This window comes from Bradyrhizobium sp. MI1.10 (assembly GCF_055811035.1).
This window is the reverse complement of the sequence record NZ_JBVVPN010000045.1, coordinates 1-56948: the sequence shown is the minus strand read 5'-3', so window position 1 is coordinate 56948 and position 56948 is coordinate 1. Positions and strand designations below refer to the sequence as shown.

General features: G+C 64.7%; 50 protein-coding genes, 2 tRNA genes and 1 riboswitch. Of the genes, 32 read left to right on the top strand and 20 right to left on the bottom strand.

Annotation, left to right across the window (positions count from 1 at the left end; genetic code table 11):
* Window positions 1-85: 85 nt before the first annotated feature.
* From AC0L3K_RS33160 to AC0L3K_RS33145, 4 genes are all read right to left on the bottom strand, one after another.
* Window positions 86-161, bottom strand: a tRNA-Thr gene (locus tag AC0L3K_RS33160).
* A gap of 100 nt (window positions 162-261) precedes the next feature.
* Window positions 262-2061 carry a heme biosynthesis HemY N-terminal domain-containing protein gene (locus AC0L3K_RS33155; RefSeq protein ID WP_473367600.1) on the bottom strand — a complete coding sequence of 600 codons (1800 nt, stop codon included), beginning with the start codon at window positions 2059-2061 and terminating at the stop codon, window positions 262-264.
* 36 nt (window positions 2062-2097) lie between these two features.
* Window positions 2098-3324, bottom strand: a complete 1227-nt coding sequence (locus AC0L3K_RS33150) for a COG4223 family protein (protein WP_473367599.1) — start codon at window positions 3322-3324, stop codon at window positions 2098-2100.
* A gap of 69 nt (window positions 3325-3393) precedes the next feature.
* Window positions 3394-4140 carry a uroporphyrinogen-III synthase gene (locus tag AC0L3K_RS33145; RefSeq protein ID WP_473367598.1) on the bottom strand — a complete coding sequence of 249 codons (747 nt, stop codon included), beginning with the start codon at window positions 4138-4140 and terminating at the stop codon, window positions 3394-3396.
* Window positions 4141-4304: 164 nt separating this feature from the next.
* Here AC0L3K_RS33145 and tsaD point away from each other — a divergent pair, with 164 nt between their 5' ends.
* The 3 genes from tsaD to AC0L3K_RS33130 are packed head-to-tail and all read left to right on the top strand — an operon-like array spanning window position 4305 to window position 6777.
* Window positions 4305-5378 carry a tRNA (adenosine(37)-N6)-threonylcarbamoyltransferase complex transferase subunit TsaD gene (gene tsaD, locus AC0L3K_RS33140; RefSeq protein ID WP_473367597.1) on the top strand — a complete coding sequence of 358 codons (1074 nt, stop codon included), beginning with the start codon at window positions 4305-4307 and terminating at the stop codon, window positions 5376-5378.
* A 2-nt stretch (window positions 5379-5380) separates the two neighbouring features.
* Window positions 5381-6361, top strand: coding sequence for an NAD(P)H-dependent glycerol-3-phosphate dehydrogenase (locus tag AC0L3K_RS33135; protein ID WP_354200363.1), 981 nt, complete (start codon window positions 5381-5383; stop codon window positions 6359-6361).
* A gap of 2 nt (window positions 6362-6363) precedes the next feature.
* Window positions 6364-6777 carry an EVE domain-containing protein gene (locus AC0L3K_RS33130; protein WP_354200362.1) on the top strand — a complete coding sequence of 138 codons (414 nt, stop codon included), beginning with the start codon at window positions 6364-6366 and terminating at the stop codon, window positions 6775-6777.
* 81 nt (window positions 6778-6858) lie between these two features.
* Here AC0L3K_RS33130 and AC0L3K_RS33125 read toward each other — a convergent pair whose 3' ends face one another.
* The gene (locus AC0L3K_RS33125) at window positions 6859-7953 is read right to left on the bottom strand and encodes an adenylate/guanylate cyclase domain-containing protein (protein ID WP_473367596.1); all 1095 of its coding nucleotides are present in this window, start codon (window positions 7951-7953) and stop codon (window positions 6859-6861) included.
* Between the two features lie 101 nt (window positions 7954-8054).
* On the opposite strand from AC0L3K_RS33125, the gene AC0L3K_RS33120 reads away from it, so the two are divergent.
* On the top strand, window positions 8055-8510 hold the full coding sequence (locus AC0L3K_RS33120) for an SRPBCC family protein (RefSeq protein WP_354200360.1): 456 nt from the start codon (window positions 8055-8057) through the stop codon (window positions 8508-8510).
* Between the two features lie 11 nt (window positions 8511-8521).
* Here the strand turns inward: AC0L3K_RS33120 and AC0L3K_RS33115 are convergent, their stop codons facing one another.
* Window positions 8522-9691 (bottom strand): DNA topoisomerase IB, encoded by a 1170-nt coding sequence (locus tag AC0L3K_RS33115; RefSeq protein WP_354200359.1) that lies wholly within the window; start codon window positions 9689-9691, stop codon window positions 8522-8524.
* A gap of 400 nt (window positions 9692-10091) precedes the next feature.
* On the opposite strand from AC0L3K_RS33115, the gene acs reads away from it, so the two are divergent.
* Window positions 10092-12038 (top strand): acetate--CoA ligase, encoded by a 1947-nt coding sequence (gene acs / locus AC0L3K_RS33110; protein ID WP_473367595.1) that lies wholly within the window; start codon window positions 10092-10094, stop codon window positions 12036-12038.
* 453 nt (window positions 12039-12491) lie between these two features.
* Window positions 12492-13007, top strand: a complete 516-nt coding sequence (locus AC0L3K_RS33105; protein WP_007598677.1) for a L,D-transpeptidase — start codon at window positions 12492-12494, stop codon at window positions 13005-13007.
* 55 nt (window positions 13008-13062) lie between these two features.
* On the opposite strand, the gene AC0L3K_RS33100 is transcribed toward AC0L3K_RS33105, so the two are convergent.
* Window positions 13063-13656, bottom strand: coding sequence for a thermonuclease family protein (locus AC0L3K_RS33100; RefSeq protein ID WP_219681866.1), 594 nt, complete (start codon window positions 13654-13656; stop codon window positions 13063-13065).
* A gap of 252 nt (window positions 13657-13908) precedes the next feature.
* Here AC0L3K_RS33100 and AC0L3K_RS33095 point away from each other — a divergent pair, with 252 nt between their 5' ends.
* The 4 genes from AC0L3K_RS33095 to cysN all read left to right on the top strand — a co-directional run bounded on the left by AC0L3K_RS33095 (window position 13909) and on the right by cysN (window position 21417).
* Complete coding sequence (locus tag AC0L3K_RS33095; RefSeq protein WP_473367601.1) at window positions 13909-15939, top strand: methyl-accepting chemotaxis protein; 2031 nt, start codon at window positions 13909-13911, stop codon at window positions 15937-15939.
* Between the two features lie 140 nt (window positions 15940-16079).
* Window positions 16080-18551 (top strand): FAD/NAD(P)-binding protein, encoded by a 2472-nt coding sequence (locus AC0L3K_RS33090; RefSeq protein WP_473367594.1) that lies wholly within the window; start codon window positions 16080-16082, stop codon window positions 18549-18551.
* Window positions 18548-19519 carry a sulfate adenylyltransferase subunit CysD gene (gene cysD, locus AC0L3K_RS33085; protein WP_473367593.1) on the top strand — a complete coding sequence of 324 codons (972 nt, stop codon included), beginning with the start codon at window positions 18548-18550 and terminating at the stop codon, window positions 19517-19519. The genes AC0L3K_RS33090 and cysD overlap by 4 nt, the downstream gene beginning before the upstream one ends.
* Window positions 19519-21417, top strand: coding sequence for a sulfate adenylyltransferase subunit CysN (gene cysN / locus AC0L3K_RS33080; protein WP_473367592.1), 1899 nt, complete (start codon window positions 19519-19521; stop codon window positions 21415-21417). The genes cysD and cysN overlap by 1 nt, the downstream gene beginning before the upstream one ends.
* Before the next feature lie 49 nt (window positions 21418-21466).
* Here the strand turns inward: cysN and AC0L3K_RS33075 are convergent, their stop codons facing one another.
* Window positions 21467-21676 carry a DUF1674 domain-containing protein gene (locus AC0L3K_RS33075; protein WP_088941367.1) on the bottom strand — a complete coding sequence of 70 codons (210 nt, stop codon included), beginning with the start codon at window positions 21674-21676 and terminating at the stop codon, window positions 21467-21469.
* 187 nt (window positions 21677-21863) lie between these two features.
* Between AC0L3K_RS33075 and AC0L3K_RS33070 the strand changes: the two genes are divergently transcribed.
* The 3 genes from AC0L3K_RS33070 (at window position 21864) to purH (ending at window position 26844) form a co-directional block, all read left to right on the top strand.
* Window positions 21864-23210, top strand: a complete 1347-nt coding sequence (locus AC0L3K_RS33070; RefSeq protein ID WP_473367591.1) for an RsmB/NOP family class I SAM-dependent RNA methyltransferase — start codon at window positions 21864-21866, stop codon at window positions 23208-23210.
* A 156-nt stretch (window positions 23211-23366) separates the two neighbouring features.
* The gene (locus tag AC0L3K_RS33065) at window positions 23367-25085 is read left to right on the top strand and encodes a heparinase II/III family protein (RefSeq protein ID WP_354200390.1); all 1719 of its coding nucleotides are present in this window, start codon (window positions 23367-23369) and stop codon (window positions 25083-25085) included.
* 59 nt (window positions 25086-25144) lie between these two features.
* Window positions 25145-25226, top strand: a riboswitch (ZMP/ZTP riboswitch).
* A 25-nt stretch (window positions 25227-25251) separates the two neighbouring features.
* Window positions 25252-26844, top strand: coding sequence for a bifunctional phosphoribosylaminoimidazolecarboxamide formyltransferase/IMP cyclohydrolase (gene purH / locus AC0L3K_RS33060; RefSeq protein ID WP_219681873.1), 1593 nt, complete (start codon window positions 25252-25254; stop codon window positions 26842-26844).
* Between the two features lie 100 nt (window positions 26845-26944).
* On the opposite strand, the gene AC0L3K_RS33055 is transcribed toward purH, so the two are convergent.
* Complete coding sequence (locus tag AC0L3K_RS33055; RefSeq protein WP_354200353.1) at window positions 26945-28330, bottom strand: MFS transporter; 1386 nt, start codon at window positions 28328-28330, stop codon at window positions 26945-26947.
* A 98-nt stretch (window positions 28331-28428) separates the two neighbouring features.
* On the opposite strand from AC0L3K_RS33055, the gene ggt reads away from it, so the two are divergent.
* Together ggt and AC0L3K_RS33045 are read left to right on the top strand one after the other, a co-directional pair.
* Window positions 28429-30180: a gamma-glutamyltransferase gene (gene ggt, locus AC0L3K_RS33050; RefSeq protein WP_473367590.1), complete on the top strand. Its 1752-nt coding sequence runs from the start codon at window positions 28429-28431 to the stop codon at window positions 30178-30180.
* Window positions 30181-30291: 111 nt separating this feature from the next.
* Window positions 30292-31587, top strand: coding sequence for an MFS transporter (locus AC0L3K_RS33045; protein ID WP_354200351.1), 1296 nt, complete (start codon window positions 30292-30294; stop codon window positions 31585-31587).
* 10 nt (window positions 31588-31597) lie between these two features.
* On the opposite strand, the gene AC0L3K_RS33040 is transcribed toward AC0L3K_RS33045, so the two are convergent.
* A complete protein-coding gene (locus AC0L3K_RS33040; RefSeq protein WP_007598666.1) occupies window positions 31598-32263 on the bottom strand; it encodes a glutathione S-transferase family protein in 666 nt (221 codons plus the stop codon).
* Window positions 32264-32413: 150 nt separating this feature from the next.
* Between AC0L3K_RS33040 and AC0L3K_RS33035 the strand changes: the two genes are divergently transcribed.
* The 3 genes from AC0L3K_RS33035 to panE all read left to right on the top strand — a co-directional run bounded on the left by AC0L3K_RS33035 (window position 32414) and on the right by panE (window position 34873).
* Window positions 32414-33010, top strand: coding sequence for a DUF2239 family protein (locus AC0L3K_RS33035; protein ID WP_354200350.1), 597 nt, complete (start codon window positions 32414-32416; stop codon window positions 33008-33010).
* Window positions 33011-33151: 141 nt separating this feature from the next.
* Window positions 33152-33766 (top strand): 2-hydroxychromene-2-carboxylate isomerase, encoded by a 615-nt coding sequence (locus AC0L3K_RS33030; protein ID WP_354200349.1) that lies wholly within the window; start codon window positions 33152-33154, stop codon window positions 33764-33766.
* A gap of 183 nt (window positions 33767-33949) precedes the next feature.
* A complete protein-coding gene (gene panE, locus AC0L3K_RS33025; RefSeq protein WP_354168364.1) occupies window positions 33950-34873 on the top strand; it encodes a 2-dehydropantoate 2-reductase in 924 nt (307 codons plus the stop codon).
* Window positions 34874-34885: 12 nt separating this feature from the next.
* Here panE and AC0L3K_RS33020 read toward each other — a convergent pair whose 3' ends face one another.
* The 4 genes from AC0L3K_RS33020 to AC0L3K_RS33005 all read right to left on the bottom strand — a co-directional run bounded on the left by AC0L3K_RS33020 (window position 34886) and on the right by AC0L3K_RS33005 (window position 38503).
* A complete protein-coding gene (locus AC0L3K_RS33020; RefSeq protein WP_354200348.1) occupies window positions 34886-35479 on the bottom strand; it encodes a c-type cytochrome in 594 nt (197 codons plus the stop codon).
* A 214-nt stretch (window positions 35480-35693) separates the two neighbouring features.
* Window positions 35694-36986, bottom strand: a complete 1293-nt coding sequence (locus AC0L3K_RS33015; RefSeq protein ID WP_354200347.1) for a PQQ-dependent sugar dehydrogenase — start codon at window positions 36984-36986, stop codon at window positions 35694-35696.
* A gap of 379 nt (window positions 36987-37365) precedes the next feature.
* Window positions 37366-38352, bottom strand: a complete 987-nt coding sequence (locus AC0L3K_RS33010; RefSeq protein ID WP_354200346.1) for an NAD-dependent epimerase/dehydratase family protein — start codon at window positions 38350-38352, stop codon at window positions 37366-37368.
* A 76-nt stretch (window positions 38353-38428) separates the two neighbouring features.
* Window positions 38429-38503 (bottom strand) — tRNA-Gly (locus AC0L3K_RS33005).
* 275 nt (window positions 38504-38778) lie between these two features.
* Between AC0L3K_RS33005 and trxA the strand changes: the two genes are divergently transcribed.
* Entirely contained in the window at window positions 38779-39702 is a 924-nt protein-coding gene (gene trxA / locus AC0L3K_RS33000) for a thioredoxin (protein ID WP_007598659.1), read from the top strand.
* A 31-nt stretch (window positions 39703-39733) separates the two neighbouring features.
* Window positions 39734-40411 carry an LON peptidase substrate-binding domain-containing protein gene (locus AC0L3K_RS32995; RefSeq protein ID WP_007598658.1) on the top strand — a complete coding sequence of 226 codons (678 nt, stop codon included), beginning with the start codon at window positions 39734-39736 and terminating at the stop codon, window positions 40409-40411.
* 12 nt (window positions 40412-40423) lie between these two features.
* On the opposite strand, the gene AC0L3K_RS32990 is transcribed toward AC0L3K_RS32995, so the two are convergent.
* From AC0L3K_RS32990 to AC0L3K_RS32975, 4 genes are all read right to left on the bottom strand, one after another.
* The gene (locus AC0L3K_RS32990; protein ID WP_354200345.1) at window positions 40424-42925 is read right to left on the bottom strand and encodes an EAL domain-containing protein; all 2502 of its coding nucleotides are present in this window, start codon (window positions 42923-42925) and stop codon (window positions 40424-40426) included.
* Between the two features lie 221 nt (window positions 42926-43146).
* On the bottom strand, window positions 43147-43740 hold the full coding sequence (locus AC0L3K_RS32985; RefSeq protein ID WP_354200344.1) for a cytochrome b/b6 domain-containing protein: 594 nt from the start codon (window positions 43738-43740) through the stop codon (window positions 43147-43149).
* A 62-nt stretch (window positions 43741-43802) separates the two neighbouring features.
* Entirely contained in the window at window positions 43803-44081 is a 279-nt protein-coding gene (locus tag AC0L3K_RS32980; RefSeq protein ID WP_219681881.1) for a PepSY domain-containing protein, read from the bottom strand.
* A 218-nt stretch (window positions 44082-44299) separates the two neighbouring features.
* Window positions 44300-44650, bottom strand: a complete 351-nt coding sequence (locus AC0L3K_RS32975; protein ID WP_007598653.1) for a hypothetical protein — start codon at window positions 44648-44650, stop codon at window positions 44300-44302.
* A 107-nt stretch (window positions 44651-44757) separates the two neighbouring features.
* Here AC0L3K_RS32975 and AC0L3K_RS32970 point away from each other — a divergent pair, with 107 nt between their 5' ends.
* Both AC0L3K_RS32970 and AC0L3K_RS32965 read left to right on the top strand, forming a co-directional pair.
* A complete protein-coding gene (locus tag AC0L3K_RS32970; protein WP_354200343.1) occupies window positions 44758-45288 on the top strand; it encodes a TetR/AcrR family transcriptional regulator in 531 nt (176 codons plus the stop codon).
* 60 nt (window positions 45289-45348) lie between these two features.
* Complete coding sequence (locus AC0L3K_RS32965; RefSeq protein WP_007598651.1) at window positions 45349-45546, top strand: Trm112 family protein; 198 nt, start codon at window positions 45349-45351, stop codon at window positions 45544-45546.
* Window positions 45547-45664: 118 nt separating this feature from the next.
* Here AC0L3K_RS32965 and AC0L3K_RS32960 read toward each other — a convergent pair whose 3' ends face one another.
* Window positions 45665-46885: a ubiquinone biosynthesis hydroxylase gene (locus AC0L3K_RS32960; protein WP_354200342.1), complete on the bottom strand. Its 1221-nt coding sequence runs from the start codon at window positions 46883-46885 to the stop codon at window positions 45665-45667.
* 138 nt (window positions 46886-47023) lie between these two features.
* Between AC0L3K_RS32960 and tesB the strand changes: the two genes are divergently transcribed.
* Entirely contained in the window at window positions 47024-47887 is an 864-nt protein-coding gene (gene tesB / locus AC0L3K_RS32955) for an acyl-CoA thioesterase II (protein WP_219681884.1), read from the top strand.
* A gap of 40 nt (window positions 47888-47927) precedes the next feature.
* On the opposite strand, the gene AC0L3K_RS32950 is transcribed toward tesB, so the two are convergent.
* Window positions 47928-48818, bottom strand: coding sequence for a DUF4339 domain-containing protein (locus AC0L3K_RS32950; protein WP_354200341.1), 891 nt, complete (start codon window positions 48816-48818; stop codon window positions 47928-47930).
* Window positions 48819-49057: 239 nt separating this feature from the next.
* Here AC0L3K_RS32950 and AC0L3K_RS32945 point away from each other — a divergent pair, with 239 nt between their 5' ends.
* The 9 genes from AC0L3K_RS32945 to AC0L3K_RS32905 all read left to right on the top strand — a co-directional run bounded on the left by AC0L3K_RS32945 (window position 49058) and on the right by AC0L3K_RS32905 (window position 56756).
* Entirely contained in the window at window positions 49058-49396 is a 339-nt protein-coding gene (locus tag AC0L3K_RS32945) for a P-II family nitrogen regulator (RefSeq protein ID WP_007598647.1), read from the top strand.
* A gap of 127 nt (window positions 49397-49523) precedes the next feature.
* Window positions 49524-50825 carry an ammonium transporter gene (locus AC0L3K_RS32940; protein WP_354200340.1) on the top strand — a complete coding sequence of 434 codons (1302 nt, stop codon included), beginning with the start codon at window positions 49524-49526 and terminating at the stop codon, window positions 50823-50825.
* Between the two features lie 41 nt (window positions 50826-50866).
* Window positions 50867-51181, top strand: a complete 315-nt coding sequence (locus tag AC0L3K_RS32935; RefSeq protein ID WP_035993871.1) for an ArsR/SmtB family transcription factor — start codon at window positions 50867-50869, stop codon at window positions 51179-51181.
* Window positions 51178-51525: an SRPBCC family protein gene (locus AC0L3K_RS32930; RefSeq protein WP_473367589.1), complete on the top strand. Its 348-nt coding sequence runs from the start codon at window positions 51178-51180 to the stop codon at window positions 51523-51525. The genes AC0L3K_RS32935 and AC0L3K_RS32930 overlap by 4 nt, the downstream gene beginning before the upstream one ends.
* 41 nt (window positions 51526-51566) lie before the next feature.
* On the top strand, window positions 51567-52169 hold the full coding sequence (locus AC0L3K_RS32925) for an ATP-dependent Clp protease proteolytic subunit (RefSeq protein WP_007598643.1): 603 nt from the start codon (window positions 51567-51569) through the stop codon (window positions 52167-52169).
* 434 nt (window positions 52170-52603) lie between these two features.
* A complete protein-coding gene (locus tag AC0L3K_RS32920; protein ID WP_007598642.1) occupies window positions 52604-52942 on the top strand; it encodes a P-II family nitrogen regulator in 339 nt (112 codons plus the stop codon).
* A gap of 38 nt (window positions 52943-52980) precedes the next feature.
* Window positions 52981-54429, top strand: coding sequence for an ammonium transporter (locus AC0L3K_RS32915; protein ID WP_007598641.1), 1449 nt, complete (start codon window positions 52981-52983; stop codon window positions 54427-54429).
* Between the two features lie 207 nt (window positions 54430-54636).
* Complete coding sequence (locus tag AC0L3K_RS32910; protein ID WP_219681886.1) at window positions 54637-56235, top strand: caspase family protein; 1599 nt, start codon at window positions 54637-54639, stop codon at window positions 56233-56235.
* 116 nt (window positions 56236-56351) lie between these two features.
* On the top strand, window positions 56352-56756 hold the full coding sequence (locus AC0L3K_RS32905) for a GFA family protein (protein WP_007598639.1): 405 nt from the start codon (window positions 56352-56354) through the stop codon (window positions 56754-56756).
* The last annotated feature ends 192 nt before the right edge of the window (window positions 56757-56948 follow it).

Here is a 56948-nt window from a genome sequence, read left to right as displayed (position 1 = left end):
CTCGACAACCCGTTCGGCACGAGGTTGTCACCCATGTCTTAGGTACGACCTGTTACCTATGTCTCCGGTCTGGACACTGGGGCGCTGGTGCCGCAAGAGGGATTCGAACCCCCGACCCCGTCATTACGAATGACGTGCTCTACCAACTGAGCTATTGCGGCGAACCCTGCCGGGGCCCGCGCGAGGCCGGTCCCGATACGCGCGCTCCTGATATCGGGCGGGGCCCGAATTGGCAAGGTGGAGCCGGCTCCCAAATGCCACTCAGCCGCCCCAGCGAGACCAGAATCCGCGCCAGCCGCCGGCCTGGGCCTTTGCTTGGTCCCTGGGCGTGCCGATTTGTTCCGTAAATTCATCGCTCGGGCCCTCGTCGTCGATCCCGGGATCATCCGGGGCGCGGACGATCGGGATGACGGCGGGAATAGGTGCTTGCGTGGGCTTGCCAAGGTCGGCGCGGGTCCGGAACACCGGCGTCGCGGCTACCGGCGATGATTCGGCGATCTCAGGGGCCGGTTTGACCGGCTCGGCTGGCGTGACGGCCGGCTCTCCCTTTGCCGCTTCGTTGGCAGTTTCCTCGGTGGTTTCCTTGGCGTCCTCCTTGGCTTCAAGAGGCGGCGAATTGTCCTGCGCAGCAGGCACCGGATCCGGCGCCATGACAGCCGGTTCCGCCGGGCTTTCGCTCGGGGCCGCCGTCACCCGCTTCGGCGGCGGAGCCGCCAGCATGGCTTCCTCGAAGGCTGAGGATTCGATCATCGCGCCCCTGTCGGAAGGAAGACTGGCGACCGGCGTTTGCCACTGGAACGCGTCGAGGCGACCGGTGACCGGGGAAACCGGACGCCAGCGATCGCTGACATAACCGTCCGCGGTCCAGGCTGGATCATGGCGGGCGCGCACCGCGCGCAAAGTCCAGGCGCGGGCCCGGCCGCCGTCACCATGCTCGGTGCGCTCGATCTCCGCCATCAGCAGCGCCACGCGCTGGGTCGGATCGTTGACGTAAGGCGCCAGCACCGCGCGCGCACGGGCGAACTCGGACGCGGCGATCGCGGCGCGCGCGATCGCCAGCTGGCCCTCGACATAACCAGCCTTGTCGGCAGGAATTTTGGCGGCGAGCGTCTCGACCCGCTGCAAGCGCTGCCGCGCGGAATCGCCGAGCTTCACATGCGCATAGGCATCCGCAAGATCAGGATGCGGATTGGCGAGCCAGGCAGTTTCCACCAGCTTCATGGCGCGGCGCACCTGATGCGCCTCGCTCTCGAATTTTGCAGCGAGCACCGCGGCCGGAACCAGGGTCGGCGCGAGCTTGACCGCTTGCATAACGCTCTCGCGCGCGACGTCGCGGTCCATCGTTTCCAATTCCAGCGCGCGGGCGGCGAGCAGCACGCCGCGCTGGCGGCGATAGGCCTGCTTGTCGATCAGGCCCGCGGACAGATTCGAATCGAGGATCGCGAGCGCGCCGCTCCAGTCGCCGCGCGCGCAGCGGAAGCCGAGCACCGCCTGCGAGGCCCAGGTCGAGGACGGCGACAGCTTGATCGCTTCCTCGGCAATCATCACGGCGCCGACCGCATCGTCGGCGCGCTGCGCCTCGATGAACAGGCCGCGCAGACCGAGCAGGCGCGTGTCCTCGCGCTCGGCCATGGCACGGAAGACGCGCTGGGCCTCGTCGCGATTGCCCTCGAGCTGCGCGGATTGCGCATGCAGGAGAAGCGCGAGCGGATCGTTTGCGGCCAGCCGCCGCGCGGTATCGGCGTGGCGACGAGCAAGCGCGGTGTCGCCATGGCCGATCGCAAGCAGGCCGTGGGTGATGGCGTGGCGGCCACGCGCATGACGCTTTTCGTGACGACGGCGGCGCAGACGCCCCGGAGCGCGCCAGGCCATCGTCAGCAGGCTCCAGACCAGCACGACTGCCGCGGCAAAGAGGCCAAGCAAGAACACAAATCTGGGAAGCGTCGTTGTGGCGCGGAAGGCGCCTGCGGTCAGGACGAGGTCGCCAGGCTGATCGGCGACCCAGGCCGCGCCGGCCGCCGCCAGCGCGATCAGGACGAGGAAGAGGACGATGCGAAGCATGACGATCCCTATACGCGCTGATTGTTGCGCGAACCTTTATTGACCAGGCTTGACGAGATCCGCCATGGCGCCGTCGGCGAATTTGCGTGAGGCGGCGAGCGCCGCGTCACGGGCATCGGCCTTGTCGAGCCAGGCTTGCGCCGGTGCACGATCGGCCTCGGGCAGCGTCTTCAACTCGCGCCGTGCCTCGACGAAATCGTTGCGCAACGCAGCCGCCGTCACCCGCGCGACGATGGCGCCGCGATCGTTGCCGACCCCGTCGGTACGCTCGATGCGGACGAGTTTTGACGCCCCTGCCTGAAGGCGCTCGACGATGCCGGTGCCGCTGGCCGGAGCTTCCGCCGGCGGCGACAATTTTGGCACGATGTTGAGGAGCTCGCGACTCAATGCGACCGGCGTCGGAATGCCTGACGATGCAAAGGTGTCGAGCGGCTTCAGCATATCTGGCTTTGCTGCCAGCGACCGCGCGGCGGCGAGCTGCGACTCGAAGGCATCGCCGTGGCGAACGGCGACGTCGAGCAGGGCCGCCGCCACCACATGGCGCAGCGGCTTGTCGTCCATCGTTTTCGCGTCGGCGATCTTCTCGCTTTGCTGTGCGAGTTCCGCACGTTCGGTCTTGCTGGCACGTTCGAGCTGAGCGAGGCGGTCGTTGAGAGCGGCAAGATCGGGCGCGGCAGCGCGCGGCGCCGATGTCGCGTCGTTCAGGGCGCTCGCAGTCTTGTCGGATTGTGCGCGCAGATTGGCGATCTCGCTGCGCAGGCTCGTTGCGGATTTCTCCAGCGCATCGATCCGCGCCACCATGGCCGGATCGGCGGCAGGCTTGCCCGCCTTGGCTTCGACCGCGGCAATGCGTCCGCTTAGCGCGTCGACGGCTGCGCCCGTCACTTGCGGGGCAGCCGGCGGTGCCTGCACCGCGGGCCAGCCCAGCATCCAGCCGACCGCGATCACAATTGCGGCTGCGACAGCGCCGGAGAACGGCGCGATAACCCAAGGCGAAATCGACGGCGATACCGATGCGGACGCAACGGAAGACTCCTCCGCGGCAGGTTCGGGCTGCGGCTCGGCATTAGCTTCTTCGGACTTGTCCTCTTCGGACTTGGCCAGCTCATGCGCGGCCTGTTGGGTCGCTGCCTCAGGCTCGCCCGCCACCTCCTGCGGCTGGGTCGAGACTTCGGTTGCCTCGAGGTCGATGGTGGGCGGAGTCCGCTTGGCACGGCCGGACTGGGGAGCCAATCCTGCGTCTTCAGGCTTGTCGTCGGCCATCGTGACGGTTCCTCACACTTACCTGCCCTGAACGAACGGATCCGATTGCGTCGGATTCGGCCCGACCTCTTACGCCAAACGAGTGCGCAAAGCACGCTCCAAGGTGTCAAATAAGGCATTTTCGTCCGGCGTCGCGGCCACCAGAACCCGCGAGGCACCGGCCTCGCGCAGCACGCCGGCGACGGCCTCGGACAGGCAGCATTGCGGGATCGCCAGAGCCGAGATTTCGACGCCTTCGCCCCGCGCGGCCTCCAGGAAAGCCCGCGCACTGCGCCGGGAGTAGTGCAGCACCGCCCTGATCCCATGGGCGGCAAAGCGCTCACAGACATCGCGCGGCAACAGCTTGATAGGCGCCATACGATAGATCGTCTGTGTGACGACGTTGAAGCCTTCGGCGCTCAGCTCGCCTCCGAGGTCGCGCGACAGATCCGCGCCCGCGAGATAGAGCAACGTGCCCTTTTTCTTCAGCCGCTTGTCGCGCGCGCTCTGCATCACCTTGTCGCGCAGAGCAGTACCGTCGCCGCCGGCGACGATCACCTCGGCAAAGCCGGCATCGCGCGCGGCGGCGGCCGTGTGCTCGCCGACGGCAAACAGCGGCAGCTCCAGCAGACCAAGGTCCTGCAATTGCGGCGCGACGGCACGGATCGCATTGGCCGACGTGACGATGACGGCGCTGTAGCTCGTTTCACTCTCGGCATGGAAGGCGACCGGCTCGAACTTGAGCACCGGCGCGAGCAGCACCACATGACCCCGTGCACGCAGATTTTCCGACGTCGCCTCATTGTCGGGATGCGGCCGTGTGACAAGAATGGACATCGCTTGTGTTCCCGAACCACGTGGCGGTGGCGCTTTCACGAGGAACGGCCGCGCGTGACGATTGCGTTGGCCGACCCCGGAATGCTACCGGACGTACCAGAACTCTGCTTTGCGGATGAGCGCAAGGGGGGTGAGAAGGGCGCAAATTGGATAACAATTCGCCAATGCTGGTACTGGGCATCGAAACCACCTGCGACGAGACCGCCGCGGCGGTGATCGAGCGTGCGCCTGACGGCACAGGCAAGATCCTGTCCAATATCGTGTGGTCGCAGGTCGAGGAGCATGCCCGTTTCGGCGGGGTGGTACCGGAGATCGCGGCCCGCGCCCATGTCGACCTGCTCGACGGCATCATCGACCGCGCCATGACTGAGGCCGGCATCGACTTCGCCCAGCTCGACGGTGTCGCCGCCGCGGCGGGGCCGGGGCTGATCGGTGGTGTCATCGTCGGGCTCACCACCGCGAAGGCGATCGCGATGGTGCACGCCACGCCGCTGGTCGCGGTGAACCATCTGGAGGCGCATGCGCTGACGCCGCGCCTGACCGACGCACTCGAATTTCCCTATTGCCTGTTTCTCGCCTCGGGCGGCCATACCCAGATCGTCGCCGTCACCGGCGTCGGCCAGTATGTGCGGCTCGGCACCACCGTCGACGATGCGATCGGCGAGGCCTTCGACAAGGTCGCGAAGATGCTGGGACTGCCCTATCCGGGCGGACCGCAGGTCGAGCGCGCGGCGAAGAGCGGCGATCCCGCGCGATTTGCGTTTCCGCGGCCGTTGCAGGGACGCCCCGACGCCAACTTCTCGCTATCGGGATTGAAGACGGCGGTGCGCAACGAAGCAAGCCGGTTGGCCGAGATCACACCGCAAGACGTCAACGATCTCTGCGCGAGCTTCCAGGCTGCCGTGCTCGATTCCACCGCCGACCGGTTGAGCGTAGGTCTCAAACTTTTCCGCGAGCAGTTCGGCGCACCGCGCGCGCTTGTGGCGGCCGGCGGCGTCGCCGCCAATCAGGCGATCCGCGACGCGCTGCATGACGTTGCGAGGAAAGCCGGAACACAATTGATCATGCCGCCGCCGGCGCTCTGCACCGACAATGGTGCAATGATCGCTTGGGCCGGCGCCGAACGTCTCGCACTCGACATGACCGACACGATGGAAGCACAGCCTCGCGCGCGCTGGCTGCTCGATGCGAACGCGACGGCACCGACCGGATACGGCAAGACGCGCGCGGGATTCTAGCAATGACAGCGTTCCAATCGGTTGCGGTGATCGGCGCGGGCGCCTGGGGCACGGCGCTGGCGATGGTGGCGGCTCGGGCCGGACGGAACGTGACGCTGTGGGCGCGCAATCCCGAGCACGCGACGCGAATCGCATTGAGCCGCGACAATCCGCGGCTGCCGGGCGTGCGGCTTGCTCCGGATATCGTCGTGACGAGCGATCTGGCCCTCGCCGCGCAGGCGGACATGCTGCTGATCGCGGTGCCCGCGCAGCATCTGCGCGGTGCTGTCAACATGCTCGCCTTGCACCTGGAAAAGCCGGTGCCGATCATTGCCTGCGCCAAGGGCATCGAGCACGGCACCCATAAATTCATGACCGACGTGATCGCCGAGGCCGCGTCCCACGCGCAGCCGGCGATCCTGTCGGGCCCGAGCTTTGCCGACGATGTCGCGCGTGGTCTGCCGACCGCGGTCACGCTGGCGGCGAGGGACGAAGCGCTGGCCAACAGCCTGGTGCAGGCGCTGGGCTCGACGACCTTCCGGCCCTATCACTCCACCGATGTCCGCGGCGTCGAGATCGGCGGCGCCGCCAAGAACGTGCTGGCGATCGCGGTCGGCATCGCGGTCGGGCGCAAGCTCGGCGCTTCCGCCCAGGCCGCCCTCACCACCCGCGCCTTTGCCGAGCTGACACGCCTCGGCCGCGCGCTCGGCGCACGCAGCGAAACACTCACGGGCTTGTCTGGCCTCGGCGATCTGATCCTGACCTGCTCGAGCCCACAATCGCGCAATTTCGCGCTCGGCCTGGCGCTTGGCCGCGGCGATCAGCCGCCCGCCGGCAAGCTTGCCGAAGGCGAATTCACTGCGCCGGTCCTGATCGAGCTCGCGGCTTCGCAAAACATCGAAATGCCAGTATCGGAAGCCGTCGCATCGATCCTGACCGGCAGAAGCACGATCGACGCCGCGATCTCGGGGCTCATGACGCGACCTTTCAAGGCAGAGGAATGAACATGGCGTACTGGCTGGTGAAATCCGAACCATCGGTGTGGTCCTGGGACCAGCAGGTGGCGAAGGGCTCCAAGGGCGAGGCCTGGACCGGCGTGCGCAATTACACCGCGCGCCAGAACCTCGTCGCCATGAAGAAGGGCGACAAGGCGTTCTTCTATCATTCCAACGAGGGCAAGGAGATCGTCGGCATCGCGGAGATCGTCAAGGAAGCCTACCCCGATCCGACCGACAAGACCGAGAAATTCGTCTGCGTCGACATCAAGGCCGACAAGCCGTTGAAGATTCCGGTGACGATGGCGGCGATCAAGGCCGAGAAGAAGCTCGCCGACATGGCGCTGGTGAAATATTCGCGCCTCTCGGTGCAGCCGGTGACGGCCGAGGAATGGAAGCTCGTCTGCAAGATGGGTGGGATGTAGGCTTAGGCACTGTAGCCCGGATGAGCGAAGCGATATCCGGGACTACTGCTGCGATCCCGCATGTCGCTACGCTCATGCGGGCTACGATATCGGAGTTCGCGTCTCCGGCAGCGCAAACACCTCGCATGGCGCGGCAATGCCGCGCAGCGAATGTGATCCGAGCGCGATCAGAGGCATGTCCGTCTCGGCGGCGAGCGCGCCCGACACCAGCACGGTTCTGCCGAGCGGCTTGCACAATCCTTCGAGCCGGCTGGCGAGATTGACGGCGGGGCCGATCGCCGTGAAATCGAGCCGGTTGGCGGCGCCGATATTACCCCACAGCATTTCGCCGAGATGCAGCGCCGCCCCGAACGCGAGTGGCGGCAGACCTTGGGCACGGCGCTCCGCGTTGAGATACGCCATCCCGGCTTCGGCTGCGCTCGCGGCACGCAGAGCTGCATCGCACGCTTGGCGCGGTGACGCCCCGACCACCGGAAAGATCGCGAGCACGCCGTCGCCGATGAATTTCAGCACCTCGCCGCCGAAGGCGTGAACCGCGCCGGCGATCCGATCGAACCAGGCATCGAGCGCCGCGATGACCTCGGCAGGCGGATTGGTTTCCGACAGGAGTGTGAAATTGCGCAGATCGGCATAGAGCAGCGCGGCCTGTATAGTCTCGCCGAGATCGCGCCGCAGGGGTGCCGCCAGCACCCGCTCCGCGCTGCGCTTGCCGAGATAAGCATCCAGCGTCGCGCGCAACGTTGCACGCGCGGCAAGCACCGCAAGGGGCGTCGCGGCAAAGCGCGCGGCCTGGCGCAATTGCTCGGTCTCGTTTGCGCTGAACGGACGCGGCCCGATCCAGCCGAGCAACGGCCCGTCAGGCCGTCCGACCAAATCTTCGTGCACCTCACCGTCCGAGATATCGCGCAGCCAGCGGCGGCCGGCGTCGTTGGGCGGGTCGGGCGCGAGGCCGCCTGGTGCGAAGCCGAGCGCTTCGATCACCCGGCCGTTCTCCGCGCGCCACAACCAGGTCCGCTTCGCGATCAGCGGATGCGGCACCTCGAGCGTCAGGCTGCCTGCCGCAAGCGGCACGCCGTCGGCGACCAGATGTGCGCCGAGGTCCGCGAGCAGGCGGTCGGCCCCGGCGCTATCGGCGGCGGCATCGACAAGCCAAGAGAGCGTCGGAGAGAGGTGCATGGCCCGATCATGACGATGCCAGGCCGTCTTTGTCACGGGCAATCCTTGACGGGCCGCTCGCGCGCCGCCATGTCCCAGTGTCAGCCCAGGGATGATCGCCGATGACCGAACCGTTCATAGTGCGACGCGAGACCCAGATTGCCGCCCCACGTGCCACCGTTTTCGCTTACCTGACCGACCCCGAGAAGATTTTGAGCTGGATGGGGTCCGACGCGACCACGGAGCCGCATCCCGGCGGGCTATATCTGCTCAAAGGCATCGGCCCTCGCGGCGGCGTCGCCCGCGGCGCGTTCCGCGAAGTCGTGCCGGTGCATCGGCTCGCCTACACGTTTGGATGGGAGGGCGGCCAGGAAGTGCCGCCCGGTTCGAGCCTGATCGAGATCGACCTGATCGAACGCGACGGCGGCACATTGCTGCGCATGACCCATAGCGGGCTGCCGACCGAGGAACAGGCTGCCGCCCACGCGACGGGATGGGCGCATTATCTGGGACGGCTCACGACCGCAGCCGCGGGCAGCGATCCCGGTCCCGACAACGGCGTTTCCAACAAGGCGTAACGACGCCGAGGTCAGACCGCCGCGGTCGCCACCACCTGCTGTAAAAGCTGCTCGCGCCTGGCCTGCGAGCGCTGGCCCTTCATGGTCGCGGCGAAGCGTTCGAGGATGCCGTCCTCGAACGCCGTGACGATGGTGTCGTGAACATAGCTCTTGCGGCAGATCGCCGGCGTGTTGGAGAGCTGGTCGGCAGCGCCGCGGATTGCCTCCAGCACCTGCTTCTTGCGCCCACGCTGGCTGGTCGCGGGCGTGATCCGCGACAGCGATTCCACGACGACCGCAGAGGCCATCAGCGTACGGAAATCCTTCAGCGAGATCTTGATGCCGGCGATCTCGCGCAGAAACGCGTTCACCTGCGTGGTGCTGACCGCACGCACGATGCCGTAGGCATCGCGATACTGGAACATGCGCTTGCCGGGAACGCCCTGCAAAATGCCGATGGCGCGCACGAGCTTGGCGGCGTCGCACTCCTTGCGCACGGCCTTGCCGCCCTTCGCCTTGAAGGTCAGCACGAAGCTGTCGTCTTCCAGCGAGACGTTGGACTTCAGCAGCGTAGTGGCTCCGCGGGTGCCGTTGAGACGGGCATAGGATTCGTTGCCGGGGCGGATCGCGGTGCGCGCGATCAGTTCGATGACGGCCGAGAGCGCGAACTCGCGGGTCGGCTCGTCGCCCGACAGGAACGCCGAGACCTTGCGCCGGATCTTGGGCAGCGCGCCGACGAGTTTTTCAAGGCGATGCGCCTTGCGTTGCTCGCGGACCTTCTCCCAATCGGCGTGATAGCGATATTGCAGCCGGCCCGCGGCATCGCGTCCCACCGCCTGGAGATGCGTGCTTGGATCGGCCGAGTAGCGCACCTCGCGATAGGCCGGCGGCACCGCCATGGAATGCAGCCGCCGAATGGTGCGGGGATCGCGGATGTGGACGCCGTTGTGCCGCACGAAGGAATAGCCCTTGCCGCGCCTGATGCGGCGGATGGTCAGCTCGTTCTGGTCGCCGAGCCGCAGGCCCAGTTCCTTGGCAAGGGCCTCGACCGTTGCCCCAGGGGCCGCGTCGAACACTTTTTTCGGGCTGGGGCGGCCGGAACCGGCCGGTTTCGGCCATTGTCCCAGGGCTTTGGCTAGCGCAATGGCTGCAGGATCGGCTGAAGCGGGCCGCAAAGTCCCGAGATTCTGCTGATCCATCATAGTCTTATGCCTTAGCCCTGTCTGTTATCGGTCAATGCCGCTGTTCTGATTTTCGTTCCAAGGGGTCTCGTTGGACCCGGGTTGGCCATTTAGGGTGTTCCGAACCGCATTGCGAGTCCCGAATCAGTGAGAGACGGTTTCTAAATACCTCTGCTGGGTGCATGGCGCTCTGCGCGGGCCCATTCCGACGATCTGGGTAAAGACCCGAAAGCCGCCCGTTGCCCTGTTTCAAAACTGCGACAGTCGCAAGAAGCGGCTTGATCCTCCGCATGGCAGGCTGCTCGCCGAAGGTCCAGCTTGTGCACCTTGTCGGGTCCGGTTAGCCCGACGCATAATCGGTGCAACGATCAAGTCGGCTCGCCAGTGGTCTGTGCTCGGCTTGCCGTATGTGGAGGGAAACATGTCCGAGAAGATCTACGACGTCCCCGCGGAATGGGTGAAGCGCGCCTGGGTCGACCAGGCCAAATACAAGGACATGTACGCCCGCTCGATCTCGGACCCGAACGGTTTCTGGGCGGAGCAGGCCAAGCGCATCGACTGGATGCACGCTCCGACCAAGATCGAGAACGTCTCCTTCGCGCCCGGCAACATCTCCATCAAATGGTTCGAGGACGGCGTTCTCAACGTCGCCCATAATTGCATCGACCGGCATCTCCACAGCCGCGCCAACCAGACCGCGATCATCTGGGAAGGCGACGATCCCTCACAATCCCGGCACATCACTTACAAGGAGCTGCACGACGAGGTCTGCCGGATGGCCAACATCCTGCGCACCCGGAACGTCAAGAAGGGCGACCGTGTCACCATCTACCTGCCGATGATTCCGGAGGCGGCCTACGCGATGCTGGCCTGCGCGCGGATCGGCGCGATTCACTCCGTGGTGTTCGCCGGCTTCTCGCCCGACAGTCTCGCCCAGCGCATCAACGACTGCCAGTCCAAGGTGATCATCACCGCGGATGAGGGCCTGCGCGGCGGCAAGAAGGTGCCGCTGAAGGCCAATGTCGACGCGGCGCTCGCCAAGGCAGACGGCGTCGACTGGGTCGTCGTGGTCAAGCGCACCGGCGGCGCGGTCGAAATGAATCCCTCGCGCGACCTCTGGTATCACGACGCCGCCAAGATGGTGACGACCGAGTGCCCGGTCGAGCACATGCACGCCGAGGATCCGCTGTTCATCCTCTACACCTCGGGCTCGACTGGCCAACCCAAGGGCGTGCTGCACACCTCCGCCGGCTACCTCGTGTTCGCCGCGATGACGCATCAATACGTCTTCGACTATCACGACGGCGATATCTACTGGTGCACCGCGGACGTCGGCTGGGTCACCGGCCACAGCTACATTCTGTACGGACCGCTCGCCAACGGGGCGACCACGCTGATGTTCGAAGGCGTGCCGAATTACCCGGATAATTCGCGATTCTGGAACGTCATCGACAAGCACAAGGTCAACATCTTCTACACCGCGCCAACCGCGATCCGCGCGCTGATGCAGAGCGGCGACGCGCCCGTGAAGAAGACCTCGCGCGCCAGCCTGCGCCTGCTCGGCTCGGTCGGCGAGCCGATCAATCCGGAAGCCTGGGAGTGGTATCACCGCGTCGTCGGCGACAACCGCTGCCCGATCGTCGATACCTGGTGGCAGACCGAGACCGGCGGCATTTTGATCACGCCGCTGCCCGGCGCCACGAAGCTCAAGCCGGGCTCGGCGACGCAGCCATTCTTCGGCGTGATGCCCGAGATCGTCGATGCCGACGGCAACGTGCTGGACGGCGAGACATCAGGCAATCTGTGCCTGACGCGGTCATGGCCGGGCCAGATGCGCACGGTCTATGGCGACCACGCCCGCTTCGAGCAGACTTATTTCTCGACCTACAAGGGCAAGTATTTCACCGGCGACGGCTGCCGACGCGATGCCGACGGTTATTACTGGATCACCGGCCGCGTCGACGACGTCATCAACGTCTCCGGCCACCGCATGGGTACCGCCGAAGTCGAAAGCGCACTGGTCGCGCATGAGAAGGTGTCGGAGGCCGCCGTGGTCGGCTTCCCGCACGATATCAAGGGCCAGGGCATCTACGCCTATGTGACCCTGATGGCCGGCATCGAGCCGACCGAGGATCTGCGCAAGGAGCTCGTCACCTGGGTGCGCAAGGAGATCGGCCCGATCGCTTCGCCCGACCAGATTCAGTTTGCACCGGGTCTGCCAAAAACGCGCTCCGGCAAGATCATGCGCCGCATCCTGCGCAAGATCGCCGAGGACGAGCCGGGCAGCCTGGGCGATACCTCGACCCTGGCCGATCCCGGCGTGGTCGACGACCTCGTCAAGAACCGGCAGAACAAGAAGTCGGCGTAAGGCCGTCTCCCGTGCCCCGGACGCAGCGCAGCGCGCATTTCGCGGTGCGCTGCAGAGCCGGGGCCCATGCAACGGCAGACTCTGAGGCTTTCTGGGTCCCGGCCCTCCGTCGCACCGCTTCGCGCTTCGCCGCGTCCGGGACACGAGACCCATCCCCGCGTTAGCGCTCCCCCGAACAACGGTCGTTCACATCCTCACGCACTTGTCAGGCCGCGCCCCGGCGGCCGGGCATCTTTCCCGCCGAGTGTTGTTTTCAGGTCATTTACTTTGTTTCGAACATTTCCTTTGTTCCCCCTGCTGGCTGGCCCTTGGCGGCCGTGCGTGGAAACCATCCGGTTAACAAGCGCGGTTAAGAATGTCCCCTGACAAGGACTTGCAACAAGGACTTGGCGAGCCAGCGATTGCCGGTTTTGCGTAATTTTGGACGGTCCGTTCGGGGCAGGGGGAAAATCGATGTCGATGAGGATTGCTGTGGCGCTGGCCGCCACCGTCGGGGCTGGGGTCTTGATGTCGACGGCGGCGCAGGCGCGGCCGGAAATGGTGGGGACGCACCTGGCCGACTATTCGCCGGGCACCATCGTGGTCAAAACCAACGAGCGTCGGCTCTATCTCGTCCTCGATAACGGCCACGCCGTGCGCTACCCGGTCGGCGTCGGCAAGTCCGGCAAGCAGTGGGCCGGCACCACCCGCATCGACGGCAAGTACCGCAATCCGGCCTGGTCGCCGCCTGCCGAAGTGAAGCGCGACAAGCCGAGCATCCCGGACGTTATCCCGGGCGGCTCACCGCGCAATCCGATGGGCGTCGCGGCGATGACGCTGTCCGGTGGTGAATATGCCATTCACGGTACCAACGTGCCGGGCTCGATCGGCGGCTTCGTCTCCTATGGCTGCATCCGCATGCTCAACGACGACATCACCGATCTCTACAGCCGCGTCTCGGTCGGCACCACGGTGGTCGTGACGCGCTGATCGCCGGCATCGGGGTGAGACGGCAAGAGCCGCGTCTTTCGACGCGGCTTTTTTGTCACCAGAAGCGCCAACTCCGCGCGCACCAGCCGTCGCGATGGCCGCCATTGTAGCTCCGCGCGTAGCCGCCGGCGAGCAACGCCGCCGAGACATTGGCCGTACGTTTCGTCGCGACGTCAGCGAGAACGCGTCCGTATTTGTCAGGTCCGAGATTGGTAATCGTCACGCCACCTTGCCCGAGCAGATCGCGCAATGCGCGGGCCGCGGCTTCGGCCTTGTCCAGTTCCTCCTGGCAGGAGGCTTTCATCTCGGGTGCATCGATGCCGCGCAGGCGAACGCGCGCGACGAGGTCGCGGCCACCCTGCTGATGCACGCGCGCGAGAAAGGTGTCGCCGTCGATGGTGCGGATGACGTCGACGGGCTGGCGAGCATCGGCATTGCCAGATTGCTGGAGGATGATCTCGGCTTCCTGCGACCGGCCGTCGGCGCCATGCGGAACGGGCCAGTTCGGCCCATGCCGAAAGGTGAGCGCGATCGCCACCACGACGCCGACCACGAACATCCACGGCAACAGCCCCGAGAAACGGCGACCGAAAGGCGAGCCGCCGAACTGCGGCCGATAGGCATTGGGACGATCCTGGAAACGCATCATTGCAGGCTAGGGCTGAGTCGGGGAAGCCGGCAAGGCACCTTCAAGACACCATCGGATGCCGACTTGGTGGTCCGTCGCCTGATCGTGGTCGCGGAAGTCCGGAACGTTGCTCCGTAGAATCGCACCTATGCGCGCCACGCTGTTCCGAGCACTCTCCAATCGATACCTCCTGTAGTTGTACGGAGTTTGATCTTCAGCCGTTGTTTAGTATTAAGGCCGAGTACTCGGTATGCGTGTGGGGGAGCGGTAAGCATGGCATCGTTCAAGTTTCGCATCGGTACAAAGCTCGGATTGACCGCGAGCGCGGGGGTCCTTCTCGTCGGTGGCATGCTTGCCAACCAGCTCGTCCGCAACGAGCAGATCGCGGATCTGAGCCGGCTGGTGGTCATCAACACCGCCAACAAGGCCAATGCCCAGGGGGCCGAGCTCGCAGTGACCCGGGCACGCCTCGCCATAGCGGAAATCGGATCCGCATCCTCAGCCGAGGGTCTCGGCAAACATCTCGAAACGTTGCGCGGCTCCATCGCCGCTGCCACAACCGAAATGGACGCCGCATTAGAGCGGTCCAGGCGCGCCGAAGCCAAAGAGCTCTGCCGCGAGGTCAAGATCCTGCTCGAGGCCTCTCTGAAGGCCGGCAACGATCTTGGCGAGGCACGTCGCACCGCCGTCACCGAATTCGCCGCAGCAAACCAGATCGAAGAGGCCTGGAACAAGGCTATCGAGAAACTGCTGGCCTCGCCTGCACTCGTCGCATGGCAGAGCCGCCTCAACACCGAGGTGGCGTTGCATGAGGCCGACGCCTTGTTCAAGGCGGTCAGCGCGGCCGATTGGCATTTCACGGCGACCGGCGACGTCGCGCAGAAGGACCATATCGCCGGACGGGCCGACGCCATGATCCGCGTTCTCAAGCAGGTTCGTCAGTCCGCCGGCGACAAGGATATCGCTGATGGAATCGACGCGCTCGCCGGGCTCGCGGGGCGCTACAAGGCGGCAACCGGCACAGTCATGAAGGCGGAGGAAGCGAAGAGGCGCATTTTCGACGAGCGGGTGCTTCCGGCCGCCAGGGAAATCACGACGCGTGTCGACAAGCTGGTCGCCGCCAACAATGAGTTTATGGCTCTGCGGCAGACCCAGCTCGTCACCGCGCTGGAGCAGGCCACCCAAGTCAGCCTGATCGTCGGCGTCCTCGTGATCCTGGTCCTGGCCGGCTCGGCGCTATTTTCGGTGCTGAGCATCGCCCGGCCCATCCGCCGCATCGGCGACGTGCTGCTGCAGCTCGCCGGAGGCAACAAGGCCGTCGAGATTCCCTACACCTCCCGCGGCGACGAAGTCGGCGACAATGCCCGTGCGGCAAGCACGTTCAAGGACAATCTGATCCGCATCGAGCAGATGGAGGCCGAGCAGAAGGATCAGGAGGCCGCAGCGACCGCCCGACGCAAGAACGAGATGATGAGGCTCGCCAACGCGTTCGAGGATGCGGTCGGCGGCATCGTCAACTCGGTTTCGATCGCTTCACAGCAGCTCGAATCCGCCGCCGGCACGCTGTCGGGAACGGCCGAAGAGACCGAGCAGCTTTCCGGAATGGTGGCCGCAGCTTCAGAGGAAGCATCCGCTAACGTCGGAGCCGTAGCATCCGCTGCCGAGGAAATGAGCGCGTCGGTCGTCGAGATTGGCCGTCAGGTCCATGATTCCAGCCGCATCGCCGGCGAGGCGGTGCAGCAGGCCGAGCGCACCGACGCCCGGATCAATGAATTGCTCAAGGCCGCAGGCCGGATCGGCGACGTCGTCAAATTGATCACTGCGATTGCGGAGCAGACCAACCTTCTGGCGCTCAATGCGACCATCGAGGCCGCACGCGCCGGCGAGTCCGGCCGTGGGTTTGCCGTGGTGGCCAGCGAGGTCAAGGCACTCGCGGCCCAGACCGCGCGTGCCACCGACGAGATCGGCGCACAGATTGCCGGCATGCAGACCGCGACGCAAGATTCCGTCGGCGCCATCAAGGAGATCGGTACGACCATCTCCAAGATTTCGGACATCTCGACCACCATTGCTGCCACCATCGAGGAGCAGGGGGCTGCAACCGCCGAGATCGCACGCAACGTCAGCGAAGCCGCCAAGGGAACGGTCGAGGTCGCTGACAAGATCGCCCAGGTCAGTCACGGCGCCAGCGCCACCGGTTCGGCGTCGACGCAGGTGCTCGCATCCGCGCGCTCGCTCTCGACCGAGAGCGGTCGCCTCAAGGACGAGGTCGCAAAGTTCCTTGACACGGTGCGGGCCGCCTGAGGCGCCGCAAATCATGCGGCCGACCTGAGGCCGGCCGCACGCCACTTTCCGACCCGTCCATCAATCAACGGCTTTGGGAGGCCCCCACGCCGAGCCCCCGCTCGCGCCTGGGTCAAACATGGCAAATGGGGGATTGAGCGATGATCATCAGCATTGTCGGCGGCGGCGCAACCGGCATCACGATCCTGCGTCATCTGGCGGAGCTCGCCACATCGGGACGAGACCACCACGCGATCAGCGGAATTCAGCTCTTCGATAAATCCGGCTTCGATGGTGGGACGGCCTATCGCACGCAGAGCGATCGCCACCTGCTCAACATGAAGGCGTCGACGATGTCGATCCGTCCGGGCGATCCGGAGGAGTTTCTGCGCTGGCTTCGGGTCCGCGGTCTCAGCTGCCACGGCAACAAGCATCTGCCGCGGATGGTCTACAGGGACTATCTCGACGCAGTGCGACTGGCCGCGATCGCTCAATGCCGCAGCGCCGGTCTGTCCGTCCATGTCGAAGATGCCGAAATCGTCCGCATGCGGCTCTCGCCGGATCGCGATGTCTTGCTGACGACCGACCGCAACATCACGCATATCTCGTCTTTGCTGGTCCTCTGCACCGGTCACAACGCGCCCGACGATCACTACGGTCTCACAGGAAACCCGAACTATCTCCGCGATCCCTATGCGCAATTCACCTTCGCGGATCGCGACGGCTTCGAGATCGGTATCCTCGGAAGCGGGCTCAGCGCGGTCGACACTGCAACGGCGCTAGCCAAGACCCACCAAGCCGTCAGGATGACTTGCCTCTCCAGAAGCGGCCTGTTTCCCACGGTGCAGCCGGCGACTGTTCCCGCAACCACGAACGACTTCCGCGACGCGCTGCATCGCTATGTGACCAGCCGTGAGCGGATCGAGGCCGACGGCTTTGCCGCCCGTCTGTCCGAACTGCTGCTGGAGACCACCGGGATTCGCTGCGACCTGTCATGCCGGAACGTCGATGGCGACGCACTGAGCGATCTCGAGCGCAACATCTTGCGAGCTGAAACCGGCGATCTCAACGTCCACTCCTATCTCGTCAGCGTCATCGACGTGATGTGCGACGCCTGGAGCCGGATGAGCGATGCCGAGAAGATGCGTTTCATGGACCTCTATAATTCCGGCTGGCTTCGCAACCGTTCGGCGATGCCGCTGGAGAACGCGATCCGTATCCGCGACCTGATGCGGTCGGGCAGGCTCTCGGCGCGCGCCCGGCTACGCAGGGTGACCGCCATTGACGGCCGATTTCGCGCGATCCTGGGCGAGGGCGATCATCACGACGTCGATTGCGTCATCGACGCGACAGGACCGTCCTACCGGCCGGATGCCAGCCCGCTCTATCAGGACATGCAGCGACAGGGGCTCATCGCCTTCGACGCGCTCGGCGGGATTCGCTGCGGCTACGACGACAGTCGTGTCCACGACCGCCACGGCACACCTCATCCGAACATCTATGCGGTCGGTGGCCCCACCAAGGGTACACACTTCTACGCCGCCGCTGTCGACGTCAACATGCGCCGCGCACAGATCGTGGTCGATTCGATCCTCAACCCGAAAGGTCCGAAGATGAGCACCATCACGACGTCAGTCGAAGAAACCGACCGCCTTGCCGATCTGGTCCGCCGCGACGATCCTTCGCTCGATACGATGGTGCTCGCGCCGGACGGCAAGTATCAGACGCGGCCCGCCGCGCTGGACGAATTGATGTGGGAGGTGAGGGACTGGCTTGGCGAGGCGTTCCGGCACTGGGCTCCGGAGGACTTCCCGACGCTCTACTGCGCATGGGGGCGCTGCCGCGTAGGTTCGACCGCGCTCACCAACCTCTTCGGCGTCGCCGGGATGCCCTCCTATTTCCAGCCGGTGAAGGCAATCCTGCGCCATCGTCTCGTCGGAAACGCGGGGGAGCCCTGGGCCGTGCCGGTCGCGGCGGAGCAGCCGCACGTCTTCAGCAAGGAAATGGCGGGGCCCTATGTATTGGCCGAAAGCCTGTTCCTGCCGCTGCTGCCATTGATCGAGGCCGGCTGGCCGGCAGACAAGCTCCACATGATCATGCTCGACCGCGATCCCGCCAGCTCACTCGCATCGTGGCTGGAGAAATGGTCGGACCGCGTTCCGGAGGACCGGCTGATCCAGAACTACGTCATCTCCACGCTGAACGCCCTTCGCGTCGAAAGCTACGCAAGGCGGCAGGGTGTGGCCGTCACCCGCTACGTCTATGAAGCCAGCAAGGACGCGACCGGCTCGGTGCGAAAGCTGTTCGACCGGCTCGGCCTCGGCGCCCGCTTCACCGAGAGCGCCGTCACCGATTGGCGGGAGCGCGGGCAGATCGAATCGAAGGGTTCGGGCGTCACCTTCCTCAGCGAGCCCAAGGTCTACACCGTCGTCGGCCTTCATGGATCGGACACCGCCTACCGCTATCGCGGCCGCAAGACGGCGTCACTGAGCGATGCCCAGCTGGCGGTCATCGAACGCTACGGCATCAACGACATCTACCGCGCCTCGGTCGCGGCCTGCGTCGACGACCTCTCGCTGGACGCCGACACTGCGATGCGCCTGTTCGGCGACCGCCTGGGCACGGCCGCATGACCGCTCAGATCGATTCCGCGATAGAGGCGCCAGTGCGCGGCGCCTCCGATCAACCCGCGGCGCGCCACAGCGTCACCAGTCATCTCCAGCGCCTGGAGGCGGAAAGCATCCACATCCTGCGGGAGACGGTGGCCGAATTCCGCAAGCCTGTGATGCTGTATTCCATCGGCAAGGACTCCTCCGTGCTGCTGCATCTGGCGATGAAGGCATTTCATCCCGGCAAGCCGCCGTTTCCGCTGCTGCACGTCGACACGACCTGGAAGTTCCGCGAGATGATCGCGTTTCGCGACCAGCGCGCACGCGATCTCGGCCTCGATCTGATCGTCCATACCAACGACGACGGATTGAACCAGGGCATCGATCCCTTCACCCACGGCTCGGCCCGTTACACCGACGTCATGAAGACGCAGGCATTGCGGCAGGCGCTCGACCTCCACGGCTTCGACGCCGCGATCGGAGGCGCGCGACGCGACGAGGAGAAGGCGCGCGCCAAGGAGCGCGTGTTCTCGCACCGGAGCGCGGCGCATCGCTGGGATCCGAAGAACCAGCGGCCGGAGCTGTGGAGCCTGTACAACACGATGCTCGCGCCCGGCGAGAGCATGCGGGTGTTTCCGCTGTCGAACTGGACCGAGCTCGACGTCTGGGATTACATCCTGCTCGAGGACATCCCGATCGTTCCGCTCTATCTGGCAGCTCCGCGCCCGGTGGTCGAGCGCGACGGCGCGCTAATCATGGTGGACGATCAACGGATGCCGCTGCTCGCAGGCGAAGAGCCGCGATGGCGCTCCGTCAGGTTTCGCACCCTTGGCTGCTATCCCCTCAGCGGCGCGACGATCTCGACGGCGGCAACTCTGCCCGAGATCGTACGGGAGATGATGGCATCACGCACCTCGGAACGGCAGGGACGCATGATCGACCGGGACAGTCCCGCATCGATGGAGCGCAAGAAAGCGGAGGGCTACTTCTGATGTCCTATCACGAGGCCCCCACGATCGCCGCAACCGACGTGCCGCGGCTCGAACAGGACGACGATCGTCCGACGCTGCGTTTCGTCACCTGCGGCAGCGTCGACGACGGCAAGAGCACGCTGGTCGGCCGCCTGCTCTACGATTCGAAGACGCTCCTCGACGACCAGCTCGACGCGCTCGCCTCGGAAAGCAAAACGTCCGGCACCACCGGCGGCGATCTCGATTTCGCTCTGCTGGTCGACGGTTTGCAGGCCGAGCGCGAGCAGGGCATCACGATCGACGTCGCCTACCGGTTCTTCGCCACCAAACTGCGGCGCTTCATCGTCGCCGACACGCCCGGGCATGCGCAGTATACGCGCAACATGGCGACCGGCGCCTCTAACGCCGATCTCGCCGTGGTGCTGGTCGACGCCCGCAAGGGCGTGATCACGCAGACACGGCGCCACAGCCACATCCTGTCGCTGCTCGGCATCCGCCACGTCGTGCTCGCCGTGAACAAGATGGATCTGATCGGCTTCGACGGGGACCGCTTCGCGGCCATCACCGCCGAATATCTGACCATGGCCGGTCAACTCGGGATCTCCCAGGTCCAGTGCATCCCGGTCGTTGCGCCCGACGGCGACAACATCGTCGCCGCGAGCGCGCGGATGCCCTGGTACGCCGGGCCGACCGTCACGGCCTATCTGGAATCGGTGGACGTTGCCGGCGACGTCTCGCAGCGGCCGTTCCGGCTGCCGGTGCAATGGGTCAACCGGCCTCATGCGGAGTTTCGCGGCTTCTGCGGGCGAATCGCCAGCGGTACGATCGCGACCGGCGAGAGCATCGCCGTGCAGCCCTCGGGCCGTCGCACGAAAGTCGCGCGCATTCTCACACCCGGCGGCGAGCGCGACCGGGCTGTGGCGGGCGATTCGGTGACGCTGACTTTGGCGGACGAGATCGACGTCAGCCGCGGCGACGTGCTGACGGCAGGACCCGCGCCCCTGATCTCGGATCAACTGGCCGCCCATCTCGTGTGGTTCGATGACGAGGCCATGGTCGCGGGCCGGCGCTATTTGCTCAAATGCGGCACGGCCTCGACCGGCGCGGTGATCACGACGCTCAAGCACCGTGTCGCCATCGACACCATGGCGCTGGAGAGCGCCGCCACGCTCGATGCCAACCAGATCGGCTACGTCCATTTCAGCCTCGACCGTCCGCTGGTGTTCGAGGCCTATCGCGACGACCGCGACATGGGCAGCTTCATTCTCGTCGATCCGATCAGTCACCGCACGGCTGCCGCGGGGATGATCGACCTGTCGCTGCGGGCGGCCACCAATATTCATTGGCAGCACCTTGCGGTGGATAAATCCGTGCGGTCACGGCTGAAGCAGCAGCGGCCCTGCGTGCTCTGGTTCACCGGCCTCAGCGGTGCCGGCAAATCGACGATCGCCGATCTCGTCGACCGCAGGCTTGCCGAACTCGGACGCCACGCCGCGCTGCTCGACGGCGACAATCTGCGCCACGGCATCAATCGCGACCTCGGCTTCTCCAGTGCGGAGAGGATGGAGAACGTCCGGCGCGTCGCGGAGATCGCAGCGCTGTTCGTCGATGCCGGCATGGTCGCGCTGGTCGCGCTGATCTCACCCTTCCGCAGCGAGCGCGAGCTGGCCCGCCAGCGGGTCGAGGCAGGCGAGTTCATTGAGATCCATGTCGCGACCCCGCTCGCCGAATGCGAGCGCCGCGATCCGAAGGGACTCTATCGCAAGGCACGGGCAGGGGAGCTGAAGGGTTTCACCGGCATCGATGATCCCTACGAGGCACCGCAGGCGCCGGAGATCACCATCGACACCTCGGAACTGTCAACCGAGGCGGCCTGCGAACGCATCATCCGCTATCTCCGGGAGCATGATTATCTGTAGCGGCCGGGACCGGTCTTGCCCGGCATCATCCGGGCGGCCGGCACAGAGCTCAGAAGTCGGAAGCGATGCCCTTGCGCTCCCAATCGCCATAGCGGGTCGGTTCGGGTCCTTTTGGCCCCTGCAACTCCTTTGGCGTCGCCTGGCCGTCGTTTTTGGCTCGGACTGCCGCAGCCTGCCGGCGCGCTTCGGCCTCGGCCAGCGCACGCTGGGCGGCCGGTGTGAGCTGCTTGCGGTCGGAAACGGGAGGCTGGTCACTCATCGTCGGCTTTCTAGCGCGGGACGGCCCGCGGCGCGACGCCCAATAACGCATTCCTGAAATGGCTCCGAAAGGGCTGAAAAACCCGGAAGCGATTCTTACATTTGGCATATTCGCGTGCCAGAGATCGCCTTCTCAAGGCATGCGCCCATTACGGCGAACTGCCGCTCGCTCAGAACCTTGTTTCCGCATGCCTTCTCAACGTTTCGCTCCTCCATCCGAAGTGCCCGGTCTCGCGGCGCGGCGGATTGCCGCCGACATCGTCGACGGCGTGCTGCAAAAGCACCGCACGCTTGACGAGCAGCTCGACGGCAGCGGCGCCCATCCCGGACTGAAGACGCTCCCCGATCGCGACCGCGCGCTGATGCGCCGCCTGGTCGCCACCGTGCTGCGCCGGCTCGGCACGCTCGGCCATGTGCTGTCCCGCTTGCTCGACAAGGGCATTCCCTCCGACGCGCCGCGCGCGCAGAGCGCGCTGTTGATCGGCGCTGCCCAGATCCTTTGGATGGATGTGCCCGATCACGCGGCCGTCGATCTCTCCGTTCGCCTCGTGCAATCCGACCGGCGCGCCGCGCGCTATGCCGGCCTCGTCAACGCCGTGCTGCGCCGCTGCGCCCGCGAGGGCAAGGCGCTGGTGGACGAGGTTGCGACGCAGACGCTGGATCTGCCGCCCTGGATGGTCGCGCGCTGGAGCGCGCATTACGGCGAGACGGTCGCAAGGGACATGGCGCTCGCGCTCAGCCACGATCCTTCGCTGGATCTGACCGTGAAGTCGGACGCCGCGCAATGGGCGAGCCGCTTACATGGCGAAGTGCTGCCGACGGGATCGGTGCGTACGGTGCTGCACGGCGCGGTGACCATGCTTCCCGGCTTCGCCGAAGGACAGTGGTGGGTGCAGGACGCCGCCGCTGCGCTGCCGGCCCGGCTGTTCGGCGACATCAAGGGCAAATCCATCGCCGATCTCTGCGCCGCTCCCGGCGGCAAGACCGCGCAGCTGGCGCAGGCCGGTGCGCATGTCACGGCCATCGACCGCTCGCCTGCCCGGGTGGCGCGGCTGCGTGAGAATCTGACGCGGTTGTCGCTCCAGGCCGAGACTGTCGTCGCCGACGCCGCGGAATGGGCGGGTCCGGCCGATGGCTTCGACGGCATCCTGATCGATGCGCCCTGCACCTCGACCGGGACGATCCGCCGCCACCCCGATGTCTCCTGGCTCCGTCAGGAATCCGACATCGCAGCAATGACCGTGCTCCAGCGGAGGCTGCTGCAAAACTCGGTCCCGCTGCTCAAGCCCGGCGGGACGCTGGTGTACTGTACCTGCTCGCTGGAACCCGAAGAGGGCGAGCATGCGGTCGCCGCGCTGCTGGCCGCAGAGCCTGGGCTTCGCCGGGTCCCGATCGATGCGTCCGAGGTGTCGGGGCTCAGCGAGATCGTCACCGCCGAGGGCGATTTGCGCACTCTGCCCAGCCATCTGCCGAACGCCGATCCCAAGCTCGGCGGGCTCGACGGATTTTTCGCGGCCCGGCTCGTTAAATCCTGATTTTGCACTGGATTTTGCAACCACGGCGCTGATTCGCGTCGTTCAAGGTGGTGTCGGCCGTCCGATTTTGGGATTAATAAGGATTCGTCGGAATCCTCTCCCCCATCAAGGCAAGGCGTGTCGGTCGCTCAACGCAGACGTATCTCGACGCTGGTGATGAACCGCTTCGCGCGGAACATGCTCGCGCGCGCGAGCGGCGGTTCTGTCGCCCTGTCGCGGGTCTGGCCCGGCCGCGCCGACCGGCTGATCATCGCGCCGCATGATCTGCGCACCGCGGATGCGACCCGCGCCGCCGAGATCTATGCCGGCCGCTTCGTCTTCGCCGGCAAGATCGTCAACTGCCACGGTCGTTCGATCTTCGATCTCGAGCCGCCGTCGGAGGATTGGGAGGTCGCGCTGCTCGGCTTCGGCTGGCTGCGCCATTTGCGCGCCGCCGACACCGCGCTGACGCGCGCAAATGCGCGCTCGCTGATCGAAGATTGGATCGGCAACCCTGCCAGCAAGCGCCGTCCCGTCGCGCGACGCGCCGACGTGCTGGCGCGGCGCGTGATCTCCCTGCTGTCGCAGGCGCCGCTGGTGCTCAACGACACCGACAACAAATTCTACCGCCGCTATCTGCGCGCGCTGGCGCGCGAAATCCGCTTGCTGCGCTACACCATGGTCAACATCCCCGACGGAGTGCCGAAGCTCCAGGTGCTGATCGCGCTGTGCTATGCGGCGCTGTGCCTCGCCAACCAGGCAAGTCACATCCGCAGCACCTCGAAAAAGCTCTCCGATGAATTGCAGCGGCAGATCCTGCCCGACGGCGGCCATGTCTCGCGCAACCCGGGCGCGCTGATCGAGCTGTTGATCGACCTGTTGCCGCTGCGGCAGACCTTTGCCGCGCGCAATATCGCGCCGCCGCCCGCGCTGCTCAACGCGATCGACCGCATGATGCCGATGCTGCGCTTCTTCCGCCACGGCGACGGCAATTTCGCGCTGTTCAACGGCATGAGCGCGACGCCCTCGGACCTGCTCGCGACGCTGCTTGCCTATGACGACACCCACGGCGCGCCGATGTCGAACATGCCGCATACGGGTTTCCAGCGCCTCGATGCCGGCCAGACCACGCTGATTATCGACACTGGCCCGCCGCCGGCAGCCAGCGTCAGCCACGACGCCCATGCCGGCTGCCTGTCGTTCGAACTGTCCTCCGGCATCAGCCGCATCGTCACCAATTGCGGCATGCCGGCCACGGGCCGCGACAATTGGCGGCCGTTCGCACGCGGCACGGCGGCGCATTCGACGCTGACCTACCACGACACCTCGTCATGCCAGTTCGTGGAGATGTCGGCGATGAAGCGGCTCTTGCACGGTGCTCCGGTCACCAGCGGCCCCGTCGAGGTCGAGAGCTATCGCGAAATCGTGCAGAACGGCACGCTGCTGACGACGTCGCATGACGGTTACCTGACAAAATTCGGCGCGATCCATCGCCGCGTGCTGATGATCGCCAATGACGGCGCGCGCATCGACGGCGAGGACACGTTGTCGCCGCCGCAAGGCGGACGCTTCAAGGGTCCGGATGCCGATTTCGCGCTGCGATTCCATCTGCACCCGGCGGTGAAGGCGAGCCGGCTGTCCGACGCCCGCGGCGTCATGCTGGTGCTACCGAACCGCGACGTCTGGACCTTCGAGGCGCTCGACGACAAGGTGGAGCTCGAGGACAGCGTGTCCCTGGCCGGCAATGACGGCCCGCGCCGCACCGCGCAGATCGTGATCCGCCAGGATGCGCGGCAGGCGCCCTCGATCCGCTGGAGTTTTGTCCGCTCCAGCGCCTCGCCGGCAGTCACGAATGCCCGCAGAAATGCGCGGCGGGAGCCGGAACTTCCGCTGTAGACGCATGTGATTCGGCCCGATCTGAACGTTGTGAAAGCGATCGAAAACTGCTATCGAGCCCTCGCTCGCGCGACTGGCGACCTTGGATGGAGCACCATCGGGAAGCGCGGGACTGAGAAGCCGCGCGCCTGGGCATAGACACTCCTTCAGACAGAGGATCTTGCTCATGACTGACCATCCCCGCCGCGTCACCCGCGCCCTTCTCTCCGTTTCCGACAAGACCGGCCTGATCGAATTCGCAAAGGCGCTTGCCGCGCACGATGTCGAACTGGTCTCGACCGGCGGTACCGCGAGGGCGATCGCCGCGGCCGGCCTTGAGGTGAAGGACGTTTCCGAGCTGACCGGCTTCCCCGAGATGATGGATGGCCGCGTCAAGACGCTGCATCCGAAGGTGCATGGCGGCCTGCTCGCGATCCGCGACAACAAGGACCATGCGGATGCGATGACGGCGCATGGCATCGCGCCGATCGATCTCCTCGTCGTCAATCTCTATCCGTTCGAGGCGACCGTCGACAAAGGCGCGGGCTTCGAGGATTGCATCGAGAACATCGATATCGGCGGCCCCGCGATGATCCGCGCCGCCGCGAAGAACCATGACGACGTCGCCGTCGTGGTCGAGGCGCAGGACTACCAGGCCGTTCTCGACGAGCTCGCCGCCAACAAAGGCGCAACCACGCTGAAGTTGCGCCGGCGCCTTGCTGCCAAGGCGTACGCGCGCACTGCTGCATATGACGCCGCGATCTCGAACTGGTTCAACCGCCAGCTCGAGATCGACGCGCCCGATTTCCGTGCCTTCGGCGGCCGGCTGATCCAGTCGCTGCGTTATGGCGAGAATCCGCACCAGACTGCGGCGTTCTATGCGACCCCCGACAAGCGGCCGGGCGTCTCGACCGCGCGGCAGCTCCAGGGCAAGGAGCTCTCGTACAACAACATCAACGACACCGATGCGGCCTATGAATGCATCGGCGAGTTCGACGCCAAGCGCACCGCGGCCTGCGTCATCGTCAAGCATGCCAATCCCTGCGGCGTCGCGGAGGGCTCCGACCTCGTCAGCGCCTACCGCAAGGCGCTGGCCTGCGATTCCACCTCGGCCTTCGGCGGCATCATCGCGATGAACCGCGCACTCGATGCCGACACCGCGCGCGAGATCACGAAAATCTTCACCGAGGTGATCATCGCGCCCGACGCAAGCGAGGAAGCGATCGCCATCATCGGCGCGCGCAAGAACCTTCGGCTTCTGCTCGCCGGCAGCCTGCCCGATCCGCGCGCGTCCGGCCTCACCGCCAAGACGGTGGCGGGCGGTCTCCTCGTGCAGAGTCGCGACAACGCCGTGGTCGACGACATGACCTTCAAGGTTGTCACGAAGCGCGCGCCCACTGATGCCGAGATGCGCGACCTGAAGTTTGCTTTCCGTGTCGCAAAACACGTCAAGTCCAACACCATCATCTACGCCAAGGATCTCGCCACCGTCGGCATCGGTGCCGGCCAGATGAGCCGGGTCGATTCAGCGCGGATCGCGGCACGCAAGGCCCAGGATGCGGCCGCCGAGCTGAAGCTCGCCGAGCCGCTCACCAAGGGCTCGGTGGTGGCGTCGGATGCGTTCTTCCCGTTCGCCGACGGCATGCTGGCCTGCATCGAAGCCGGCGCCACCGCCGTGGTGCAGCCCGGCGGCTCCATGCGCGACGACGAGGTCATCAAGGCTGCCGACGAGCATGGCATCGCCATGGTGTTCACGGGCACGCGCCACTTCAGGCATTGATTGAATGGCGGTAGCCCGGATGGAGCGAAAGCGAAATCCGGGTTCTCGCCTCACGGAGAGACCTTCCCGGATTGCGCTTCGCTCCATCCGGGCTACGAAGCTACTCCCGCACCCGCATCAACAGCGCCAGCCCCGCAACGAAGAACACCACCAGCACGGCCATGCCGGCCTTCTGGCTCGCCGTCACCGCGGTGATCACGCCGATCAGCAGCGGGCCGATGAAGGACGTCACTTTCCCAGTCAGCGCGAACAGACCGAAATATTGCGCGATGCGGTCCTTCGGTGCGAGACGGATCAGGAGCGTGCGCGAGGCCGCTTGCAGCGGACCGCCGGCTGCACCGATCAGGCAGCCCAGCACCAGATAAGCGCGCTCTGACGCAGCGGCGAACAATGCACCGCCGGGCGTGGGCGGCGCGACCTTGATGAAGAAGATCGAATCCTTGTCGACCAGCAGGATTGCCGCCAGCGCCAGCAGCAGGATCAGCATGCTGCCGGCGATCACGCGCTTCGGCCCGAAGCGATCGTCCAGCTTGCCGCCAAACCACGCGCCAAACGCGCCGGCGATCGCGAGCATGATGCCGAAGGTGCCGATCTGGATCGTGTGCCAGCCGAACGTGCCGGCAGCATAGATGCCGCCGAAGGCATTTAGCGACACCAGACCGTCGGTGTAGATCATGTTGGCGAGCAGAAACGCCGCAAGCGATTTCTGCTGCGGCAGACCTTTGATCGATTGCTTCAGCTCCGACAAGCCTTCGTGCAGCGCCTCGCGCACCGGACGCTTCGCCGGATAGTCCGGCGTGAACAGGAACATCGGCGTCACGAAAATGATGAACCAAAGCCCGGTCAACGGTCCGGCCGCGCGGTCGCCCTGATGGCTGACGGGATCGAGCCCGAACAGAGGCGTGAGCCCGAGCAGCGTGCGGCCGGTCTCAGGATTGGCTGCGAGCAGGCCGAGCACGATGATCAGGCTGACGATGCCGCCGACATAGCCCGTCGCCCAGCCGGTGCCGGAAAGCCGGCCGATGCGCTCCGGCGGCACCAGCGTCGGCATCATCGCATTGTTGAAGAGAGTGGCGAATTCCGCGCCGACGCTGGCGAGCGCGACCGCGGTGAGCAGCGGCGGAATGATCGAGGGATCGCCGGGCTTCCCGATCCACAGCGTGCAGGATGCCAGCACCAGCACGGCGCCGAATCCGGCGATCCATGGCTTCCTGCGGCCCGAAGCATCGGCGATGGCCCCCAGCACCGGCGACATCAGCGCGATCGCAAGGCCGGCGGCAGCCATCGCAAAGCCCCACAGCGATTGGCCGGCGGCGGGATTCGGCGCAATGGCAGTGGCGAAATAGGGCGCGAACACGAAGGTCGTGATCAGCGTGAAATAAGGCTGCGCAGCCCAGTCGAAGAAGATCCAGCTGACGACGGCGCTGCGCGGCGGATAGGTCCGCTGCGCGCCGGCGATGCGCGCATCCGGGGCGATCGTCGTCACTCCATAATCCTCATCACGAACAGTTTTGCCTCTGTCTGGCAAACCGTATAGCATTGCAGCGCTGCATGTGAACTGCCCATGGCCTTTGCGGAAGTTTGATGATGTCGTCTTTTTCGACACGGCGGACATTTTTCGCCTTCCTTGCCACTCTGGCGTTCGGACTTCCGGCCGCGACCGCGCAGGATGCGCGGCGGGCCTATGTACCGCCCGCGCTCGACACGGTGCATGCCGTTCCCGCTGAGCACGGCATGGTGGTGGCGCAGGAGAAAATCTCTGCGCAGGTCGGCGCCGACATCCTGCGGCGCGGCGGCAATGCCGTCGACGCCGCGGTCGCGACCGGCTTTGCGATGGCCGTGACCTATCCACGCGCCGGCAATATCGGCGGCGGCGGCTTCATGGTGATTCATTCCACTGAGCGCAACGAAGACATCACGATCGATTATCGCGAGACCGCGCCGGCTGCGACCACGCCCCAGATCTTCCTCGGTGCCGACGGCAAGCCCGATGCGGCGAAGTCGCGGGATTCCGCGCTCGGCGTCGGCGTGCCCGGCACTGTTGCGGGTCTTGCGCTGGCGCTGGAAAAATATGGCTCGGGCCGGTTCACGCTGGCGCAACTGCTCGAGCCCGCAATCGCGCTCGCCCGCGATGGCTTCCTCGTCGGCGACGACATCGCCGACACGCTGCCGGGCTGGCACAAGCGGCTGGTGCGCTGGCCCTCCTCGGCCAGGATCTTCTCGCGGCCCGATGGCACGCCACTCAGTGAAGGCGACCGGCTGGTGCAGAGCGACCTCGCCGAAACGCTGTCGGCTGTCGCCGCACAGGGCCCGCGCGGTTTCTATGAGGGGCCGGTCGCGGAGAAACTCGCCAAGGCCGTGGCCGACGCGGGCGGCATCATGACGCCGGCCGATTTGAAATCCTATCAGGCGGTGATCCGCGCCCCGGTGCGCGGCACCTATCGCGGCTATGACATCGTGTCGATGCCTTTGCCGTCGTCGGGCGGCGTGGTGCTGGTGGAGACGCTTAATATCCTCGAAGGTTTTCAGCTCGCCGATCTTAAACAGGGATCGCCGGCTTCGCTGCATCTGCTGATCGAGGCCATGAAGCGCGCTTATGCGGACCGGGCGCGCTATCTCGGCGATCCCGCCTTCGTCAACGCACCGATCGGGACGCTCACCGCCAAAGATTACGCCGCTAAACTGCGGGCAACCATCTCCGCCGATCGCGCCACGCCGTCGAAACAGCTCGTTTCCACCGCGACCTCACCGCACGAGGGCAGCAACACCACGCATTTTTCCGTCGTCGACGGCAGCGGCAACGCAGTCAGCAACACTTATACGCTGAACTTCAGTTACGGCGTCGGCCTCGTCGCCGACGGCACCGGCGTGCTGCTCAACAACGAGCTTGACGATTTCACAGCGGCGGTTGGCGCTTCCAATGCCTACGGCCTTGTCGGCTACGAGGCCAATTTGCCCGGGCCGGGCAAGCGGCCGCTGTCCTCGATGTCGCCGACCATCGTCCTGAAGGACGGCAAGCCGGTTCTGGTGACGGGCTCGCCCGGCGGCAGCCGCATCATCTCGACCGTGCTCCAGGTGATCGTCAACGTGCTCGATTACAAGATGGACGTGGCGGCCGCCGTGGCCGCACCGCGGCTGCACCACCAATGGCTGCCCGACGAGGTCCGGATCGAGAGCGGCTTTTCCGACAATGTGCTGCTCGAGCTGAAGGCGATGGATCATCTCATCGTCACGCCGATGGGGCAGACATCGGCGAATTCGATTGCGGTGACCGCCAACGGTCCGCTCGGCGCGCCCGATCCGCGTAGCCGGGGTGCGGAAGCAGCGGGGCAGTAACTCTGTCGTTGCATGGCGCGAAGGCCGGCGGCCGGCTTGCGCAGGCCGCCGCGCGTGCTACCACCGCGAGGCCAAAGAGGCCGCAAAAGAAAACACTGTCGGGAAACGCACATGACCACCGTTGATCCGAACCAGCGCATCGAACGCGCCGAGATCGAGGACACCAGCCTTCTCGCCTTCTATCGCGACATGAACGCGCCTGAGCGGCGGACGTTCTGGGCCTGCGCCGCGGGCTGGGCGCTCGACGGCATGGACTTCATGATCTATCCGCTGGTGATCGGCACCATCATCGCGCTATGGAAGGTCGATGCGGGATCGGCCGGCCTCGCCGGCACCGTGACGCTGCTGGCTTCCGCCATCGGCGGCTGGCTCGGCGGCTATCTCTCCGATCATATCGGCCGGGTCAGAACGCTCCAGATCACCATCATCTGGTTCTCGTTCTTCTCGCTGGTCTGCGCGGTCGTGCAGAATTTCGAACAGCTCCTGATCGCACGCGCGGTGCTGGGCCTCGGCTTCGGCGGAGAGTGGGCGGCAGGCGCCGTGCTGATGGGTGAAGCGATCCGGCCGCAATATCGCGGGCGTGCGGTCGGCTCGGTGCAGTCGGGCTGGGCCGTCGGCTGGGGCCTTGCAGTGCTGTCGCAGGCGATCCTGTTCTCGGCCTTGCCGGCGGAGACAGCGTGGCGCTGGATGTTCGTGGTCGGCGCGCTGCCGGCGCTGCTGGTGTTCTACATCCGCCGCTCCGTGACCGAGCCGGAGATCGCGGCTGAGGCCCGCGCCAAGCAGGCCGCGAGCGGCAATCGCCCGGCGCTCTGGGAAATCTTCTCCGGTCCAATCCTGAAGACCACGATCCTGGCGTCGCTGATGGCGACAGGCTGCCAGGGCGGCTATTACGCCGTCACCTTCTGGGTGCCGCAGTTCTTGACCAAGGAGCGGCATCTCTCGATCGTCGGCTCGACCGGCTATCTCTCGACGCTGATCATCGGCTCCTTCATCGGCTATCTCACGGGCGCCTGGCTCGCCGACCGGATCGGACGGCGCAATCTCTTTCTGACCTTCTCGATCGGCGCAATAGCGGTTGTGCTGCTTTACACGCAGCTGCCGCTCACCAACGAGGTCCTGTGGGTGCTCGGCTTCCCGCTCGGCTTTTTCGCCTCGGGCTATTTCTCCGGCGTCGGCGCATTCCTGACCGAGCTTTATCCAACGCGACTGCGCGGCTCGGGCCAGGGATTTTGCTACAATTTCGGCCGCGGCATCGGCGCGCTGTTTCCGTTCCTGGTCGGAGCGCTGTCGGCGACGACGTCGCTTGCGAATGCGATCGCGATCTTCGCGGTGGTGGCTTACGCGCTGTTCTTCATCGCCGCTTTCGCGCTGCCGGAGACGCGCGGGCGCGTGCTGCACGCGGACTGATGAAGGCTAACTATCGTCCGACCTGATACGGCCCGCCCTTTTCGAGGGCGCGACTGTATGCCGGCCGCGCATGAATGCGCTCCAGGAACGCCATCGCCTTGGGATGGCCGAGCTCGAGCCCGCCGCGCGCCTGGGCTGCCTCGAGCGGAAAGCTCATCTGGATGTCGGCGGCGGTGAATTCGTTGCCGGCGAACCACTCGCTCTTGCCGAGCTCGCCTTCCCAATAATCCATGTGCTGCTTGATCTGCGGATTGACCAGTGCAGTGAGCGCCTGGTTCGAGACCTTGCGCACCAGCGGGCGCAGCAACGCCGGCGCGCGCTTCGGCATCAGCGTGAACAGCAGCTTGAGCAGCAGCGGCTGCATCGCCGAGCCTTCCGCATAGTGCAGCCAATAGGTGAAGCGCAGCCGCTCGGGCGTGTTCGGCGGCGGGACCAGCCGGCCGTTGCCGTAGGTGGCGATGAGATATTCGATGATCGCGCCGGATTCAGCGATGGTGTTGCCGTTGTCGGTGATGACGGGCGACTTGCCGAGCGGATGGATGGCGCGCAGCTCCTTCGGCGCGCGCATGTCCGGCTGTCGCTGATAGCGCACGATCTCGTAGGGCACGCCCAACTCCTCGAGCAGCCACAGCACGCGCTGCGAGCGGGAATTGTTGAGGTGATGAACGGTCAGCATCGCGTGGTCCCCGGGGCTAGGCGCGGTCGATCGGCCGCGCGTTCGTGCCAGCCTGGGAACACAATGTCGAGCCATCCGGTCGGATATTTTAACCCGGGTATATTGACCTGAGCAATTTACCCGGGTATTAAAGGACTCAACACGATCAATATGGCAATGATTCCAATGCAAAAGACTTTCACCGCTTTCCAAGGGCATCGCCGTCTGGTCTCCGGGCCGGCAGGAGAGGTCGCGCTGGTCATCAAGCGGATGGCGGAACGGCCGGACCAGCCCATCGTCATCTTCGAGGACGCCACGGGCCGGTCGATCGACTTCGATCTGCGCGGCGGAGACCGCGAGGTGCTGGCGCGGCTGGCGAAGCTTGTCCCGCCCCCGGTTGAGGACACCCCATCGCCGAGCGAGCCGCGCGGCCGCGGCCGGCCGAAGCTCGGCGTGGTCGCGCGCGAGGTGACGCTGCTGCCGCGGCACTGGGAGTGGCTCAGCGCGCAAGCAGGCGGCGCTTCGGTCGCGCTGCGGAAACTTGTCGAAGAGGCGCGGCGTGCCAGCGGCGACAAGGATCGCGCGCGGCAGGCGCGCGATGCGGCCTATCACTTCATGTCGACCATGGCCGGCAATCTGCCGCAGTTCGAGGAAGCTTCGCGCGCGCTGTTTGCGGATGACCGGCGGCGTTTCACCGGACTGATCGCAGATTGGCCCGCCGACATCCGCGACCACATCGTCAAGCTCGCCTACAGCGACCGCGCTTGAGCTTGAGGCGTTCGTACGCGCAACTCGCGCCCAACGTGTTCGCGCGCTCACAGTATTATGACCGTCATTAAACGGTGGACCTGTGGTGCGCGCCGCGCCACAATGGATGACAATACAGATCAAAAAGCTAGGTCAGGGAGAATGATTTTGACCCGCACAGCCCCGCAATTCCTGTTCGATTTCGGCAGCCCGAATGCCTATCTCAGCCACCTCGCGATCCCCGCCATCGAGCAGCGCATCGGCGTCAAATTCGAGTATGTGCCGATCCTGCTCGGCGGCATCTTCAAGTCGACCAACAACAAGTCGCCGGCCGAGACGCTTGCCGGCGTCAAAAACAAGCGGGAATTCCAGGCGGTCGAGACCGAGCGCTTCGTCAAGCGCTTCAAGGTCCAGCCCTATGTCTGGAATCCCTTCTTCCCTGTCAACACGCTGAACCTGATGCGCGCGGCGATCGCGGCGCAGCTCGAAGGCGTGTTCGAAACATACGTCGAGGCTGCCTTCGATCACATGTGGCGCGAGCCGAAGAAGATGGACGATCCGGAAATCGCGGCCAAGGCGCTGGCGTCCTCCGGCCTCGACGCGCAAAAGCTGTTCACCCGCGCGGCGGAACCGGAGGTGAAGGGCAGATTGATCAAGAACACCGAGGAGGCTGTTGCACGCGGCGCGTTCGGCTCGCCGACCTTCTTTGTCGGCAACGAGATGTTCTTCGGAAAGGAACAGTTGCGCGAGGTCGAGGAGATGGTCTCGGGGAAGTGATTTTCGTATGATGGACAGATCGAGCCATCATCTCTGATGTCGTCCTGGCGAAAGCCAGGACCCATAACCACCGAAGGCTGTGCTGTGACGAGCTGGGGCTCCAACTTGCCCGACAATATACAGTCGGGGTAATGGGTCCTGGCTTTCGCCAGGACGACAGCAAGAAACAACAAGGACAATCCCATGCGTATCCTCGTGGTCGGCGCTGGCGCCATCGGCGGCTATTTTGGTGGCAGGCTGTTGCAGGCGGGCCGCGACGTCACCTTCCTGGTCCGGCCGCGGCGCGCCAGCGAGCTCGCGAGCGCCGGCCTCGTTATCAAGAGCCCAAACGGGGACGTGACCTTGAACAATCCGCCGACGGTTCAGGCCGACGCGCTCAAGGAAAAATTCGATGTCGTGCTGCTCAGCTGCAAGGCCTTCGACCTCGATGACGCCATCAAGTCGTTCGCGGCAGCAGTCGGGCCGAATACCGCGATCATCCCGATGCTCAACGGCATGAAGCATCTCGACATCCTCGACGGCAAGTTCGGCAAGGAGCGCGTGCTCGGTGGCCTCTGCGCCATCGCCGCGACGCTCAACGAAAAGCGTGAGGTGGTGCAGCTGCAGCCGATGCAGTCGATCAATTACGGCGAGCGCGATGGCAAGCTGTCGGATCGGGTCAAGGCGATCGACGAGGCCTTCAAGAGCGGCATCGTTGGGGCCACCGCCAGCCAGAACATCATGCAGGACATGTGGGAGAAGTGGGTGTTCCTGTCCTCGCTGGCTGCGTCCACCAGCCTGATGCGCACCTCGGTCGGCAACATCCTCGCCGCGCCCGGCGGCAGGGATTTCCTGCTCGGCATGCTGGATGAGACCAGTGCGATCGCAGCCGCGTCGGGCTACTCGCCGGGCGGGCCGTTCTTCGAGCGCGTGAAGGGCAATCTCACCACCGAGGGTTCGCCGATGACGGCCTCGATGTTCCGCGACGTCAAGGCCGGCCTGCCGGTCGAGGCCGATCACGTCATCGGCGACCTCATCGAGCGTGCCGATGCCGCCAAGGTGCCGGTGCCGAAGCTGCGCATCGCGTACACGCATTTGAAGGCGTATGAGAAGCAGCGGGCGGGCTGACCGCAGCTTCCGCTATTTGAAATACGCGAGATAGTGCGAGACGGCGGTGATTTCCTCATCGCTCATGTGATAGGCGACATCGGCCATCGCGGCGCCGCCACCGCCGACGCGCTGACTGCTCTTGTAGTCTTGCAGCGCCTTGACGAGGTATTCCTCGCGCTGGCCCGCCAACCTCGCGACGGCCTTGGTGCCGGCAAAGCTATCGGTATGGCATGAGGCGCAGCGGCGGCCGGCGGCAACTTGCGCGCCCTTTTTCGACAGGTCCGGATCCTTGTCCTCCGCCGCTGTCGGCGGCGTCAGCGCGGCGAAATAGGCGCCGAGATTGCGGACGTCCTCGTTGGTGATCTCCTCGGCGATCGGCTGCATCTGATCGTTCTTGCGCGAGCCGGCGCGGAAGAACACCAGCTGCCATTGCAGGAATTGATCGGGCTGGCCAGCGAGCGAAGGGATGTTCTCGGTCTGCGAGATGCCGTTCTCGCCGTGACAGCCGGCGCAGACGGCGGCCTTCTCCTTGATCGCAGCATTGTCGGCGGCGCTTGCGGAGAGAGAACCGAGCGCGAGAAGCGCAACCGCGCTGATTGCGTGCGAGATGAACTGCCGGCGCATGATTGGGATTCCGATCTATCGAACGCGCCATTCCGGGCGAAGAAGCGCGAGCTATGATGCGCAATGGCGCATCTGAGAATTCCATAACCCGCGTTCGTGGCCAAGGGTTCCGGGCTTGCGCGCAAGGGGCGCGCAATCAGAAACGACGGCGTGCGAAATTGAAATGAGAAAGGCTGCGGCGCCGCTCGGCACCGCAGCCTCGTGTCATCTTGCGCTACTTCTTGCTGTAGCTGATGCGGTAGATCGCGCCGGCCCAATCGTCGGCGACGAGGATCGAGCCATCCTTGGCGAGGATGATGTCGTCGGGACGGCCGAGATAGCCCTGGTCGCCCTCGATCCAGCCGGAGGCGAACACCTCCTGCTTGGCGTTCTTGCCGTCGGGCCCGACGATCACGCGCATGATGCGGCCGCCCTGGTACTTGTGACGATTCCAGGAGCCGTGCTCGGCGATCAGGATGTTGTTCTTGTACTCGGCCGGGAATTGGTCGCCGGTATAGAACTTCATGCCGAGCGGAGCGACGTGAGCACCGAGGTTCAGCACCGGCGGCGTGAATTCGGAGCACTTGTGGCCCATCGCGAACTTGGTATCCGGCAGGTCACCCTGGTGGCAGTAGGGATAGCCGAAGTGCTCGCCGATCTTGCTGATCATGTTCAGCTTGTCCGAGGGCAGATCGTCGCTGATCCAGTCGCGGGCATTCTCAGTGAACCAGAACTTGCCGGTGCGCGGATCGACGTCGCCGCCGACCGAGTTGCGAACGCCGAGCGCGTAGATTTCCGCATTGCCGGTCTTGGGATCGACGCGGCGGATCTGCGAGACGCTGGTCGGGGGCACGCCGATGTTGAAGGGCGGTCCGAACGGAATGTAGAACCAGCCTTCCTTGTCGACCGCGATGTACTTCCAGCCATGCGCGGCATAGGACGGCATGTCGTCATAGACGACCTTGCCCTCGCCGGGATTGTCGAGCTTGTTCTCGATGTCGTCGTAGCGGATCAGCTTGTCGACCGCGATGACGTAGAGCGCACCGTCCTTGACGGCCAGACCCGTGGGCATGTTCAGCCCCTTGAGGATGGTCTTGACCTCTTTCTTTCCGTTGTTGTCCTTGATGGCGTAGACGTTGCCGAGGCCGAACGAGCCGACGAACAGCGTGCCCTTGTCACCCCAGGCCATCTGCCGCGCGGCCAGCACACCGGACGCGTAGACCTCCATCTTGAAGCCCGGCGGCAGCTTCACCTTCTTGACGATGTTGGCGAGTTCGGCGTCGGAGGCGCCGGTCGGCGGCCCCGATGGCGGCGCCAGGCCCTTCTGCGCCTCGGTCTCGTCGCCGAGGAACCAGTCGTCCGGCGGATGGGTCCAGAACTCCTTGGTGCCGGATTCGTATTTCTTCAGCGGCTTGTTCTTGTCCTGTTGCTGCGCATGACCGACGCTTGTCCCCGCGAGAAGGGCAACCGCTGCAAGCGCCAGGACGGATTGAAAGGCGGATTGAAAGACGGATCCATGGAATTTCATCGCGTCACTCCCCTAAGGCAGCCGTCAGGGCTGCACATTTATTTTATTTTGCTGTCGAGAGGCGAAGTTCGGACTCTGTCGAGAGGACAGACGCAGAAAGGTTAGCACATCTGCGAGCGGTGAGAAGCGCGCCGCGTGCGATGCGATAGCGCTCAGTAAAAATTGAGACGGAAAGTCAATGATGGCGAACGCCGCGACAACAACGCTCTCGCTGCAGCGCGGAATCAAGATCACGCGCGGCTAATTTACAGGCAGCAGGAGGTTCGGAACAAAAAAACGCGAAAACAACCCCATGCACAGTAGAACGGCTCCGGCCATCTTGCTGCCGGTGATTCCGGGTAGACATCTGACGAGTCGAGCGAATTAGCAAAGGTGGCGGCTACGGGGCGACGGGGTAGGGACCATCGTCGAAAATCGTCTCATGATAGCCTTTCGATCCGATATCGCGCGCCAGCGTGCTGCGAAAATCGCGATCATCGCGAAGACAGTTCAGGACATGCGCGAAGTCGAATTCGGGCCGCCAGCCGAGCTCGTGCCGCGCGCGCTCGTTGACATAGACGCGATCGATCGCGGGGAACAGGCGCCAGCCGCGCGCTGCGTAGAGCTCCGCACAATCCGGATAGAGCTCGCGCACCACACTGGCCGCGTCGCGCGCAAGCGCGGCGAGATGGCGCTGCTCGAACGGGCTCGTGGCCGACACGATGGTGCGGGCAAATCCGATGTTCGGCGCGCGCTCGACTGCGAGCAGATGGGCGCTCACCGCGTCCGCGATATCCAGCCGGCGATAGAGCAGCTCGTTGGCCTGCGCGTTCTCCGGCGCGTAAGCCGACCGCATCGCCGGATCGTCATCGTCTTCCGGGAAGAAGCGCGAGGTCCTCAAGATCACGACAGGCAGGCCGCGCTCGCGACAGAACAGCTCGCAGAGAGTTTCGGCCATCAGCTTGGTCGTGCCGTAGATGTTCTTCGGGATCGGCGGCAGGTCCTCGGTGACCCACACCGCGGCCTGTCCCGCCTCGGAGCGGAGCTGCGAGCCAAACGCGCTGGTGGTGCTGGTGAAGACAAAACTGCGCACGCCGGCCGCCACAGCCGCTTCAAGCAAATTGAGCGTGCCGGTGACGTTGGTGTCGATGAAGGCTTGCTTGCTGTGGGTCGCCACATGCGGCTTGTGCAGCGTCGCGGTGTGGATCACCGCGGTGACGCCGTCCATCTGGCGCCGCACGAAATCGGAATCGACGATCGAGCCGACAGCGTCGGTGAAGGGCGATGGCTTCAGGTCGATCCCACGCACAGACGAACCGCGCCCGCGGAGCGTGCGGAGAAGACCCTCGCCGAGATGGCCCGCGCTGCCTGTGACCAGAATTGTCATTCGTTACCCAATACAGCCGCCAGCGGCGTGGAAAACCACGTGCCCGTCCGGTCCGGCTGGATGCTTTGGGAAAAATTGGAGCGGGCGAAGGGGCTCGAACCCTCGACCCCGACCTTGGCAAGGTCGTGCTCTACCACTGAGCTACACCCGCATCCTGTGTCGGTCGCATGACTGCGCCGGCAACGGCTGTCGTATGCCAAAAGCGGGAGGGGAATGCAACAGCTACCGGCGGCATAGATGCGCAATCGGAGGCCCGATATCAACCCGAACGCGGCCAAATGACCCAAAAAGGCCCCGGAACCGTCGAATCGGCACGCACGGATTGAAATTCGGCCGTCCCGGCCCAATTTAGGGCCAACAGCGAAGCATATGAATTGGCGACGTGCTAAAGACCCGCCAATTCCAGACATCAGACGAGGGGATCCCGTGACGATCATCGACCAGGGTAACGGAGCAGCGGGCCCGGCTGCCGCCGATCTGATCAAGGACACGACCACCCAGACCTTCGTGAAGGACGTCATCGAGGAATCGAAGCGCCAGCCGGTGCTGATCGACTTCTGGGCGGAGTGGTGCGGCCCCTGCAAGCAGCTCACGCCCTTGCTGGAAAAAGCGGTCAAGGCCGCCAAGGGCAAGGTCAAGCTGGTCAAGATGAACATCGACCAGCACCCGGCGATCCCGGGCCAGATGGGCATCCAGTCGATTCCGGCGGTGATCGCCTTCGTCAACGGCCAGCCGGCCGACGGCTTCATGGGTGCGGTCCCGGAGAGCCAGCTCAACGCCTTCATCGAGAAGCTGACCAAGGGCGTGACCGCGCCGGGTGAGCCGAATATCGCGGAAATCCTCCAGGAAGCCGAGGCCGTGCTCGCCGAGGGCGATGCCGCCGCGGCCGCGCAGATCTACGCGGAAGTGCTGCAGCTCGAATCGACCAACATCGCAGCCCTGGCCGGGCTCGCGAAATGCTACGCCGTCTCCGGTGCGATGGAGCAGGCCAAGCAGACGCTCGCCATGGTGCCGGAATCCAAGCGCAACGACCCGGCCGTGAAAGCCGTGCAGACCGCGATCGATCTGGCCGAGCAGGCGGAGCAGCTCGGGCCTGTCGCCGAGCTGGAACAGAAAGTCGCCGCAAACCCGCTCGATCATCAGGCCCGATTCGACCTCGCGATCGCGCTCAACGCCCAAGGCAACCGGGCAGCTGCCACCGAGCAGCTGCTCGCGATCGTCAAGCGCGACCGCAAATGGAACGACGACGGCGCCCGCAAGCAGCTGGTGCAGTTCTTCGAGGCCTGGGGCGGCACGGACGATGCAACCGTCGAGGGACGCAAGCGCTTGTCGATCATCCTGTTTTCCTGACGCGCGCTGGCAAGGCCAGGGGACCCGGCAGATGCCGATCAACATCGAATATCGCGGGCCCGCCGACCTTCCGGAGATCCTTCCGGTGTTTCCGTTGCCGGGCGCGCTGCTGCTGCCGCGCGGGCAGATGCCGCTCAACATCTTCGAGCCGCGCTACCTCGCGATGATCGACGATGCCTTCCGCGATGGCCATCGCCTGATCGGCATGATCCAGCCCGACATCGCGCACTCGCCCAAGAATTCCGACAAGCCGGCGCTGTTCCGCGTCGGTTGTGTCGGCCGCATCACCCAACTCGCGGAATCTGGCGACGGCCGCTACATCCTCGAGCTCACCGGTGTCTCGCGCTTCAAAGTGCTCGAGGAGCTCGAAGTGCTCACCGCCTACCGGCAGTGCAAGGTGGATTTCTTCGCCTTCGTCGACGATTTCACGCCGCGCATGGGCGAGGAGGAGGTCGATCGCGAAGCACTGCTGACGGTGCTGGCGGACTTTCTGAAGGCCAACAACCTCAAGGTCGACTGGGAGGGCGTCGAGACCGCTCCCAACGAGGCGCTCGTCAACGCGCTGGCGATGATGTCGCCCTATGGTGTGGCCGAGAAGCAGGCGATGCTGGAAGCGCCCGACCTGAAGACCCGCGCCGAAATTTTGATCGCGGTCACCGAGATGGATCTCGCCAAAAAACGCACCTCAGGCGATCCGCCGCTGCAGTGACGGCCTGAACGCTCACGCAGCGCAGACGGCTGCTCCGGCATCTCGCAGCAGCATTTTCGCGATGCTGGATGCAGGCATCGGCCGGCTGAAATAGTAGCCTTGCGTTTCGGCGCAGCCGTCTTCACGCAGGATGTCCAGCTGCTCCCTCGTTTCGACGCCTTCGGCGGTCGTGGTCTTGCTCAAGCTGACTGCGAAACGAACGACTGCTCGCGCGAGATGTTGCGCCTCTGCCCTCGCGCTGGTCAGTTCGCTGACGAAGCTGCGGTCGATCTTGATCTTGTCGAACGGGAATCTTTGCAGAAAGCTCAGAGAAGAATAGCCGGTGCCGAAATCGTCCAGGGCGATTCGCACACGGAGCTGGCGCAGCTGACCGAGGGCCTCGAATACAGCTTCGCTGTCATGCATGATCGCTGTCTCCGTAACTTCGAGCTCGAGCCTGTGCGGCGCCACACCCGAACTCGCCAGCGCGCTGACAACGACCGGCACAAGCTCCTTGCTCCTGAATTGAGCGGGAGACAGGTTGATCGCGATGCTGAGATCGACAGGCCATTTTGCGGCTTCCGCACAGGCCGTCCTAAGGACCCATTCCCCCAGCGGCACGATCAGGCCGGTCTCTTCCGCAAGCTGGATGAATTCGCCCGGCATGACCAGACCTCGCTGCGGGTGATGCCAGCGCAGCAGGGCCTCGAAGCCCCTGGTCTTACCGGTCGCGGCGTCGATGAATGGCTGGTAATAGAGCTCGAAGTGACCGCCGGCAAGCGCATCGCGCAAGTCGCGCTCCAGATTCCGTCGCGCATGCATGATCTCGTCGAGTTCCGGCTCGAAGAAACGGAATGCGCCACGTCCACCATTCTTGGCCGAGTAGAGGGCGAGATCGGCGCTCTTCATGATCGCGTCGGGATCATTGCCGTCACGCGGCGCGATGGCAATGCCGATGCTGGTGCCTACGGTGACCCGGTGATCGCCGAGGTCGAAGGGTTTGCAAAGCGCCTTTCTGATGTTCTCGGCGAGGGTCGCGGCCTCCACGGCCGGGCTGGTCACGTAGTCGATCACCGCGAACTCGTCCCCGCCCAGTCGGGCGATCAACGCCGTTTCCGTGGTGCATTCGCGCAAACGCGCCGCGACGGCGCGCAGCAGGGAATCGCCCGCCGGATGTCCAAGCGTGTCATTGACTTCCTTGAAGCGATCGAGGTCAAGCATGAGCACGGCAAGATCAAGACCACCATTGCGCGTAACTGCAATGGCATGCTCCATCCGCTCTCTGAGCAGCACCCGATTTGGCAGGTCGGTCAACGCATCGTGTTGCGCCATATGGGTGATTTTGGCCTCGGACCGGCGTTGCTCCGTAACATCAAGATGCGTGGCCACCCATCCGCCGCCGGGCATCGGCTGTCGCGTCACGCAGATCAACCGACCATCCGCAAACTCGTCGATCCTGCTCGAGACTGTGTCGAACGGCAATGCAGCCAGTCTCGAGATGTATTGCCCGGCAGCGCCCTCGCTCGTATCGCCCTTGAGGATGCCGTTCACAACGCGGTGCTTGACGATGTCGACGTGCGGCGTCCCCGTCTTCAGCAGTTCCGGCGGCAGCCGATAGAGCAGGGCATAGCGCTCGTTGCAGACGACGAGCCGCTTCTCCGTGTCAAACATGCAAAGGCCCTCGACCATGTTGTTGATGGCCGTGTCGAGCCTGATCTTCTGGTCCTGGATTTCCTTTTGCGAATCTTCCACCTGTTGCCTGGCAAACGAAAGCTGAGTGATAACTTCCTCGAATCGGCTGGTTCTGGTCGCAAGCCGGCGATCCGCCAGCACGCCCACAAAACTCATCCCGAGCACCGACAGGGCCACGCCCGCGATTGCCACGGCGAGGAAGCCGGGAGAAAGCGACAGTGTGTCGCTTGCCAGCGTCGGGTCTGGAACGATCTGTACCGCCCCCATAGCCGTGAAATGATGCGACACGATGGCGAGCGTCAGCAGCAGCGCCGCAGCGAAGGTCCCCCACCTGTCCTTGCGACCCAGGGCGACCGCAAGTGCGGCGTAGCCTAGGACCATGCCGAGGGCGATCGAGATGAGCACCAGCTCCGGCGACCAGGTCACGCGACCAGGCACTTCGAGGGCCGACATGCCCAGATAGTGCATGCTCGCAATACCGCCGCCGATGATGCCGCCACCGGCAGCCGCGCGCCAGCGGCCGGGCCTGCCGACGGCAACGCCAAAACCTGCCGACGTCAGGATCATCGCTGCGGCGAGCGACAAAGCTGTCAGCGTGATGGCGTAACCGGTCGAGACGCCGGGCTCGTAGGCAAGCATTGCCACAAAATGCGTTGCCCAGATTCCATAACCGATGGCGGCGCCGGCGACCGCAATCCAGATCAGTCGCGTCCAGGCGCGCGATGCGTTCGCTCGATGAAAGATGCTGACGGCAACAATGCTTGCGGCGAAGCAAACCAGACCGGCGAGCATGACAAGCCGCCAATCGTGCTCTGCCGTGAGGCAGGTAAAAACGCGGAACATCGAAATCGCCTCCCTCGTCAATAAGCTCGACGATTGATCCGATTGGCTTTGGTCACGTTAATTTCTTGCAATGCCCGGTTGCATGCCTATCGGGAGGTAAACCCAACCTCGACAATGGCGCCGTTTGGCGGTAGCCGGTGCGGGCGAAGGACTTAATTCTCGTGGAACCACGGGTTTAGGCGGGCCCAAGGCTCCATCCGCTTGAATTAACCCGGTGCTGCTTAGAGGTGCCCGCGGATTCGTTTGCGGCCGGTGATCATCGCGCGGATCAGGTTCTCGCGCTGGAGACGCCCCATCAACAGCACGCCCAGGACGTGCAGCACGACCAGGACGATGACCGCGTCGGATGAATAGTGGTGGGTGTCCTCGATCCACCAGACGCCGAAGAAAGTGACGGTCACCGACATCGCGCCTGATATCGTCGAGACCGCGAGCGAGACCAGCAGCGCCACCAGCATCAACGTGCCGGCGGGATTGAGCCCGATATAGCGGCCGGTGATGCCGCGGCGCAGATTCCAGAGATAGCGTGGCGCGGCCCGAAGCCTGATGCCGACCATGCGGAAGCGCGAATAGCGGCTTCCCCAAAGACCCCAGACCAGACGGAACGCAAGAAGCCCGAGCACGGTATAGCCGACGATGCGGTGAAGTCCGTCATAGACGGTGGGCGTGAACCACGCGGCCAGAACGCAAGCCGCGAGCGCCCAGTGCCAGAGCCGCAGCGGGAGGTCCCAGACCGCGACTGTCCGCGAAGCGGCTCGATCCGCGGGGGTCCGGTTGGACCCCCTGCGTATTTGCGGTACCGTTTCATCGATCAAGCGAGGACCACCCTCAGGCCTAACTTTGCGCAGTTCATTTGGCGCGAGCCGTCTCGCGCGGTCTACTTCGCAATCGTGTGCTTCAGGCTCAGATCTTCGGGGCTGTAGAACAGCTCGTAAAGCTTGCCTTCCTTGACGCCGTAGACCTCGTAGCACGACCCTTCGATCTTTGAGCGCCGCACCTCGTAGCCGAGCGTCTTGGCCTTGGCTTCGGCTTCGCTCGCCGGCTTCCACGACGCCTTGTCGAGCTTGGTGCAGTCCTTGAAACCATCGGCCAAGGCTGCCGATCCCATGCCAATCCCGATCGTCAATGCAACGGCAGCAACACGAATAACCTTCACGAACGTCTCCTCTTCTGTCGTGGGCGCTACGCCTGAGGCGAAGCGGGACCGAAGGAAGCAAAGCACATGATGAAGTCAATGCGGTTCAGAAGCAGTTGGCTTTAGAGTTATTCTAACGATCCGAAAAAGCTCAGCGCTCTCCGTATGCAGCGCGTGTTTACAGCGACACTGCGGCCTTACGTCTCACGGTTTGATGGCAAGCAGATCGGGCGCGCCGCTCAGTAGCCGGCAACCGCCATCGCGACGACGGCACTTAGCGCCATCCATCCAAAATGCCGGCCGCGCGTGGCCCATGCGTTGGCGAAAGCAGCGAAGCCGAACACGCCGGCCATGGTGACGACGATCCAGTGGCGCGCCGGCTCCGATTGCATCCAGGGCGCCGCGATCAGGAGCGCACCTCCGCCGATCCAGGCGACGGTCGAGGCCTGCCACACCAGGCGGATCAGGGTGCGGAGCCGTTCCGGCTCTATGCGGGCGCGGGCAAAGACCTTGGTCTCGCCGAGAATGCCGTGAATGAGGGCCACGGCAATGGTCACGACCCCGGCGCACTGGAGCAAGAGATCACGCATCGTCAAAGCTCCCTGCAAATTTCGTCCATACAGTTGTGTATGGTGAGATAGGCGCTGGCCTGCCGGCTGTCAATACACTAGTGTATGGTTTGCATCCGGAATCCGACATGGCAGAACAGCTGAACGCCGACGACTGGATCAAACGGGGCCTGAAGGCGCTAGCGAGAGACGGCTTCACCGCGCTGAAGGCCGATCCGCTGGCGAAAGCCATGGGGGTCTCGCGCGGCAGCTTCTATTGGCATTTCGCCGATCTCGGCGCATTCCATGCCGCTCTCCTGAAGCGCTGGCGCGAGATCGCGGCCGAGCAGATCATCGCCGATGTCGAGGCGGATAGCGACGAGCCGCTGAAAGCGCTGCTGCGCAGGACTTTTGGCGCGCGGCTCGACCTCGAGCGCGCGGTGCGGAACTGGGCGGCCTTCGATGCGGCGGCACAGACGGCGGTGCGTGCCATCGACCGGCGCAGGCTCGACTATATCGAAGAGTTGCTGAGGAAGCGCGGGTTCGAGGCGGCGACGGCGCGAGCCCGCGCCCAAATCCTGTACTGGACGTTTCTCGGCTTCGCCCTGTCGGGCCCGCCATTGCCGGCCGCGCGGCTCGAGGGCCTGCTCGACGAGATCCTGCGGATGGCTTCGGCTTGAGCGACGCAATGGGCTGCTACGATTTTTTATGCTAAAGGCAACCGACCGCCGGAGACCCCCATGAACGCGCCCACCGAACGCCCCGAAGCCAGCGTCGATCCCAAATTGCTGGAGATTTTGGTCTGCCCGCTGACCAAGGGCCCGCTGGAGTTCGATTCTGCAAAGCAGGAGCTGATCTCGCGCAGCGCCAAGCTCGCCTATCCGATCCGCGACGGCATTCCGATCATGCTGCCGGAAGAGGCCCGCAAGATCGATTGAGAGACTTGTGGCCCGATGAGAGACTTGTAGCCCGGATGGAGCGCAGCGAAATCCGGGGTTCCTCGTATGACGCAGCGGCGCCGGAATACGCTGCGCTCCATCCGGGCTACCGAAAATCCTACAGCGCCTCGCCCTTCAACAGCCGCGGTATCTCACCGGTCAAACCCGCGGCTTGGCGGATAAAAAGATTCTTCAGCGGCGGGGCGCGATCGACGAGGCCGAGGCCGATGTCGCGGACGGTGCGCAGCAAGGTGGACTGGTTGGAGAACAGGAAGTTCAGCGAGTTGGTGGCAACGCCCATGGCCATGGTGTCGAAGCGGCGCCAGCGCTGGTAACGTTCGAGCACGTCGGCGGCGCCGATATCCATGCCGAGCCGCGCGGCATCGACCACGACCTCGGCCAGTGCGGCGACGTCCTTCAGTCCCATGTTGAGACCCTGGCCCGCGATGGGGTGGATGACGTGGGCGGAATCGCCGACAAGCGCGAGGCGCTGGGCAATGAAGGAGCGTGCGACGAAATAGGACAGCGGAAACGCGCGCGGCTTGTCGAGCGCCTTCACCTCGCCGAGATGCAGGCCGAAGCGCTGCTCGAGCTCGCCGTGAAATTCCTCATCGCTCAACGCAATGATACGCGCGGCTTCGCTGCGGCGCTCGGTCCAGACCAGCGAGGAGCGCTTGCCCGAAAGCGGCAGGATCGCGAACGGGCCCGCCGGCAGAAAATGCTCTTCGGCGCGGCCTTCATGATCGCGATCATGGCCGACGGTGACGACGATGCCGGATTGATCGTATTCCCAGCCATGGGTGGCGATGCCGGCGCGCTCGCGCAGTTTCGACTTCGCGCCGTCGGCCGCAACCAGGAGGCTCGCCGCAATGACGCTGCCGTCGCCGAGCGTCACATCGATGCCCTCGGCCCGCGCGTCGTAAGACGACACGGTGGTCGCGCGGAGATCAATGCCCTCGGCCTCGGCGCGGACCACCAGCGCATCGATCAGGCGGCGGTTCTCGACCATATGCGCGAAGGGCTCGCCCGGCGCGACATCGCCGGCAAAGTTGAGGAACGCCGGACGGGTGGCGTCTTCCAGCTTGGAATCGGTGACGGCCATGTCGAGGATGGGCTGCGCCTCGCCCCTGACGTCATCCCAGGCGCCGATCGCCTCGAACAGGCGGCGGCAGGCGGCCACGATCGCGGTGGCGCGCGGGTCCCGGCTCGGACGTGTGGAGAGCGCGGGGTCGGCGACGATGACGGGGATCTCGGGGCCGAGTCCCTGGCGCAACGCCACAGCCAGCGCCAGGCCCGCAAACGCGCCGCCACCGATGACAATGCTACCCTGTACCGACATATCCAATTCCCGGCTAAATCCTGGCCTTGCTAGCAGACTTGAGGTGGGCGAAACAGTGCGGTGAAACAAGGGCGGAAAGCCCCCATTGTGTCATTCCGGAGCAGCGAAGCCGGGGCGGCAAGGCGAAAGCTGAATTCCATGTCCAAGAGCCTGATCGACCTCATCTCGATCCTCGACCTCGAACAGCTCGAGGTGAATCTGTTCCGCGGCAACAGTCCGAAGACGAGCTGGCAACGGGTGTTCGGCGGCCAGGTGATCGGGCAGGCGATGGTTGCAGCGTGCCGCACCGTCGAGGGCAGGCTGCCGCATTCGCTGCATTGCTATTTCGTCCTGCCGGGCGATCCGCAGATCCCGATCATCTACCAGGTCGAGCGCCTGCGCGACGGCAAGAGCTACTCGACGCGACGCGTCACCGCGATTCAGCACGGCAACGCGATCTTCTCGATCATGGTGTCGTTCCATGCCGAGGAAGAGAGCGCGTTCGATCACCAGGACAAGATGCCCGACGTGCCGCGGCCGGAAAAGCTGACGGCGGAGGAGGTCGCGAAGCAGCCGATGTTCAAGGAGATGCCGGAGTTCATCCGCCGCTACTATGAATCCGACCGTCCGATCGAGCTGCGCCCGGTCGAGCTCGGCCGCTATTTCGGCCAAAAGATCGAGGACGGCCGCATCCATGTCTGGATCAAGACCGCGGCAACGCTGCCGGACGATCCGGCGCTGCACATGTGCGCGCTGGCCTACGCGTCCGACTTCTCGCTGCTCGACGCGATCATGGCGCGCTACGGCCGCACCCTGTTCGACAAGCGCATGATGCCGGCGAGCCTCGACCACGCGATGTGGTTTCACCGCCCGTTCCGCGCCGACGAATGGCTGCTCTACGCACAGGATTCGCCAAGCGCCCGAAGCGGCCGCGGCTTGACCCGCGGCTCGATCTTCAAGCCCGACGGCACGCTGGTGGCTTCCGTCGCGCAAGAAGGCTCGGTGCGCGAACGGAAAGCCTGAGAGGCATAAGCACGATCGATCGCGCTTATGCCTCTCGAGGTCAGGTCCGGAGCGATCCTCGCGGAGCCAGGACGGTCTCCGACGCGAACCAGTTCATGATCCAGCGATACACCCACGGGATCGGGATGATGAAGCCGCAAAGGAATGCAGCCACGATGCCCCGCCAGAGAATCCCGAGACCGCTGCCGTTGAAGACGATCTCGCGCCGCGTGCCTTCGATGCTGCGGCAGAACCAGCGCATTTGAGCCGCGGCGACCCAGGCCCAGCCGATGATGGTGATGATGGAGATCGCAAACAGCAGGCTCCAGCCGACATAGGCCCAGACCGTGCCGGTGAAGCTCAGGCCGAGCGGCTGCCCGTTGGAGGCGAGGTTCGCGACCATCCATTTGATCAGGAGCCAGTAGAGAACGATCTGGGCGATGAACAGCAAATTGCTCAGCAAGGGGACGCCGATCAACCCGATCACGATCGCCAGCACGATGAAGCCGAAATACCAGGGCACCAGCGCCATCGCATTGCCGGTGAAGCTGAGATTGGGCCGTCCGGGGACCTTCACGCAGGACACGATCCATTTCGTGTACCAGACGAACACCCACGGCACCGGGATGATGAAGCACATGCCGATCAGCATCACGATGCTGCGCCAGGTGAACTCGAGGATGCCGAAATCGACCGCCAGCGATCCTCCGGTGCCACCGCCGCCGTAACCCCCGGAGCCCATCATGGGCGGGCCGCCAGCCGGCATCATCGGGGGCGCACCGCCGCCGCTGATCAGGCCAGGGATTTCGGCCGCCTTCTGCCAGCCGGCCATGCCCTCCGACCACACCAGCGTATCGGGGCGCACGACTCCCTGGGCGACGAGGTCGCGGAATTGCCCTTCCTGGTAGGGCCCCTGCTGCTTGCCCTCGGATGCGTAGAACCAACTCGCCATGAAGCGTCCCCCCTCAAACATAGTTTTGTACCGGCCGCGACGCTTGGGTTCATCGCATCCATGCCAAAAACGCATTGTGGAGGATGAACGGCTGCCCTGTACAGAGGCGGCCGTTCACATAGCCCAACGATTTTCCGCTTCAATCTGCAACTTTTTTATGCCATTTGCCCGGAAAGATGCCAGATTGACGCAGCGCCGGGGACATACGGCGCGGCGCATCCCGGGGAATAGGCCTGACCATGAAACTCGTCGTCGCGATCATCAAACCCTTCAAGCTCGATGAAGTCCGCCAGGCACTGACGGCGATCGGCGTCCACGGCATGACCGTGACCGAAGTGAAGGGCTATGGCCGCCAAAAGGGCCACACCGAGATCTATCGCGGCGCTGAGTACGTGGTGAATTTCCTGCCGAAGCTGCGGATCGAGATCGCGGTCGCCTCCGATATCGCCGAGAAGGCGGTCGCCGTCATCACCGCGACCGCGCGCACCGGCCAGATCGGTGACGGCAAGATCTTCGTCACGCCAATTGATCACGCGACCCGCATTCGCACCGGCGAGACTGACAGCGACGCGCTCTGATTCTTGCTTTGACGCGTTTTCCTTTCGCGAACCGGTATCCACTTCGCGCGAAAACGCTCTTCTTCTTCGATCGCACCGGGCAACGGCGCCACGGCGTGCGACGCAATCAATAGCTGGGGGAAACGACATGGCGGGATTGTTGCGCCGCGCGGCTGCTATGGCCGCGCCGATCGGGCTTGTGTCGATCATGGCTTCGCCGGCGCGCGCCGCGGGCTCCGAGATCAACACCGCCGACACCGCCTGGATGATCGTCGCCACCGCATTGGTGCTGATGATGACGATCCCGGGGCTCGCGCTGTTCTATTCCGGCATGGTGCGCAAGAAGAACGTGCTCGCCACCATGGCGCAGAGCCTCGCCGCGGTGACGATCATCTCCATTCTCTGGGTCGCCTTCGGCTATTCGCTGTGCTTCGTCGGCGACGGCCCATGGATCGGCACGCTCGACCGCTGGTTCCTCGCCGGCATGACCATGGACAGCGTCAACCCGGCGGCGAAGACGATCCCGGAAGCGCTGTTCATGCTGTACCAGATGACGTTTGCGATCATCACGGTGGCGCTGGTCGCGGGCGCGGTCGCCGACCGGATGCGGTTCTCCGCCTATCTCCTCTTCTCGGTCGCATGGTTCATCTTCGTCTACATTCCGCTGGCGCATTGGGTGTGGGGCGGCGGCTTCCTCGCGAGCATGGGCGTGCTGGATTTCGCCGGCGGCCTGGTGGTGCATCTGTCGGCCGGCACCGCCGGCCTCGTCGCGGCGAAGGTGATGGGACGCCGTCACGGCTACGGCACCGAAAATCTTTCGCCGTTCGATCTGTCGCTCGCGGTGATGGGCACCGGCCTGTTGTGGGTCGGCTGGTTCGGTTTCAACGGCGGCTCGGCGGGCGCAGCCAATTCGCGCGCGGTGCTGGCGATCATCGCGACCCATCTCGCAGCCTGCTCCGGCGCGCTGACCTGGGGTGCGATCGAATGGTCGACGCGGCGCAAGCCGTCCGTGCTCGGCATGATCTCCGGCGCGGTCGCCGGCCTCGGCACCATCACGCCGGCCTCGGGATTCGTGGCGCCCTGGCACGGTATCGTCATCGGCGTGATCGCAGGCCTCGTCTGCTACTGGGCCTGCACCTGGCTGAAGCACCGGTTCGACTATGACGATTCGCTCGACGTGTTCGGCGTCCACGGCATCGGCGGCCTGACCGGGACCCTGCTGGCCGGCGTGTTCGCAACCAGCGCCATCGGCGGCACCGCCGGCCTGCTCGAAGGCCATCCGCAGCAGCTTCTGATCCAGCTGTATGGGGTCGCCGTCACCTTCGTCTGGTCGGCAGGCGTGAGCTTCGTCCTGCTCAAGCTGGTCAGCCTGTTCGTGCCGTTGCGCGTCTCCCGTGAGCACGAGCTCGAAGGGCTGGATATTTCGCAGCACGGCGAAGCGCTGCAGTAATTGGGCTTGCGCAACACATAAGCACGTGCTTATGTGTGGCCATGATCGAAGCTGACATCTTCAAGGCGCTGGCCGACCCGACCCGCCGCAAGGTCTTTGAGAAGCTTGCCGGCGGAAGCCTGAATGCGAGCGCTTTGCGCGACGGATTAGAGATCAGCCAACCGGCGATGTCGCAGCATCTTGCGGTGCTGCGCGGGGCGGGCCTGGTGCGCGAACAGCGGCAGGGCCGCTTTGTGAATTACGAAGTCGATCCCGAAGGAATTCTCGCCATCGGGACCTGGCTTGCGCGGTACCGCGCCTATTGGCCGAAACGCATGGATGCCCTCGCCGATCTCTTGAAGGAGATGGATCAATGAGCGACGCCGCGAAGCCTGATCCCTCCGACGCAGCTCTCGTCCTCGAATATGAATTCGATGCGCCGCCGGCCAAGGTCTGGCGCGCGGTGACCATTCCGGCGTTGCGCGAGCGCTGGCTGCCGGATTGCGACCTTGCGGGCGCCGAGCCGGAATCATCAATCCCAGGCCAGGAGGTGCGCTACCGGCTTCGCGATTCCGAACCGCCGTTTCGCGAAAGCCATGTCATCTTCCGGATCGAACCGAACGAGGATGGCGGCACCCGCTTCCGCATCATCCAGCAAACCTGCATGAAGCTGCCGCAGCCGGCCAACAACAATGGCTGCCTGATGCGCGCGGCCGCCTAACACCAACACCACTTCACCACCCGCAGACATGGAGGTCGCCGATGCGCGACATGCTTCAGCTCGTCCCTATGGTCGTCGAACAATCCGCCCGCGGCGAACGATCCTTCGACATCTATTCGCGCCTGCTGCGCGAGCGCATCATCTTCCTCAACGGCGAGGTCAATGATGCGATGTCGGGCCTCGTCTGCGCGCAGCTCTTGTTCCTGGAGGCGGAGAATCCGAACAAGCCGATCAATCTCTACATCAATTCCTATGGCGGCGTGGTCACCGCTGGCCTTGCGATGTACGACACCATGCAATTCATCAAGGCGCCGGTGCATACGCTGTGCATGGGCACCGCGCGCTCGATGGGCTCGTTCCTGCTGATGGCCGGCGAGCCCGGTCACCGCGCCGCCCTGCCCAATGCGAGCCTTCACGTGCATCAGCCGCTCGGCGGCTTTCAGGGCCAGGCGTCCGACATCCTGATCCATGCCACCGAGATGCAGGAAACCAAGCGGCGCATCATCCGGCTCTATGCCCAGCATTGCGGGCGCCCCGAACCGGACGTGGAACGGACCCTGGACCGCGACCACTTCATGACCGCGCAGCAGGCGGTCGACTGGGGGCTGATCGACCGGGTGTTCACGGAACGCAGCGCCGCCTGACGGTCTCTGCCTGCAACCGTCCGGCGAGCTCGCCCCGCTTAAGCTGTTTGGCCGGTTACGCGCATTCCGTGAGCACAAGTGCGGGGGGTCCGATATTTCGCCGCACGACAAGCCCTGCAACAGGCGTCCGCCTTACGGAAATACCGTTCTGCTGCCCGACGCATGAGCATCAATGTGTCGGCAGCTTGACGTGCCTTTATTTTAATCAGGCATGGTCAGGTATTGAGCGCGGCGTAATAGCGCACCGCACCGCACTACGCGTCAAACGCGAAAACACCCGTTTTCATAGTCCGTTAGCCAACACGCCCGATCTGGCACGGCATTTGATTCTAAGGGTCCTGGCTGTGCCCGCGTAGTGAACTTTCTCCCTCGTGGCGAACCAGTCGAGAAACGCCCGGCCACGTCCGGACCGGGCCCAAGCGGGGATAGGACCCATGAAAATTGTTATGGCGATTATTAAGCCATTCAAGCTGGAAGAAGTCCGTGACGCCCTGACCGCCATCGGCGTTCACGGTCTCACGGTGACGGAAGTCAAGGGATATGGCCGCCAGAAGGGCCATACGGAAATCTATCGCGGCGCCGAATATGCCGTGAGCTTCCTGCCCAAGATCAAGATCGAGGTCGCTGTCGCCTCCGACCAGGTCGACAAGACCATCGACGCCATCACGACCGCCGCGAAAACCGGTCAGATCGGCGACGGCAAGATCTTCGTCATCAATCTCGACCATGCGGTTCGCATCCGCACCGGCGAGGCCGATGCTGCGGCCCTTTGATTTCGCGCTCAATCAAAATTCAATCAGGAGTAAATGAAATGACGTTTAAGCGTCCCTATGGCGCGGGATTGGCGGCTCTCGCAGTCGGCCTGTTCGCTGCGACCGCAGCCTATGCCGAGCCAACGGTCAACAAGGGAGACAACGCCTGGATGCTGACATCGACAGTGCTCGTGCTGTTGATGACGATCCCCGGCCTCGCGCTGTTCTACGGCGGCCTCGTCCGCTCCAAGAACATGCTCTCGGTCCTGATGCAGGTGTTCTACACCGTCTGCGTCGTCACCGTGATCTGGGCCGTGTACGGCTACAGCCTCACCTTCACCGGCGGCTCGGACTTCATCGGCGGCTTCTCCAAGGCCTTCATGATGGGCGTCACCACCGACTCGAAGGCTGCGACCTTCTCGGTCGACGCCAACATCTCGGAGCTCATCTATATGTGCTTCCAGATGACCTTCGCAGCGATCACGCCCGCCCTCATCGTCGGCGCCTTTGCCGAGCGCATGAAGTTCGCGGCGATTGCGCTCTTCATCCCGCTCTGGGTCACGCTGATCTACTTCCCAATCGCGCACATGGTCTGGTATTGGCCCGGCCCGGACATGATCCAGGACGCTGCCAAGGCTCTGGCTGCTGCGGCTGATGGCGCGGCGAAGACCGCGGCGCAGGCCAAGCTCGACGAGATCAACGCCGACGCAGGCTGGATCTTCAAGAAGGGCGCGATCGACTTCGCGGGCGGCACCGTGGTGCACATCAACGCCGGCATCGCAGGCCTCGTCGGCGCTCTGCTGATCGGCAAGCGCGTCGGTTACGGCAAGGAGCTGATGGCTCCGCACTCGCTGACCATGTCGATGATCGGCGCCTCGCTGCTCTGGGTCGGCTGGTTCGGCTTCAACGCCGGCTCCAACCTCGAAGCCAATGGCGGCGCAGCGCTTGCCATGACCAACTCCTTCGTCGCCACCGCAGCCGCCGCGCTGTCGTGGATGTTCGCGGAGTGGATCATCAAGGGTCACCCGTCCGTGCTCGGCGTCATCTCCGGCGCTGTCGCGGGCCTCGTGGCCGTCACGCCTGCCGCCGGCTTCTCCGGCGTGATGGGTGCGATCGTCCTCGGCCTCGTGGTCGGCGTGGTCTGCCTGTTCTTCTGCACCGTCGTGAAGAACGCGCTCGGCTACGATGACTCCCTCGATGTGTTCGGCGTGCACTGCGTCGGCGGCATCATCGGCGCCCTCGGCACCGGCATCCTCGTCAATCCGGCGTTGGGTGGTGCGGGCATCATCGACTACACCGCGATCCCGCCGAAGGTTGCCGATTACGACTTCGCAGCGCAGATGATCTCCCAGGTCTGGGGCGTCGGCACCACGCTGGTGTGGTCGGGTATCGGTTCGGCGATCCTCTACAAGGTCGTCGATGTGATCGTTGGCCTCCGCGCCAATGTCGAGAGCGAGCGTGAAGGCCTCGACATCACCGAGCACACCGAGCGCGCCTACAACATGTAAGTCTCCTCCCGGGCGCGGCCTCCTCGGAGGTCGCGCTCACAACTACGGTTTGGGGCACATACCCGGCAATGTCCCGGCCGTTGAGGGGCTCCAGCGCAAGTTGGAGCCCCTTTCTTTTTGGACCCGAGCACCGCTGGGCCGTCATAAGTTAAATTGCATTGCTGCGAGCTTGTTGAATATCATGCTCCCCATTTGGAGCAGGATTTCATGCGTCTGCCCTATTGCCTGGTCTGGTGCTTCCTGTTGCTCGCTTTGTCGAGCCTCGATGCCCGTGCGGACAAGCGCGTCGCGCTGGTGATTGGCAACGGCGCCTACCGAAACGTTCCCACGCTCGCCAATCCGACCAATGATGCGGCCGATGTCGGCGCGGCCCTCAAGCGATCGGGGTTCGATCCTCTGGTCGCGACCGACCTCGACCAGTCCGCCATGCAGGACACCATTCTTCGCTTCGCGCGTGAGGCTCGCGGCGCCGATGTCGCCCTGTTCTACTACAGCGGGCACGCGCTCCAGTTCGCCGGCGTCAACTATCTGGTGCCTGTCGATGCCGTCGTTCGCGACGAGGTCGATCTGCGCCGCCTGGTACGCGCCGACGAGATCCTGGCGGATCTCCAGCAGGCGAAGAACCTGCGCATCCTCGTGCTCGACGCCTGCCGCGACAATCCATTTGCCGACGAGTTGCGGCGAAACGTCGGACAGGGCCGTGGCGTCACCGTCTCTCGCGGCCTCGCCAAGATGGAAAGTCCCGAGGGCACCATCATTTCCTACGCGACACAGGCCGGCCGGACTGCCGACGACGGCAGCGGCCGCAACAGCCCCTATACCAGCGCGTTCCTGGAGCACATCGGCGACAAGGGCAACGTCAACACGGTATTTCAAACGATCAGCGCCGGCGTCTACCAGCGCTCCAAAGGCTTGCAAGTGCCGGAGCTGTCGCTGTCGTTCTTCGGCGAGTTCTACCTCAACGGCAAGCCCGAAACGGCGGCGTTGTCTCCTGCGACGCCTCAGGTCGATCCCTGCGCGGAGGCCAGCGACCATTGGCGTAGCGCGGAAGCGCTAGGAACGCTCGCGGCGTTCAAGGATCACCTCGCACGCTTCCCAGCGTGCGCGTTCGCAGATTTGGCGAAATCACGCATCGAGACTTTGGCGAAACCATCAGACGCCGCCAAGCGCGTAACCGCGTTCGATGGAACCTGGATCGCGAAGGAAACTTGCGAGAACAAGCCCCCGTTTCCCGAGGCCTATTTCCAGTATGCGCTGCGCGTCAAGGATGGCGTGCTGCACACTCTCTCCGGGGAAGAGGGCAAGCCCGGTGCCACAATCTATGACGGGAAGATTGAAGCGGACGGCAGCGCGACTGTCACCGTCAACGGGCTGATTGGCGAAAAGGATCCGCTTCGCCGCACCGCCGGCGCGCCCTATCAGTACAAGCTGGCACTCGAGCTGAAAGAAACCACCGGCGCCGGCGTCCGCACCGAGACCGGCCGACCGTGTCGGATGGAGCTCTCCAAGCTGACGACACCGAGCCCCGCTGCAAGTCCGGGCCAACCTGATTCGAAGCGGCCGACCAAGCGCGACGACAAGAGGGCCGTGCTGCCGCCAGATCAGGCCGGAGCAGGGCAACCACGGCAGACCGGAAGCGGCATGAGCTGTTCGTTCATGCGAAGCAGGTGCGCCACGGCGTGCGTCAGTATGGGCGGCCGCGCGGATTGCGCTTCAACCGCTTGTCCACGGCTGGAAGCCGAGTGCATGAGCAGCGGTTGCTGGCGCGGCCGGGGATTCAACGGCTGCGGGCTTGCCAAGCGATAGATGCACGAACCGGCTGCGGATGGTCTGCCTTTGTCCGCTCGCAAAGAAAAAGATTGCCATTCCGCACCGCTGGCGCAGAAATATCGACCACAAGAAACAACAAAAGGGAGGTCGTCATGCGTTTGGAAGGCGGATGCTATTGCGGCGAAGTGCGCTATGTCGCCGAGGGCGACCCAATGATGCAGGCGCAGTGTCATTGCCGCGAGTGCCAGTACATCTCGGGCGGCGCGCCCAACACCTTCATCGCGATGCCGGCGGCCGGCTTCAGCTACATCGCCGGGCAGCCCAAGCAGTTCACCCGCAAGGACCTCGAGCGCGCCGTCACGCGCGAATTCTGCGCCGAATGCGGCACCCATCTGGTGACCAAGGTTCCGGGACTGCCGGCTGCGATCCTGAAGGTCGGCACGCTGGACGAGCCTGCGCAGTTCCATCCGCAGATGGCGATCTACACCTGCGACAAGCAGGACTTCCATGCGATCCCCGCGGGCATGGCGACATTCGAGAAGCTGCCGGCGCACTAGAGCCGCAATGACGGCGCGCTCCCTCCCCCGCATGCGGGGGAGGGCTGGGGAGAGGGTGCCTCAACATCGGGACAGTCCCTGTTTGGAGAGAACCCTCACCCACGCCTCCGGCGCGACCTCTCCCGCAAGCGAGGGCTTTGCGTAAATCGCGAATCTGCGATTCTCTAAGAGACATCTGAAGAGGATCTGGGG

Bases quoted from the DNA above. Each gene is read 5' to 3' on its own strand.
- AC0L3K_RS32925 (WP_007598643.1), top strand. From the start codon at position 51,567: ATGCGCGACATGCTTCAGCTCGTCCCTATGGTCGTCGAACAATCCGCC.
- AC0L3K_RS32975 (WP_007598653.1), bottom strand. From the start codon at position 44,650: ATGCGTGATCTCTTGCTCCAGTGCGCCGGGGTCGTGACCATTGCCGTG.
- AC0L3K_RS32940 (WP_354200340.1), top strand. From the start codon at position 49,524: ATGGCGGGATTGTTGCGCCGCGCGGCTGCTATGGCCGCGCCGATCGGG.
- cysN (WP_473367592.1), top strand. From the start codon at position 19,519: ATGTCCTATCACGAGGCCCCCACGATCGCCGCAACCGACGTGCCGCGG.
- AC0L3K_RS33115 (WP_354200359.1), bottom strand. From the start codon at position 9,691: ATGATGGATCAGCAGAATCTCGGGACTTTGCGGCCCGCTTCAGCCGAT.
- AC0L3K_RS33035 (WP_354200350.1), top strand. From the start codon at position 32,414: ATGGCAATGATTCCAATGCAAAAGACTTTCACCGCTTTCCAAGGGCAT.
- AC0L3K_RS32950 (WP_354200341.1), bottom strand. From the start codon at position 48,818: ATGGCGAGTTGGTTCTACGCATCCGAGGGCAAGCAGCAGGGGCCCTAC.
- cysD (WP_473367593.1), top strand. From the start codon at position 18,548: ATGACCGCTCAGATCGATTCCGCGATAGAGGCGCCAGTGCGCGGCGCC.
- AC0L3K_RS33145 (WP_473367598.1), bottom strand. From the start codon at position 4,140: ATGTCCATTCTTGTCACACGGCCGCATCCCGACAATGAGGCGACGTCG.
- AC0L3K_RS33090 (WP_473367594.1), top strand. From the start codon at position 16,080: ATGATCATCAGCATTGTCGGCGGCGGCGCAACCGGCATCACGATCCTG.
- AC0L3K_RS33015 (WP_354200347.1), bottom strand. From the start codon at position 36,986: ATGAAATTCCATGGATCCGTCTTTCAATCCGCCTTTCAATCCGTCCTG.
- AC0L3K_RS33125 (WP_473367596.1), bottom strand. From the start codon at position 7,953: ATGCACCTCTCTCCGACGCTCTCTTGGCTTGTCGATGCCGCCGCCGAT.
- AC0L3K_RS32930 (WP_473367589.1), top strand. From the start codon at position 51,178: ATGAGCGACGCCGCGAAGCCTGATCCCTCCGACGCAGCTCTCGTCCTC.
- AC0L3K_RS32995 (WP_007598658.1), top strand. From the start codon at position 39,734: ATGCCGATCAACATCGAATATCGCGGGCCCGCCGACCTTCCGGAGATC.
- AC0L3K_RS33120 (WP_354200360.1), top strand. From the start codon at position 8,055: ATGACCGAACCGTTCATAGTGCGACGCGAGACCCAGATTGCCGCCCCA.
- AC0L3K_RS33020 (WP_354200348.1), bottom strand. From the start codon at position 35,479: ATGCGCCGGCAGTTCATCTCGCACGCAATCAGCGCGGTTGCGCTTCTC.
- AC0L3K_RS33045 (WP_354200351.1), top strand. From the start codon at position 30,292: ATGACCACCGTTGATCCGAACCAGCGCATCGAACGCGCCGAGATCGAG.
- AC0L3K_RS33040 (WP_007598666.1), bottom strand. From the start codon at position 32,263: ATGCTGACCGTTCATCACCTCAACAATTCCCGCTCGCAGCGCGTGCTG.
- AC0L3K_RS33070 (WP_473367591.1), top strand. From the start codon at position 21,864: ATGCCTTCTCAACGTTTCGCTCCTCCATCCGAAGTGCCCGGTCTCGCG.
- AC0L3K_RS33100 (WP_219681866.1), bottom strand. From the start codon at position 13,656: ATGATGCGTTTCCAGGATCGTCCCAATGCCTATCGGCCGCAGTTCGGC.
- AC0L3K_RS32945 (WP_007598647.1), top strand. From the start codon at position 49,058: ATGAAACTCGTCGTCGCGATCATCAAACCCTTCAAGCTCGATGAAGTC.
- AC0L3K_RS32990 (WP_354200345.1), bottom strand. From the start codon at position 42,925: ATGTTCCGCGTTTTTACCTGCCTCACGGCAGAGCACGATTGGCGGCTT.
- AC0L3K_RS33010 (WP_354200346.1), bottom strand. From the start codon at position 38,352: ATGACAATTCTGGTCACAGGCAGCGCGGGCCATCTCGGCGAGGGTCTT.
- AC0L3K_RS33075 (WP_088941367.1), bottom strand. From the start codon at position 21,676: ATGAGTGACCAGCCTCCCGTTTCCGACCGCAAGCAGCTCACACCGGCC.
- AC0L3K_RS32910 (WP_219681886.1), top strand. From the start codon at position 54,637: ATGCGTCTGCCCTATTGCCTGGTCTGGTGCTTCCTGTTGCTCGCTTTG.
- ggt (WP_473367590.1), top strand. From the start codon at position 28,429: ATGATGTCGTCTTTTTCGACACGGCGGACATTTTTCGCCTTCCTTGCC.
- AC0L3K_RS33150 (WP_473367599.1), bottom strand. From the start codon at position 3,324: ATGGCCGACGACAAGCCTGAAGACGCAGGATTGGCTCCCCAGTCCGGC.
- AC0L3K_RS33030 (WP_354200349.1), top strand. From the start codon at position 33,152: ATGATTTTGACCCGCACAGCCCCGCAATTCCTGTTCGATTTCGGCAGC.
- AC0L3K_RS33095 (WP_473367601.1), top strand. From the start codon at position 13,909: ATGGCATCGTTCAAGTTTCGCATCGGTACAAAGCTCGGATTGACCGCG.
- tesB (WP_219681884.1), top strand. From the start codon at position 47,024: ATGTCCAAGAGCCTGATCGACCTCATCTCGATCCTCGACCTCGAACAG.
- acs (WP_473367595.1), top strand. From the start codon at position 10,092: ATGTCCGAGAAGATCTACGACGTCCCCGCGGAATGGGTGAAGCGCGCC.
- AC0L3K_RS32915 (WP_007598641.1), top strand. From the start codon at position 52,981: ATGACGTTTAAGCGTCCCTATGGCGCGGGATTGGCGGCTCTCGCAGTC.
- AC0L3K_RS33135 (WP_354200363.1), top strand. From the start codon at position 5,381: ATGACAGCGTTCCAATCGGTTGCGGTGATCGGCGCGGGCGCCTGGGGC.
- AC0L3K_RS33065 (WP_354200390.1), top strand. From the start codon at position 23,367: ATGAACCGCTTCGCGCGGAACATGCTCGCGCGCGCGAGCGGCGGTTCT.
- AC0L3K_RS32960 (WP_354200342.1), bottom strand. From the start codon at position 46,885: ATGTCGGTACAGGGTAGCATTGTCATCGGTGGCGGCGCGTTTGCGGGC.
- AC0L3K_RS33105 (WP_007598677.1), top strand. From the start codon at position 12,492: ATGTCGATGAGGATTGCTGTGGCGCTGGCCGCCACCGTCGGGGCTGGG.
- AC0L3K_RS32965 (WP_007598651.1), top strand. From the start codon at position 45,349: ATGAACGCGCCCACCGAACGCCCCGAAGCCAGCGTCGATCCCAAATTG.
- AC0L3K_RS33130 (WP_354200362.1), top strand. From the start codon at position 6,364: ATGGCGTACTGGCTGGTGAAATCCGAACCATCGGTGTGGTCCTGGGAC.
- AC0L3K_RS33155 (WP_473367600.1), bottom strand. From the start codon at position 2,061: ATGCTTCGCATCGTCCTCTTCCTCGTCCTGATCGCGCTGGCGGCGGCC.
- AC0L3K_RS32970 (WP_354200343.1), top strand. From the start codon at position 44,758: ATGGCAGAACAGCTGAACGCCGACGACTGGATCAAACGGGGCCTGAAG.
- AC0L3K_RS32905 (WP_007598639.1), top strand. From the start codon at position 56,352: ATGCGTTTGGAAGGCGGATGCTATTGCGGCGAAGTGCGCTATGTCGCC.
- AC0L3K_RS32920 (WP_007598642.1), top strand. From the start codon at position 52,604: ATGAAAATTGTTATGGCGATTATTAAGCCATTCAAGCTGGAAGAAGTC.
- purH (WP_219681873.1), top strand. From the start codon at position 25,252: ATGACTGACCATCCCCGCCGCGTCACCCGCGCCCTTCTCTCCGTTTCC.
- tsaD (WP_473367597.1), top strand. From the start codon at position 4,305: ATGCTGGTACTGGGCATCGAAACCACCTGCGACGAGACCGCCGCGGCG.
- AC0L3K_RS32935 (WP_035993871.1), top strand. From the start codon at position 50,867: ATGATCGAAGCTGACATCTTCAAGGCGCTGGCCGACCCGACCCGCCGC.
- panE (WP_354168364.1), top strand. From the start codon at position 33,950: ATGCGTATCCTCGTGGTCGGCGCTGGCGCCATCGGCGGCTATTTTGGT.